The organism is Noviherbaspirillum sp. Root189 (assembly GCF_001428545.1).
Taxonomy (GTDB): Bacteria; Pseudomonadota; Gammaproteobacteria; order Burkholderiales; family Burkholderiaceae_D; genus Noviherbaspirillum.
Genome location: NZ_LMHZ01000020.1, coordinates 1 through 57,671 on the forward strand (window position 1 = coordinate 1; position 57,671 = coordinate 57,671).

The 57,671-nt window shown below is 57.9% G+C and carries 42 protein-coding genes and 2 pseudogenes (1 of these 44 running past the window's edge); 21 read left to right on the top strand and 23 right to left on the bottom strand.

The annotated features are described in order from the left end of the window. Positions 1 to 172 precede the first annotated feature (172 nt). The 8 genes and pseudogenes from ASE07_RS13315 to ASE07_RS13345 all read left to right on the top strand — a co-directional run. A pseudogene (locus ASE07_RS13315) lies at positions 173 to 376 on the top strand (IS5/IS1182 family transposase); the annotation flags it as partial. A gap of 19 nt (positions 377 to 395) precedes the next feature. Further along, positions 396 to 545: pseudogene (locus ASE07_RS30685) on the top strand (IS5/IS1182 family transposase); the annotation flags it as partial. A 464-nt stretch (positions 546 to 1,009) separates the two neighbouring features. After that, positions 1,010 to 1,873, top strand: a complete 864-nt coding sequence (gene cysT, locus ASE07_RS13320) for a sulfate ABC transporter permease subunit CysT (RefSeq protein WP_057291328.1) — start codon at positions 1,010 to 1,012, stop codon at positions 1,871 to 1,873. Positions 1,874 to 1,875: 2 nt separating this feature from the next. Then, on the top strand, positions 1,876 to 2,784 hold the full coding sequence (gene cysW / locus ASE07_RS13325; RefSeq protein ID WP_057291329.1) for a sulfate ABC transporter permease subunit CysW: 909 nt from the start codon (positions 1,876 to 1,878) through the stop codon (positions 2,782 to 2,784). Positions 2,785 to 2,786: 2 nt separating this feature from the next. After that, a complete protein-coding gene (locus tag ASE07_RS13330) occupies positions 2,787 to 3,854 on the top strand; it encodes a sulfate/molybdate ABC transporter ATP-binding protein (protein WP_057291330.1) in 1,068 nt (355 codons plus the stop codon). Positions 3,855 to 3,866: 12 nt separating this feature from the next. After that, on the top strand, positions 3,867 to 4,796 hold the full coding sequence (locus tag ASE07_RS13335) for a CysB family HTH-type transcriptional regulator (RefSeq protein WP_057291331.1): 930 nt from the start codon (positions 3,867 to 3,869) through the stop codon (positions 4,794 to 4,796). A gap of 216 nt (positions 4,797 to 5,012) precedes the next feature. Then, positions 5,013 to 5,705 carry an ion channel gene (locus ASE07_RS13340; RefSeq protein WP_057291332.1) on the top strand — a complete coding sequence of 231 codons (693 nt, stop codon included), beginning with the start codon at positions 5,013 to 5,015 and terminating at the stop codon, positions 5,703 to 5,705. Positions 5,706 to 5,901: 196 nt separating this feature from the next. Then, positions 5,902 to 6,777 (top strand): DMT family transporter, encoded by an 876-nt coding sequence (locus tag ASE07_RS13345; protein WP_057291374.1) that lies wholly within the window; start codon positions 5,902 to 5,904, stop codon positions 6,775 to 6,777. A 41-nt stretch (positions 6,778 to 6,818) separates the two neighbouring features. On the opposite strand, the gene ASE07_RS13350 is transcribed toward ASE07_RS13345, so the two are convergent. Continuing rightward, on the bottom strand, positions 6,819 to 7,235 hold the full coding sequence (locus ASE07_RS13350; protein WP_162256883.1) for a c-type cytochrome: 417 nt from the start codon (positions 7,233 to 7,235) through the stop codon (positions 6,819 to 6,821). Between the two features lie 484 nt (positions 7,236 to 7,719). Here ASE07_RS13350 and ASE07_RS30690 point away from each other — a divergent pair, with 484 nt between their 5' ends. After that, a complete protein-coding gene (locus ASE07_RS30690) occupies positions 7,720 to 7,869 on the top strand; it encodes a DUF4394 domain-containing protein (RefSeq protein WP_442946071.1) in 150 nt (49 codons plus the stop codon). Between the two features lie 137 nt (positions 7,870 to 8,006). Here the strand turns inward: ASE07_RS30690 and ASE07_RS13360 are convergent, their stop codons facing one another. The 9 genes from ASE07_RS13360 to ASE07_RS13400 form a co-directional block, all read right to left on the bottom strand. Further along, positions 8,007 to 9,113: a M48 family metallopeptidase gene (locus tag ASE07_RS13360; RefSeq protein ID WP_057291335.1), complete on the bottom strand. Its 1,107-nt coding sequence runs from the start codon at positions 9,111 to 9,113 to the stop codon at positions 8,007 to 8,009. Between the two features lie 13 nt (positions 9,114 to 9,126). Next, positions 9,127 to 9,576, bottom strand: coding sequence for a dUTP diphosphatase (dut, locus tag ASE07_RS13365; RefSeq protein ID WP_057291336.1), 450 nt, complete (start codon positions 9,574 to 9,576; stop codon positions 9,127 to 9,129). A gap of 74 nt (positions 9,577 to 9,650) precedes the next feature. Then, positions 9,651 to 10,841 carry a bifunctional phosphopantothenoylcysteine decarboxylase/phosphopantothenate--cysteine ligase CoaBC gene (coaBC, locus tag ASE07_RS13370; protein ID WP_057291337.1) on the bottom strand — a complete coding sequence of 397 codons (1,191 nt, stop codon included), beginning with the start codon at positions 10,839 to 10,841 and terminating at the stop codon, positions 9,651 to 9,653. Between the two features lie 59 nt (positions 10,842 to 10,900). Then, positions 10,901 to 11,422, bottom strand: coding sequence for a signal peptidase II (gene lspA / locus ASE07_RS13375; RefSeq protein ID WP_057291338.1), 522 nt, complete (start codon positions 11,420 to 11,422; stop codon positions 10,901 to 10,903). A gap of 204 nt (positions 11,423 to 11,626) precedes the next feature. Next, the gene (ileS, locus tag ASE07_RS13380; RefSeq protein WP_057291339.1) at positions 11,627 to 14,476 is read right to left on the bottom strand and encodes an isoleucine--tRNA ligase; all 2,850 of its coding nucleotides are present in this window, start codon (positions 14,474 to 14,476) and stop codon (positions 11,627 to 11,629) included. A 62-nt stretch (positions 14,477 to 14,538) separates the two neighbouring features. Continuing rightward, entirely contained in the window at positions 14,539 to 15,516 is a 978-nt protein-coding gene (locus ASE07_RS13385) for a bifunctional riboflavin kinase/FAD synthetase (RefSeq protein ID WP_057291340.1), read from the bottom strand. Positions 15,517 to 15,609: 93 nt separating this feature from the next. Then, a complete protein-coding gene (locus ASE07_RS13390) occupies positions 15,610 to 16,476 on the bottom strand; it encodes a zinc-dependent peptidase (RefSeq protein WP_057291341.1) in 867 nt (288 codons plus the stop codon). Between the two features lie 19 nt (positions 16,477 to 16,495). Next, a complete protein-coding gene (locus ASE07_RS13395; protein ID WP_057291342.1) occupies positions 16,496 to 16,915 on the bottom strand; it encodes a YidB family protein in 420 nt (139 codons plus the stop codon). A 146-nt stretch (positions 16,916 to 17,061) separates the two neighbouring features. After that, positions 17,062 to 17,787 carry a 16S rRNA (uracil(1498)-N(3))-methyltransferase gene (locus ASE07_RS13400; protein ID WP_057291343.1) on the bottom strand — a complete coding sequence of 242 codons (726 nt, stop codon included), beginning with the start codon at positions 17,785 to 17,787 and terminating at the stop codon, positions 17,062 to 17,064. A gap of 335 nt (positions 17,788 to 18,122) precedes the next feature. Between ASE07_RS13400 and tkt the strand changes: the two genes are divergently transcribed. Beyond that, positions 18,123 to 20,117 (top strand): transketolase, encoded by a 1,995-nt coding sequence (gene tkt / locus ASE07_RS13410; protein WP_057291345.1) that lies wholly within the window; start codon positions 18,123 to 18,125, stop codon positions 20,115 to 20,117. A gap of 154 nt (positions 20,118 to 20,271) precedes the next feature. Then, a complete protein-coding gene (gene gap / locus ASE07_RS13415; protein ID WP_057291346.1) occupies positions 20,272 to 21,282 on the top strand; it encodes a type I glyceraldehyde-3-phosphate dehydrogenase in 1,011 nt (336 codons plus the stop codon). A gap of 421 nt (positions 21,283 to 21,703) precedes the next feature. On the opposite strand, the gene glnE is transcribed toward gap, so the two are convergent. Next, the gene (gene glnE, locus ASE07_RS13420; protein ID WP_057291347.1) at positions 21,704 to 24,451 is read right to left on the bottom strand and encodes a bifunctional [glutamate--ammonia ligase]-adenylyl-L-tyrosine phosphorylase/[glutamate--ammonia-ligase] adenylyltransferase; all 2,748 of its coding nucleotides are present in this window, start codon (positions 24,449 to 24,451) and stop codon (positions 21,704 to 21,706) included. A 293-nt stretch (positions 24,452 to 24,744) separates the two neighbouring features. On the opposite strand from glnE, the gene ASE07_RS13425 reads away from it, so the two are divergent. The 3 genes from ASE07_RS13425 to tldD all read left to right on the top strand — a co-directional run bounded on the left by ASE07_RS13425 (position 24,745) and on the right by tldD (position 31,390). Continuing rightward, positions 24,745 to 28,971: a YhdP family protein gene (locus ASE07_RS13425; RefSeq protein ID WP_235548466.1), complete on the top strand. Its 4,227-nt coding sequence runs from the start codon at positions 24,745 to 24,747 to the stop codon at positions 28,969 to 28,971. Positions 28,972 to 28,975: 4 nt separating this feature from the next. Continuing rightward, positions 28,976 to 29,791, top strand: coding sequence for a carbon-nitrogen hydrolase family protein (locus ASE07_RS13430; RefSeq protein WP_057291349.1), 816 nt, complete (start codon positions 28,976 to 28,978; stop codon positions 29,789 to 29,791). Positions 29,792 to 29,929: 138 nt separating this feature from the next. Then, positions 29,930 to 31,390 (top strand): metalloprotease TldD, encoded by a 1,461-nt coding sequence (gene tldD, locus ASE07_RS13435; RefSeq protein WP_057291350.1) that lies wholly within the window; start codon positions 29,930 to 29,932, stop codon positions 31,388 to 31,390. A 98-nt stretch (positions 31,391 to 31,488) separates the two neighbouring features. Here tldD and ASE07_RS13440 read toward each other — a convergent pair whose 3' ends face one another. The 3 genes from ASE07_RS13440 to ASE07_RS30490 form a co-directional block, all read right to left on the bottom strand. Beyond that, positions 31,489 to 31,866 carry a hypothetical protein gene (locus tag ASE07_RS13440; protein WP_057291351.1) on the bottom strand — a complete coding sequence of 126 codons (378 nt, stop codon included), beginning with the start codon at positions 31,864 to 31,866 and terminating at the stop codon, positions 31,489 to 31,491. 258 nt (positions 31,867 to 32,124) lie between these two features. Continuing rightward, the gene (locus tag ASE07_RS13445; RefSeq protein WP_057291375.1) at positions 32,125 to 32,328 is read right to left on the bottom strand and encodes a 4-oxalocrotonate tautomerase; all 204 of its coding nucleotides are present in this window, start codon (positions 32,326 to 32,328) and stop codon (positions 32,125 to 32,127) included. 95 nt (positions 32,329 to 32,423) lie between these two features. After that, entirely contained in the window at positions 32,424 to 32,702 is a 279-nt protein-coding gene (locus ASE07_RS30490) for a class II aldolase/adducin family protein (protein ID WP_327196053.1), read from the bottom strand. Here ASE07_RS30490 and ASE07_RS29765 point away from each other — a divergent pair. Continuing rightward, a complete protein-coding gene (locus ASE07_RS29765) occupies positions 32,583 to 32,846 on the top strand; it encodes a hypothetical protein (RefSeq protein WP_057291352.1) in 264 nt (87 codons plus the stop codon). The two genes, ASE07_RS30490 and ASE07_RS29765, sit on opposite strands and share 120 nt — an antisense overlap. Positions 32,847 to 32,912: 66 nt before the next feature. On the opposite strand, the gene ASE07_RS13455 is transcribed toward ASE07_RS29765, so the two are convergent. The 6 genes from ASE07_RS13455 to ASE07_RS13480 form a co-directional block, all read right to left on the bottom strand. Then, positions 32,913 to 34,004: a porin gene (locus ASE07_RS13455; RefSeq protein WP_057291353.1), complete on the bottom strand. Its 1,092-nt coding sequence runs from the start codon at positions 34,002 to 34,004 to the stop codon at positions 32,913 to 32,915. Positions 34,005 to 34,229: 225 nt separating this feature from the next. After that, on the bottom strand, positions 34,230 to 35,579 hold the full coding sequence (gene guaD / locus ASE07_RS13460; protein WP_057291376.1) for a guanine deaminase: 1,350 nt from the start codon (positions 35,577 to 35,579) through the stop codon (positions 34,230 to 34,232). An 81-nt stretch (positions 35,580 to 35,660) separates the two neighbouring features. Next, entirely contained in the window at positions 35,661 to 36,710 is a 1,050-nt protein-coding gene (gene xdhC / locus ASE07_RS13465) for a xanthine dehydrogenase accessory protein XdhC (protein ID WP_057291354.1), read from the bottom strand. Next, the gene (gene xdhB, locus ASE07_RS13470; RefSeq protein WP_057291355.1) at positions 36,707 to 39,076 is read right to left on the bottom strand and encodes a xanthine dehydrogenase molybdopterin binding subunit; all 2,370 of its coding nucleotides are present in this window, start codon (positions 39,074 to 39,076) and stop codon (positions 36,707 to 36,709) included. Before xdhB ends, xdhC begins: the two co-directional genes overlap by 4 nt. Before the next feature lie 14 nt (positions 39,077 to 39,090). Next, on the bottom strand, positions 39,091 to 40,560 hold the full coding sequence (gene xdhA, locus ASE07_RS13475; RefSeq protein ID WP_057291356.1) for a xanthine dehydrogenase small subunit: 1,470 nt from the start codon (positions 40,558 to 40,560) through the stop codon (positions 39,091 to 39,093). A 502-nt stretch (positions 40,561 to 41,062) separates the two neighbouring features. After that, positions 41,063 to 42,364, bottom strand: a complete 1,302-nt coding sequence (locus tag ASE07_RS13480; protein ID WP_057291357.1) for an NCS2 family permease — start codon at positions 42,362 to 42,364, stop codon at positions 41,063 to 41,065. Positions 42,365 to 42,892: 528 nt separating this feature from the next. On the opposite strand from ASE07_RS13480, the gene ASE07_RS13485 reads away from it, so the two are divergent. The 6 genes from ASE07_RS13485 (at position 42,893) to ASE07_RS13510 (ending at position 49,692) form a co-directional block, all read left to right on the top strand. Then, complete coding sequence (locus tag ASE07_RS13485) at positions 42,893 to 44,425, top strand: ABC transporter ATP-binding protein (RefSeq protein WP_057291358.1); 1,533 nt, start codon at positions 42,893 to 42,895, stop codon at positions 44,423 to 44,425. Beyond that, positions 44,418 to 45,479, top strand: coding sequence for an ABC transporter permease (locus tag ASE07_RS13490; RefSeq protein WP_057291359.1), 1,062 nt, complete (start codon positions 44,418 to 44,420; stop codon positions 45,477 to 45,479). Before ASE07_RS13485 ends, ASE07_RS13490 begins: the two co-directional genes overlap by 8 nt. After that, on the top strand, positions 45,480 to 46,394 hold the full coding sequence (locus ASE07_RS13495) for an ABC transporter permease (protein ID WP_057291360.1): 915 nt from the start codon (positions 45,480 to 45,482) through the stop codon (positions 46,392 to 46,394). A 410-nt stretch (positions 46,395 to 46,804) separates the two neighbouring features. Next, positions 46,805 to 47,893, top strand: coding sequence for a BMP family ABC transporter substrate-binding protein (locus ASE07_RS13500; protein WP_442946072.1), 1,089 nt, complete (start codon positions 46,805 to 46,807; stop codon positions 47,891 to 47,893). Between the two features lie 223 nt (positions 47,894 to 48,116). Continuing rightward, complete coding sequence (locus ASE07_RS13505; protein ID WP_057291361.1) at positions 48,117 to 48,881, top strand: ZIP family metal transporter; 765 nt, start codon at positions 48,117 to 48,119, stop codon at positions 48,879 to 48,881. Positions 48,882 to 49,272: 391 nt separating this feature from the next. Next, entirely contained in the window at positions 49,273 to 49,692 is a 420-nt protein-coding gene (locus ASE07_RS13510) for a hypothetical protein (protein ID WP_057291362.1), read from the top strand. 42 nt (positions 49,693 to 49,734) lie between these two features. Here ASE07_RS13510 and ASE07_RS13515 read toward each other — a convergent pair whose 3' ends face one another. From ASE07_RS13515 to ASE07_RS13525, 3 genes are all read right to left on the bottom strand, one after another. Beyond that, positions 49,735 to 52,941, bottom strand: coding sequence for an EAL domain-containing protein (locus tag ASE07_RS13515; protein WP_082584136.1), 3,207 nt, complete (start codon positions 52,939 to 52,941; stop codon positions 49,735 to 49,737). Positions 52,942 to 53,274: 333 nt separating this feature from the next. Beyond that, the gene (locus tag ASE07_RS13520) at positions 53,275 to 55,041 is read right to left on the bottom strand and encodes a methyl-accepting chemotaxis protein (RefSeq protein ID WP_082584137.1); all 1,767 of its coding nucleotides are present in this window, start codon (positions 55,039 to 55,041) and stop codon (positions 53,275 to 53,277) included. 324 nt (positions 55,042 to 55,365) lie between these two features. Further along, positions 55,366 to 57,671: the 3' portion of a hybrid sensor histidine kinase/response regulator gene (locus tag ASE07_RS13525; RefSeq protein WP_057291363.1), read on the bottom strand. 1,066 nt of this gene lie beyond the right edge of the window; 2,306 of the gene's 3,372 nt are visible here — the last part of the coding sequence; its start codon lies off the right edge, out of view; its stop codon occupies positions 55,366 to 55,368.

A 57,671-nucleotide genomic window follows, 5' to 3' on the forward strand; every position in this document is an offset into this window, starting at 1 on the left:
GCCTCGATCATAAGTCCGGATCTATGGCTGCAATCTCCACCTGCGCGACATCATGAATTGAACGCTTGGCAAACCGGGGGCGACCATCTATGTGTGAAAGCGCCTCTATATGAATAAACGAAACTCAAATTGAAGTATCAAACGGATAAGAACTAACGAGAGGGATATCCGGATGAAGCGCTTCGTAGAGGGAGTCGAACGGACACAAAGCACCATGTTCCCGGCTTTGTTGGATGAGTACGTTGCTGAAGACAATTCCGTTCGTGTCATCGATGCCTTCAGCGACACGCTTGATTTAAAGGCACTTGGCTTCGAGGGTGCGGTACCAGTTGAAATGGGAAGACCTTCCTACCATCCGGCGGTCATGCTAAAAATCTAGGTGTATGGCTACCTTAATCGCATCATGGATGGGTGCCACGCACTTCCGGATGAAAAGGCTGCCGAAGGTGCAAGCTGAGATGAGCTTGCATGTGCTGGCGTACAACATGAAGCGAATGATGAACATCCTGGGTACGCAAACATTGATTGCAGCAATGAGACAATAGGCCGAAAGGCTTTCGCATGTGATCCGATGTTTATCGGAGCCAGCTTCTCATTTGAGGTCATTCTGCGGACATTTCCGCACAACCTCGGTCGGTTGCTGTCCTACCGCCGAACTATGCCAAGGTCTGTTTCCTAACCAATCTTTGCCATTGCCAACGAGCATGGTGCCAATCATCCTCCACTTTGACCAAATATTTTTACGGCGGCTGAAAATCGGCTTGCGGATCCGAAAAGCCAGCGTAGCTTTGATGACCCACAGGAGACATGGCGTGGAGCTCTCATCGTGTAACACCTTGAATTTGAAGGATTAGCATGTGCGCCGAACTATGGCGATGGGCACTATCGAGTAACTTTGCACCTTTATGCGAAAACAGAATAACAAGATGCATAAATAGTAGTTCGCTTTATAACCTCCGAGTGCGAATATGGCGCATCGATAGCTGTATTTGTAATAAGGGGGAGGGGTATGCTGGCTGCAACACCACAATCATCAAGCCGCGGCAGCGTTTTAAGAGTCATTCCAGGATTCAGGCTTTCGCTCGGTTTTACCCTGTTTTATTTAGGGTTGATTGTCCTGATTCCCTTGTCGGCCGTGTTTTTAAAGACATTTACGATGACGTGGGATGCCTTTGTGGCCGCTGTGACGTCGGATCGGGTGATGGCTTCCTACCGGCTGAGCTTCGGCGCGTCCTTGATCGGCGCCCTGATCAACGTGGTATTCGGCGGCATTGTCGCCTGGGTGCTGGTTCGTTATCGCTTTCCCGGCAAGAAGATTATCGACGCGCTGGTGGACTTGCCCTTTGCGTTGCCCACGGCGGTCGCGGGTATCGCGCTGACTGCACTGTATTCGTCCAACGGCTGGATCGGACGTTATCTGGAGCCGCTCGGTGTCAAGGTTGCCTTCACGCCGCTGGGTGTGGTCGTCGCGCTGACCTTCATCGGTCTGCCTTTCGTCGTCAGGACGGTGCAGCCAGTCCTGGAAGAAGCCGAGCGCGAACTTGAGGAAGCAGCAGCCAGCCTTGGTGCAAATCGCCTCCAGACATTTGCCAGGGTCATTTTTCCGACCATTTTGCCGGCCTTGTTAACCGGATTCGCACTGGCCTTCGCACGTGCCACAGGCGAATACGGTTCCGTGATTTTCATCGCCGGCAACATGCCCATGGTGTCCGAAATCACGCCGCTGTTCATTATTACCAAGCTAGAGCAATACGACTATGCAGGGGCGACTGCCATTGCGGTGGTGATGCTGCTGGTATCGTTTTCGCTGCTGCTGACGATTAATCTGCTGCAAGCCTGGACCCGCAAGCGTGGTCAGGCAGAGAGGGTGTAAATATGGCCGGCGCTGCTGTCTCAACTCTTCCGATATCCGTGCCGCGTGGTGAACCCGCCTATGCGCCGGCTGCCACAGTTGAACCAGTCTGGGTTCGCGTGATACTGATTGGTATCGCGCTGATTTTCCTGACGCTGTTCCTGTTCATTCCGCTGGTCGCTGTATTTGCCGAGGCACTGAAGAAAGGCTGGGATGCCTACACCTCGGCGATCGTGGAGCCGGATGCGATTTCGGCCATCAAGCTGACCCTGCTTACCGCTGCGATTGCCGTGCCGCTGAACCTCGTCTTCGGTGTCGCGGCTGCCTGGACCATTGCCAAGTTCGATTTCCGTGGCAAGAACATCCTGCTCACGCTGATCGATTTGCCGTTTTCGGTATCGCCGGTAATTTCCGGCCTGATTTATGTGCTGCTGTTCGGCGCACAAGGCTGGTTCGGTCCATGGCTGCGCGAGCATGACATCAAGATCCTGTTCGCGGTACCCGGTATCGTGCTGGCGACCGTCTTCGTCACCTTTCCCTTCGTGGCACGCGAGCTGATCCCGCTGATGCAGTCGCAAGGCAGTGAAGAGGAAGAAGCGGCGCTCGTGCTGGGTGCATCCGGATGGCGCACCTTCTGGTATGTGACGCTGCCCAATATCAAATGGGGCCTGCTGTACGGGGTCATCCTGTGCAATGCACGCGCGATGGGTGAGTTCGGCGCCGTCTCGGTGGTCTCCGGTCACATCCGTGGCGAGACCAATACCATGCCTCTGCAGGTAGAAATTCTTTATAACGAATATAACTTTGCCGCTGCGTTCGCGGTGGCCTCGTTGCTCGCCTTGCTGGCGCTGGTGACGCTGGCACTCAAGAGCTTTGTTGAGTGGCGCGCGCACGATCTGAATCTGAAAACGCTGAATGAGGGCGAGGAATAATCATGGGTATCGAAGTTCGCAACATCAACAAGCGCTTTGGCAATTTCGTTGCGCTGGATAATGTATCGCTCAGCTTTCCGCAGGGTGAACTGACGGCATTGCTGGGCCCTTCGGGCTGCGGCAAAACTACCTTGTTGCGCATCATCGCGGGCCTCGAACAGCCGGATGCAGGACAAGTTTTCCTCGATGGACAGGACGCGTCTGCGCACCACGTTCGCGAGCGCCAGGTCGGCTTCGTGTTCCAGCACTACGCCTTGTTTAAGCATATGACCGTGTTCGAAAACATCGCATTTGGCTTGCGGGTCAAGCCTCGTAATGTGCGTCCATCTGAAGCGGACATCAGGCAAAAGGTTATGCAGCTGCTTGAGCTCGTCCAGCTGGACTGGCTGGCCGACCGCTATCCGCCGCAGCTGTCCGGTGGCCAGCGCCAGCGTATCGCGCTGGCACGCGCACTGGCGGTGGAACCCCGCGTCCTTCTCCTTGACGAGCCTTTTGGTGCGCTTGATGCCAAGGTCCGCAAGGAATTGCGCCGATGGCTGCGCCGCCTCCACGATGAACTGCACGTGACCAGTATCTTCGTTACCCATGATCAGGAAGAAGCGCTGGAGGTCGCCGACCAGATCGTGCTCATGAACAAAGGCAAGGTCGAGCAGATCGGTGCGCCTGACGAGGTGTACAACCATCCATCATCGCCGTTCGTGTATGGCTTTCTGGGCAACGTCAACCTGTTCCACGGCCGCGTTCATGAAGGTGTGCTGGATGCCGGTGGTGTCACGCTCGACGCGCCGGATCATGTGCAGGCGCAGGATGCGAAAGGTGTCGGCTTCGTCCGCCCGCACGAGTTGGAAGTCGACCGTTATACCGCCGATGCCGAAGGCATCGTAGCCCGCCTGCGCCGTGCGCATGCGATCGGTCCCCTGGCGCAACTGGAGCTGGAGCGCGCCGATAACCAGGAACTCATCGAAGCCGTCATTTCAACCGAGCGATACACGCAACTCGGTTTCAGCGAGGGCGAAACACTGGTGGTGCGGCCCAAGCGCCTGCGCGTGTTTGTCGACCAGGGTATATAAGGGAGCAAGCAAATGAATTTTCAACAACTGCGATCAATCCGGGAAGCTGCGCGCCGCGGCTATAACCTGACCGAAGTCGCCAATGTCCTGTTCACCTCGCAACCGGGTGTCAGCCGACAGATCCGCGAACTCGAGGAAGAGCTCGGCGTCGAAATTTTCGAGCGCAACGGCAAGCGACTGACTGGCCTGACCCAACCCGGTAAAGGCATCCTGCAAATCATCGACCGCCTTTTGCTGGAGGCGGAAAACCTGCGGCAAGCCAGCCAGGAATACGCGGGAGAAAAGAGTGGAACACTGAGCGTTGCGACGACCCACACCCAGGCACGTTATGTATTGCCACAGGTAGTGCAATCTTTCCGTTCAACGTTCCCCAATGTACGCATCGCGTTGCAGCAGAGCGCCCCGGAGCACATTGCCGAGTGGGTTATCTCCGGCAAGGCGGACGTTGGCATTGCCACCGAAGGCCTGAGTCAGTTCGAGGAACTGGTTTCTTTTCCGTGCTATCAATGGAGCCACGTGATCGTGGTACCCGAAGAGCATCCGTTGACACGCCTTCACAGCGTATCGCTGGAAGATCTCGCCGCCTATCCCCTCATTACCTATGACGTCGGTTTTACCGGGCGCAGTCATATTGACGACGCGTTCAGGCAGGCTGGCATTTCGACGGATATCGTGCTGACCGCGATGGATTCCGACGTGATCCAGCAGTACGTGTCGCTTGGTCTCGGAGTGGGTATTGTCGCGTCGATGGCGGTCGAACAAAACCGCGGCGGACGTTTGCACGCGATCGAAGTACCGCACCTGTTCGCGCCGAATGTGACGCGGCTGGCGGTGCGTCGCGGCGCCTACCTGCGGTCTTACACCTATGAATTCATTCTGCAGTTTGCGCCTGAGCTGAAGCGTTCGGATATCGAAACGGCGCTGAATATGAGCGGGACTTAAGGCTTCATTTGTAAAGCAGGAGTTGCGTAGGGCGCGCGGCAGTTAATACGGCTGATCGAGAATGGCAAGGTGCGACGATCTGCTCGTCCCTTGTCATTGTCGCAGTGAAATAACCGGTTGACAGAGGCACATCAATCCCCTTGGAAGAACGGCAATTTTGGCAGGCGGTTCCTGGCATGTTTTAATGCCAAAGATATCTTTCAGGACGTTTGCCAAATGACGACATTCTTTCACCACCCTAAAAGGCACCCCTCCGCTATATTGCTGCTCGTGCAAGTGCTCGGCGTGCTCCTGTACCCGTTCATCGAAGTCACAAAATTTGGCCAGACCGGCCTCAATGTTTTCGGTGTCATCGTGCTGGGCATGACCATTCGCACCGTTCACAGGACGCCGGGGCCGACCTGGATCAGTGTTGCGCTCGCGGTCCCCGTCATCCTGCTGGTGGCTCTGCAAAGTCTCTTCGACATGCCTGGCCTGCTCCCTTGGTCATCCGCGCTGGAGGCAGCCTTTTACTTCTTTGCCGCTGCCAGTCTTATTGCCTACATGATGGAGGACTACCAGACAACCGTCGATGAGCTTTACGCAGCGGCCGCCACCTTCACACTGCTTATCTGGGCGTTCACCCACCTCTTTGTGATGACCCAGGCGCTGCAACCTGGTGCCTTCTCGGACAATGGGGTGATCCGCACCTGGTCAGACCTGAACCATCTGAGCTTTGCACTGCTAACGGGCACCGGGATGGGTAACATCGTGGCCGTCTCGGCGCACGCTCGCTCATTGGCTAGTATCGAGATGCTGACAGGACTAATGTATCTGGCCGCCGTTGTTACCCGGCTCATCGGTTTCACGATGCCCTTGGGGAAGCCAGCGTCAAAGCGTAAAAAGAACGACAGCGCTGACACGGACTAGCGCGACGGGTCCCTGGACCGGTCGCCAAATTTGGCGTCATCGCTTTTTGCCAGGCAAGGGCAGTTTCAGTCAGATTGCATGGTCAATATCGGATACGGTTGAAGCACACCAATTTCTCGACAAGCAGGCAGGCCGATTTACCATTAAGCTCTGCTTTTCGATCCATCGGCTTCATACCCTGTCCGCGAACGTATCCATGCCCGATTCCCGCTCTATTGGTTTGCTTTGCTTACTTGCCACCTCAATCGGATGGGGGTTGAACTGGCCGGCGATGAAGTTCCTCCTGCAGGAATGGCCACCCCTGTTCGCGCGCGGGACCTCGGGTCTTTGCGCGGCATTGATCATTGCACTGATCGCCGCCGCAACCGGACGAAGTCTGATCGTGCCGCGCGCGTATTTCGGCCGGATTTCGCTCAGCGCGTTCTTCAATATCTTTGCGTGGATGGGGTTTTCCACTTTGTCCATGCGCTGGCTGAACGCTGGCCAGGGCGCGCTTCTTGTTTATACGATGCCGGTGTGGGCCACTTTGTTTGCGTGGCCTTTCCTCGGGAGAAAGCCAGGTGCCAAAAGTATCGTGGGGCTGGCACTTTGCCTTGCCGGCATAGCGTTGTTGTTCGCCGGCTCAACCTCTGGCATAGAGGCCGGGAAGTGGCCCGGCGTACTCTTTGCATTGGCTGCCGCAATGTTGTTTGCGCTTGGTACAGTCGCATTGAAGCCGCTGCCAATCGATCCCCTTGCACTGGTCAGTTGGCAGCTCGCCATTGGATGCCTGCCAATGGTTTTGTTCGGCGTCCTGTTTGAACATCCTGAACTGTCGGCCCTAAGCTTCAGAGGTGGCGCGGTCATGGTGTACATGACGCTGGTGCCGATGGGGCTGTGTTACATCATGTGGTTTGCCGCCCTGCGCCGGGTACCGCCGGCTTTGGCGTCGATCGCAACCTTGTTGACGCCTGTCGTGGGCGTTTTTGCGGCTGCCTTGAGTCTTGGAGAGCCTTTGGGTTGGAGGGAGATTGGGGCGATGGCTTTGACGCTGACGGGCGTTGCGACGGCATTAAGGGTCACAAAAAACTAGCCAGAAGATTTGACCTCGGCCTGGAACACGGAGAACGCAGATCATCCGCCGCGGCGTCGCTTTTGCACCATGCTGCCTTGCGGCGGGATATCAGGCGCCGTGTTTTCGAAAACCGCTTTGAGAAAGGCGATGATATCGGCGCGCTCCTGCGCGTCCCCGATTCCCTGAAAATTCATGCTGGTTCCGGGAATGACTTTTTGAGGGGCGCTGAGCCACTTGTCGAGGTTGTCCTGATTCCATTCGATGTTTGCTTCTCTCAGCACGGAAGAGTAACTGAGAAACCCTTCAACTGTTCCGGCCTTACGGTTCCACACGTTAGCCAGGCTCGGTCCGATCGAGTGCTCGCCGGGTTTGACCGAATGGCAGGCCATGCATGGCCGGAAATCTCGTGCGCCACGTTCGGGATTTCCGGCGGCATGAGCCGTACCGGCGAAAAGCGCGAACAACACGCCTGCCATCTTAAAAATACATGCGGTAGAAAAATGACTCATGACGACTCCTGTCTTGTCATATGAATTCATGGTTTGCGCCTGTTACAGCCTGCTACAGCAAGCTACGGGCATAGAGCCTGCGGCATCGCCATATCGCCGGGATGGACACAAATGCAAATAGCATCATCCCGCAGGTAAAGGACTTATACCAATCCCAACCCATAACGCACCATGAGATCGCGTCTTTTTTCGGGGGCGCCGAGCCGCCTGCCTGCGTTGCACTCGTCGTCAATAGCTCGCTATTGACTCCTCCTGCGCCTTGCCAGTCAAAAAAATCCATCGATCTCATGCAGGGAATATGCCAGCCGGCTTGATCTGGTAAGGGAAACTTCTAAGCCTTTGAAAACCTTGGTTATTCCAGGACAGTCGCTGATTGACTGGATATGATTGGCTCTCTTGAAGGAGAATTCCCACATCTTCTGTTTGGTGTGAGCCAACACGTAACGGCACAGTGGCAATGACAGGTAGTGGGTCAGTGGCGATGATGCCGACCGCTTCAATCGGCTTCGACTTCAATCCCACAGTTGACCGCATTCGCGTGGTGAGGGACAACCGGGCGCGTTGTCGGAATGGCCATCGAGCCCTAAGCGTTAAGCGGTAAAGCGCAGATCGCTTTACCGCCACAATGTGTACACAAGGCACAAGGAGCATGGCAGGCCGTTGTCGAATTGCCTGTCCTTTGTCTCACCTTTCTCGGCGGAGGGTGAGACCCGAAAAGCTCCGCTATCGATTAACGACTCAGGGCATCAAAGGCTTGTTTGCCGCCTGCTTTGCCTTGATATCCTTCAGCGTACGGCCCATCGCCGCGACGCGGAAGTTGGTGCCCGGATGCATGGCCGTATAGGCGTTTAATACTGTCGGCGGAAATTGCGCCGCTAACCGGCGCCAGAATGGAATGGTGTCATCGATCTTGTAGCCGGCGCGGACCAGCATATAGAGCGACAGCCTGTCGGCAATGGCATCCAGTTCTTGCGGCATGGGTTTGATGCCTGCAAGGCCGCTCATGGTGCTCATGTCGGGCCGGATGCGTGTCAGGTTGTCGATAATCCCACCGGCTGTCGCACTCATGCGCTGGCGTGCCGGATGGCCGAGCGTGATGTGAGCCATTTCCTTTGCCAGTACGTAGGCCAGCTCATCATCGGTCTTTGCAAAGTTCATCATGCCACGCGATACCAGTACGCGATAGCCATCGGCATACGCGGTAACGTTATCGGTATTGCCAAGTTCAAACCCGTAAGCGCAGGCATGGGTCAGCGGGACATTCAATGTGACATTGCCGCCATCACGCAACACCGCGATTTTGACTGAGGAACGACCCGTGACCAGTGGCGCAAGGATGGAGGCGGCCTGACGTTCCGCATTCTCGCCTTCGGGCAGGATACGATCCTCGACGGACAGCAGGACGTCGCCGGCGCGCACGCCTGCATTTGCCGCACCGCTACCGGCCAGTACGCCCATGATTCGCAACTTGTCGCCCAACCCCAGCACCCTTTGCGCTGCGGCTATATATTCGTTCGAATAGGAATAGCGGTTCTTGGCGGTAAAGCCGAGCAGATTGCGTGCCTGGGATTTGCAGAGCTCGGGGTTATTGACGATCAGCGGTGCCGCAACCCGGTACAGCCGGTCCTGCATCGTCGCAAGCGACTGCAACGCAATTTCTTCCTGCGTCGGTGGCGCCGGCGGTACCGTGCGTACGCTTGGTTCCGCCGGCCTGGTCGGCAGATCGGGCGGAGCGGAAGTGGTGGTGGCGCAGGCTGCCAGCAGCAAGGCGGCGGGGATCAGCAGCAGTTCCTTGCGAGGCGCGGCAATCTGCAAAAGCGGTTGAAGTCGCTTGAGAACAGGCATGTGTCTTCCTTTATTAATGTTTTCCGGTACTGCCAAAACCGCCGGCACCGCGTTCGCTGGAATCGAATTCATCCACCACGTTGAAACCGACCTGCAATACCGGAACGATGACCAGTTGCGCCAGTCGTTCCATCGGATTGAGAGTGAATTCGGTTTGTCCGCGATTCCAGGTCGATACCATCAACTGACCCTGGTAATCGGAATCGATCAGACCAACCAGGTTACCCAGCACGATGCCATGCTTGTGGCCCATGCCGCTGCGAGGAAGGATCACCGCGGCATAGCCCGGGTCGGCGAGGTGAATTGCCAGGCCAGTGGGAATGAGATGGGTTTCGCCAGGGCGAATGGTCATCGGTTCGTCGATGCAGGCGCGCAGGTCGAGCCCGGCGCTTCCAGGTGTTGCATAAGCGGGAAGCTGTTCCTTCATGCGCGGGTCGAGAATTTTGACGTCTATGGATTTCATGAGGTGTAAGAATAAAGTTGCCTGTCCGAAGACGCACAGGGGCTTACAAAAAAATACAGCTTATCGTTGCGCGATCACAAGCGGCCGGCAATCTCGCTGACCAGTTGACGCGCAAGGTCATGCTTGTCGGCGCGCGCCAGGCGTTTGTTGCCCGCATCGTCGAACAGCACCAACTCGTTCTCATCCTTGCCAAACGTCTGATGACCAATATTGCCGACCAGGAGAGGAATGCCCTTGCGCTTGCGCTTGGCCTCACCGTATTCGAGCAGGTTTTCGGATTCCGCTGCAAAGCCGACGCAGTAGGGCTTGTCTTTCAGGGCTGCGACAGCCGCGAGGATGTCCGGATTCTGTTCAAACTGAAGTTGCGGCACGTCGCCGGCTTCGTTCTTTTTCAGTTTCTGGACGCTGGCATTGGCGACACGCCAGTCGGCCACCGCGGCCACGGCAATGAAGATATCCTGGCTGGGGGCGCGGGACATGACCACATCGTACATTTGCTGCGCGGTCTGGACATTGATGCGGTGCACGCCAAAGGGTGTCGACAGGGCGGTGGGGCCGGACACGAGCGTCACCTCGGCGCCAGCTTCACGTGCCGCACGCGCGATTGCATAACCCATTTTCCCCGAAGAGAGATTGGTGATGCCACGCACCGGGTCGATAGGTTCAAAGGTCGGGCCCGCGGTAATGAGGACGCGTTTGCTGGTCAGGACCTTGTTGCGGAATGAGGCAATGATTTCTTCAAGCAGTTGCTCGGGTTCCAGCATGCGCCCCATGCCGGTTTCCCCACAGGCTTGTTCACCGGCGTCGGGACCAAGAATGTGGATGCCATCGAACCGCAACTGCGTGGCATTGCGTTGTGTTGCCGGGTTCTGCCACATCTCGACGTTCATTGCCGGCGCGACGAGCAAGGGTACGGTCATCGGGCGTGCAACGCACAGGGTCGACAGCAGGTCGTCGCAGGCGCCATGCGCGAGCTTGAACATGAAATCCGCAGAGCAGGGCGCGATGACAATTGCATCCGCATCGCGTGTCAGGTCAATGTGCGGCATGTTGTTTGCAATCCGCGCATCCCATTGGTCGGTATAGACCGTGCGGCCAGACAGGGCCTGCATGGTGACCGGCGTAATGAAATGTGTCGCCGCATTGGTCATCACGACCTGGACTGTTGCGCCGGCCTTGACGAGGCCGCGCGTCAGCTCGGCGGCCTTGTAACAGGCGACGCCGCCGGTAAGGCCCAGGACGATTCGTTTCCGTTCGAGGTCCATGCAAGTTCCCAGTAATCCCAACAATCGAATGACGTTAGTGTAGCAGTGTTGCCAACAAGTTATTTCCCGACGCGCCGGAGTTCGTCAATGACGAACAGGATGGCGCCGCCGACAATGGCCATGTCGGCTACGTTAAACGCCGGCCAGTGCGGCAGGCTGGAATTGGGTACGTAAAAATCAAGGAAGTCGATCACGTGGCCATAGAGCACGCGGTCAATCACATTGCCGACCGCGCCGCCAAGGATCAACGCCAGCGCCCAGCAAAACAAACGTTGCCCGGCATGGCGCTTCAGCAGATAGGTGATAAAGATCACCGCGCCAATGGCGACGCCAGTGAATACATAGCGCTGCCAGCCCGATTCGCTGGCAAGGAAGCTGAACGCGGCGCCCTTGTTATAGGCGAGCACCAGGTTGAAGAAAGACGTGACTGGAAGCGATTCACCGAAGGTGAACAGTTTGTTGATCGTAATCTTGGTGATCTGGTCGATCAGGACAATGATTGCAGCAATACCAAGCCAGGGCGCGATGCTCGCGCTCGGGCCGGACGAAAACATCTTGATGCTCTTTTGTTTGGATGCCATAGCAGGAATTTAAGTTATCGACCGGTTGCCTGAATGTTGAACATGCAACATTCAACTTTCAACATTCAAGTTTCAACGGTCGCATGGACATGGACATGCGAAACAAGTACTGGCCCGTCCAACGGTGTCAACGGCGTTGCCTGCATTCTTTTGAGGGAAATGCAGGCAACGAGAAAGCTGGGCGTGCCGGCTGCGAATACAGACTTACGCAAACTTGCGCGGCTCTGCATGGCCGAACAAGTTGTTGAAGCAGCGTCCGCACAGGCCGGGATGTTCAGCATGGGCGCCCACGTCGGCGCGATAGTGCCAGCAGCGTTCGCATTTCTGATGCGCTGAGGGGGTGACCGTCACAGCTTCTTCCGCTACGCTGTTCACTTGCGTCACCTTTGCTGCCGATGTGATGAACACATACTTCAGGTCATCATCGAGGCTGTTGAGCAACCTGAACTTGTCGCCGCTCGCCTTGATCTCGATTTCCGCCTGCAGCGAGGAGCCGATGCCGCCGGCCACACGCACTTCTTCCAGCTGCTTGGTCACGTCGGTGCGGACTTCACGCAAGACGGCATATTTTGCCAGCAGCATGTCGCGATCGGCAATCTCGGGCAGCGCGTAATAGACCTGCGTGAAAATGGTTTCGTCGCTTTCCGCATAGCCTTCCGGCCCGGCAAACACCGCCCATGCCTCCTCCGCCGTGAACGACAGGATCGGCGCCATGACGCGCAGCAAAGCCTGGGTGATATGCCAGATTGCAGTCTGCGCCGAACGACGTGCGGCGGAAGTCGTGCCGCTCGTGTACAGCCGGTCCTTCAGGATATCGAGATAGAAGCCGCCGAGGTCTTCCGAGCAGTACCCCTGCAGTTTGGCGACCACCGGGTGGAATTCGAATACCTCATAGTTCTGCAGGATATCGGCCTGCAATTCGGCCATCCGTGCGATCGCATAGCGGTCGATTTCAAGCAGGTCCGCAACCGGCACCGCATCTTTCTTCGGATCGAAGTCTGACGTGTTTGCAAGCAGAAATCGCAGCGTATTGCGGATACGGCGATAAGATTCCACCACGCGCTTGAGGATCTCGTCGGAGATGGACAGCTCGCCGGAATAATCGGTCGATGCCACCCACAAGCGAAGGATCTCGGCGCCAAGGGTGTCCGACACCTTTTGCGGAGCGACCACGTTGCCCTTGGACTTGGACATCTTCTTGCCTTCACCGTCGACGACGAAACCGTGCGTCAGCAGGGCCTTGTACGGCGCGCGGCCGTTGATCATCGACGACGTCAGCAGCGAGGAATGGAACCATCCGCGATGCTGGTCCGAACCTTCAAGGTAAAGGTCAGCCGGAAAAGCCGATTCCGCCGCATGCGAGCCGCGCAGCACGGTCTGGTGGGTCGTGCCGGAATCAAACCACACGTCGAGGGTGTCTTTGTTCTTGACGTACATGTCAGCGTCGTCGCCCAGCAATTCTTTCGGATCGAGTGCCTGCCAGGCTTCGATGCCGTGCTGCGCGACGCGCTGTGCGACCTGTTCCAGCAGTTCAGGTGTGCGCGGATGCAGTTCGCCGGTTTCCTTGTGCACGAAGAAGGCCATCGGCACACCCCACTGGCGCTGGCGCGACAGGGTCCAGTCGGGACGGTTGGCGATCATGCCATGCAGACGGGCCTTGCCCCAGCTGGGAAAGAAGGCGGTTGCTTCGATACCGGCAAGCGCGGTTTCGCGCAAGGTCTGACCGTTATCCTTCGGCTTGCGATCCATGCCGGCGAACCATTGGGACGTCGCGCGGTAGACAATCGGCGTCTTGTGGCGCCAGCAATGCATGTAGCTGTGGTCGAACATGACCAGCTTGAACAGCGAGCCGACTTCATCGAGCTTCGCGCAGATCGGCTTGGAGGCTTCCCAGATGTTCATGCCGCCGAAGAAGGGCAGCCAGGACGCGTATTTGCCATCGCCCATTACCGGATTGAGGATGTCGTCATCCTTCATCCCGTGCGCCTTGCAGGACTGGAAGTCTTCGATGCCGTAGGCAGGCGACGAGTGCACGATGCCGGTACCGGTATCGAGCGTCACGTATTCGCCCATGTAGACCGGCGACAGGCGGTCGTAGCCTTTGTCGACGCCGGCAAACGGATGGCGGAAATTGATCAGCGACAGCGCTTCGCCCTTGGCGGTGGCGATGACCTTGCCTTCGAGGCCGTAACGCTGCAGCGAGGCTTCGACCAGATCCTTGGCAAGGATCAGCAGCATCGCTTCGCCGTTGCGTTCGGTCTGCACCAGCGCATAGTCAAACTCAGGATGCACGTTCAGCGCCTGGTTGGCGGGGATGGTCCAGGGCGTAGTGGTCCAGATGACGATATAGCCTTTGTCGGTCGGCAGCTTGCCGAGTCCAAAGGCTTTGGCCAGTTTTTCCGGCTCGGCGAAAGGAAAGCCGACGTCGATGGCCGGATCGCGCTTGTCCTGGTATTCCACTTCGGCTTCGGCCAGCGCCGAGCCGCAGTCGAAGCACCAGTTCACCGGCTTGAGGCCGCGATAGACATAACCTTTTTCGAGGATGGTGCCGAGTGCACGGATTTCGTCGGCCTCGTTACCGAAGTTCATGGTCTTGTAAGGATTGTCCCATTCGCCCAGCACGCCAAGACGGATGAAGTCTTTCTTTTGGCGCTCGATCTGTTCCGATGCATAGGCGCGTGACTTGGCTAGGACTTCGGCGGTCGGCAGGTTTTTTCCGTACTGTTTTTCGATCTGGATTTCGATCGGCATGCCGTGGCAATCCCAGCCCGGTACGTAATCCGCATCGAAGCCCGCCATATTGCGTGCCTTGACGATCATGTCCTTGAGGATCTTGTTGACTGCATGGCCGATGTGGATGTCGCCGTTGGCGTAGGGAGGACCGTCATGCAGGATGAACTTCGGGCGGCCCTTCGAGGCCTTGCGGATGCGCTGATAGATCTTCTTGTCTTGCCATTCCTTGACCCATTTCGGTTCGCGCTTGGCGAGATCGCCGCGCATGGGAAAGGCGGTTTCGGTCAGATTGACCGGGTACTTGTTTTTTTGCTCGGACATGGTGGTTTCAATGTTAAAAATTCGGTGGATCAAACGGCATCGGTATCAGCATCGTCTGATCGTCAAATTCGGTCTGTGGCTGACACGGCAAGCGCTTCACGCTCTTTAAAGAAATCGCGGGCCTGCTGCGCATCGCGTTCAATCGCAGCGGTGAGGGTTGGCAGGTCGACGTACTTTTCTTCGTCGCGGAGCTTCTTTAAAAACTCGACGCGCACGATCTTGCCGTAGCACTGCTCCGCGTAGTCGAACAGGTAGGTTTCCAGCAGCACGCGGCCGCTGTCCTCTACCGTCGGCCGCACACCAAGGCTGGCGACACCTTGCAATGGATGATTCGCCAGGCCGTGCACCTGCACCACAAATATGCCCGACAGCGCAGGGCGCTTGTGCGCCATGCGCAGGTTCAGGGTTGGAAAGCCGATGGTACGGCCCAGCTTCTTGCCATGGGTGACATGGCCGGAGACTGCGTAAGGATGGCCGAGCAGCTGCGCCGCCAGTGCAAAGTTGCTGTCGGCCAGCGCAGCGCGCACAGCCGACGAGGAGATCCGGGTGCCTTCATTGGTCACGGCCGGCATGGCTTCGACGTGGAAGCCGTATTTCTTGCCCGCTTCGATCAGCGTTGCGACATTGCCCGCGCGTTTGGAGCCATAGCAAAAATCTTCGCCGACCATCAGCCATTTGACGTGCAAGCCTTCCACCAGGACCTTTTCGACGAAGTCCTCCGGGGACATGGAGGCAAAATGGGCATTGAAATGTTCGACGATGACACGGTCGATGCCGGCATTGGATAAAGACTGGAGTTTGTCGCGCAGGTTGGCGATCCGGGTCGGCGCGCGCGACAGGTCGCCGGCCAGACGGGCGAAGAACTCGCGCGGATGCGGCTCGAAGGTCATGACGGCCGCTTCAACACCGAGTCGCGTCGCTGCTTCGCGCACGTGCGCAAGCAGGGCCTGATGGCCACGGTGCACACCGTCGAAGTTGCCGATCGTCAGCGCGCAGGGCGCTCGCGATGCAGCGTTGGGAAGTCCGCGAAATACCTTCATGGAGATGGCTCGGAGTCCAGATGCAAAACCTGTGATTATATGCGCTTTCGCGCGCTTTTCCCCCCTGCAAGAGGAAGCTGAGGTGCCAAAGTGTCAATCAATTCGCGATCCGGCGCCGGAATCTCGCACCTCGGCGGCGTGCGGATCCTGCCGATAGTAGTCTTTCAGCAAGCGATAGATCGCCGGATACGCCAGTGCAAGCGGCTCCGGGAAAACGAAAAATGCTTCGGAGGCGACCGCGAAAAACTCTGCCGGATGCTTGGCTGCATACGGGTCAAGGGGCAATTGCGCGGATAACGTGTCATAGAGCGCCGCATGCTCGGGATTTTCGTCGTCGAAATCCGTCGGCAGCATGGCATCAACCCTCTCGACGCGCCGTAAAAAGTCCTCGTATGCAGCCGAAAATTCGCGTTTCCATTCCGCTGCGCTTAACGATCGATGCCATTCGGGCAAGAACGGCGGAAACCCGTTCGGCGATCCACTTCCCATATCTAATTTGTGGGCAAACTCGTGGATGACAACGTTGTATCCAGCGACATCGGTTTCCGCCACGTCTTCCCAGGACAACACCACCGCGCCGCCGGCATCGATGGCCTCTCCGGATACCGGCTCATGCCATTCATGCACGACACCAGCCTCGTCGACTTCGGCCTGCGGAATAATGAACGCCGCCGGATAAATAATGACACCCGCCATGTCGTCGTACATGTCAAGCGTAAGGTTAAGGACGGGCAGGCAAGCCTGGGCGGCGATCTGTACCGCGATGTCGTCGGTCAGCACAAAGCCACCGGCGCCGGTAAAGGTTTTGCGCACAAGCAGCGTCTCGCTCAGGTTTTTCAGGCGAATGAGATCATTTGGCGCAAGCCGCTGCAGAAAGGGCAGGCGGCTGACGGCCGCTGCCCACATCGGGTCGGGAATACGGGGCGTTTGTCGGGCAAAGAGTCGGCGTAACCATTCCATGCCGGCATTGTTACCGATTTTAGTGATAGCCGCCCATGAAATGGTCCAGCAGCACACTCATGTTACCAACGCCGCCATGGGGAATTTGCCCGGCTGGAGTGAGCTGATCGATCAGGTCGGGCAGCATGACGCTGAGGTGTTCAGCCGCGTCGTGTTCGGTATACCCTGTTTCCTCTGCGATCTGCTTAAGCTGACCGTCACCGAGGATCTTTTCCATCTGGGACGGCGCGACTGCCATATTGGGTCCGGCACCGATCCACGAGCGGATAATATCGACCGCGCCCTCTTCCCGGAAACGCTCCACGAGGCCGTGCAGGCCCCCGGTCTGGCCATTATTGGCAATCAGCGCCAAGGCCGCCTGCAACAGGCGAGTTCTGGAATCCATTAATGGCAAATGGTTATCGCCAAGCATGTCGAATGCCCTGTCGAGCAGCCCCATCGCGTGCCTCCCTCAGAAATTGGAGAAAGCAGTTACCTTAGGTGAAATGCGGGCATGCCGGTGAGGAATCGACGGGACTTTTGATCTGGGTTTATGGCGCAAAATTTTCTGGCTTGAAAGAGCCCGGAAAAGTCCGGGTGGGGTTCTCAGAGTTCGCCCCACACCGCATTCAGAGCAGAAATTGCAGCGATTCCAGCTGTTTCCGTACGAAGAACGCGTTGTCCGATAGACAAGGAAAGCGCGCCTTGGCTAAGTGCCATGTTTTCCTCCTGCTCGGTGAAGCCTCCTTCCGGACCGATCAGCAGAGACACGCATTGAGGTGGTTGATGTCGCGCCCAATCGGAGAGCGACTGGGTTGCACGCGGCGACAGCAGGATGCGGTGGTGCAAGTCGCTCTGGGCTATCCATTGGGTGAACTGTTCCGGTTCAGCAAGGTGGGCGAGCCGGTTACGACCGCACTGTTCGGCAGCTGCTTCGATAATGTTCTTCCAATGTTCATACTTTTTCGCCGCACGTTCGGACGAAAGACGGACGACGCAACGCTGGGCCGCAATCGGCTGGATCGCGGTAGCACCGAGTTCCACCGCTTTTTCAATAATCCAGTCCATCTTGCTGCCTTCCGGCAAGGCCTGGGCGAGCGTTAATGCATACGGTAATTCGGCTTCCCGCGGAGAAAATGCTTTTACCTCTGCAACCGCACGCCTGCGCTCTATGGTTTGCATGGTCGCGGTGAATTCTCCGCCTTCGCCGTTGAATAATGTAATCGCTTCGCCAATAGCAAGCCGAAGAACGTGGATGTGATGCGTAATATGTTCAGGCAGGGAAACGACCGTACCAATAGAAAGGGCTTGCGGGATATAGAAGCGAGGCATGTTTTTGATTGACGAGACGTTGGCGCAAAAATAGGCGTTGAAGTCGCAGGAAGTTGAATAGAGGGCTGAGTTGTTATTACTTTGTTTTCTTTGTTTCAACTAAGTATTTACATGTATATACCTTGTATATACATGGGATTTACATAGTTATTACTAGCAGGCAATGAACAGGTGCCACGAAGAACACGATGGTCATGAAAGGCATACCCTGATACCGCCCGATTTTAAATCCGCCAATCGCACTCTGGTAAAATATCGGGCTTTGCAACATCCCGCGTCCGGCAATGCGTGACGCCCGCAGCCGCTCCAAGACCCGCCACATACCTTGACTTGACATGACTTCCACTCTCCCCACCGACAAGATGGCCAATGCGATCCGCGCATTGGCGATGGACGCAGTACAAAAGGCAAATTCCGGCCATCCCGGCATGCCCATGGGCATGGCAGAAATCGCCGTTGCCCTGTGGACCAAACACCATCGCCATAATCCGGTCAATCCGCGCTGGATCAACCGCGATCGCTTTGTTATTTCCAATGGCCACGGCTCAATGCTGCAATATGCCTTGTTGCATCTGTCCGGCTACGACCTGTCGATGGAAGAGATCAAGAACTTCCGTCAACTGCATTCCAAGACGCCTGGTCACCCTGAGTATGAAATTACCGCTGGCGTGGAAACGTCGACCGGACCGCTCGGCCAAGGCATTACCAATGCAGTCGGCATGGCACTGGCAGAAAAACTGCTCGCCGCCGAATTCAACAAGCCCGGCTTCGATATCGTCGACCATCACACTTACGTCTTCCTTGGCGACGGCTGCCTGATGGAAGGCATTTCGCACGAAGCCTGTTCGCTGGCAGGCACACTGCGTCTGTCCAAGCTGATTGCCCTGTACGACGATAACGGCATTTCCATCGACGGCAAGGTCGACGGCTGGTTTACCGACGATACGCCCAAGCGTTTCGAAGCCTACGGCTGGAACGTCATCCCCGGTGTCGATGGTCACGATGTCGCTGCAATCGACGCTGCCATTGCGCAAGCGAAGAAGGCAGACAAGCCGACCTTGATCTGCTGCAAGACGGTCATCGGTAAAGGAGCGCCTAATATGCAGGGCAGCGACAAGGTGCACGGTGCGGCGCTCGGCGACAAGGAAATCGCGGCGACGCGCGAAGCAATTGCGTGGCCGCATGCGCCATTCGAGATCCCCGCCGACGTCTATGCGGCATGGGATGCGAAGGCCAGCGGCCAGGCCCTGGAAAACGAATGGAATGCATTGTTCAAGGCATATGACGAGCGCTATCCGCAACAGGCAGGCGAGCTATTGCGCCGCATGAAAGGCGAGCTGCCTGGTAACCTGGACGATGCGATGAAGGCATACATTGCCTCCTGCGTCGAAAAGAAGGAAACCATCGCGACCCGCAAGGCCAGCCAGAATGCCATCCAGGCACTGGCGCCGGTGCTGCCGGAATTCCTCGGCGGCTCCGCTGACCTGACCGGCTCCAACCTGACCAACTGGAAGGAATCGGTCGCGGTGCGCAGCGAGCAGCCGGGCAACCACATCAATTACGGTGTGCGCGAGTTCGGCATGAGTGCCATGATCAACGGTATCGCACTGCATGGCGGCTATCTGCCTTTCGGCGCGACCTTCCTGACGTTCTCCGATTACAGCCGCAATGCGCTCCGCATGGCGGCACTGATGAAGATCCGCTCGTTGTTCGTGTTCACGCACGATTCGATCGGCCTTGGCGAAGATGGCCCGACCCACCAGTCGGTCGAGCACATCTCCAGCCTGCGCCTGATCCCGAACCTGGACAACTGGCGTCCTTGCGACACCGTGGAATCGGCGGTGGCATGGCAGCAGGCGGTAAAACGCCGCAATGGTCCGAGCACCCTGATTTTCTCGCGCCAGAACCTGCCATACATGGAGCGCAACGAGCAGCAGATCAACGACATCCAGCGTGGCGCCTACGTCTTGCGCGACGCGCAGGATGCGAAGGCGATACTGATTGCCACCGGTTCGGAAGTGGAACTGGCGATGAAGTCCGCGGATGAACTGGCCAAGGAGGGCATCGCGGTTCGCGTCGTCTCCATGCCGAGCACCGACGTGTTCGACCGCCAGGATGCCGCATACAAGGCAAGCGTGCTGACGAAGGGCTTGCCGCGCGTTGCCATCGAGGCAGGTGTGACCGACTTCTGGTACAAGTACGTCGGCCTCGAAGGTGCGGTGGTCGGCATCGACACCTTCGGCGAATCCGCTCCGGCGGGCGTGCTGTTCAAGCACTTTGGCTTCACGACTGACAATGTCGTGGCCAAGGTGAAATCGGTTTTAGGTTGATTTACAGTTTCCAGCGCCTTCCCGGTTGACGGGGAGGTTGGGTTGGGGCGAAGCGCGGATCACATCGATCATGCGGAAATCGCTCTTGCCCAACCCGGCTCCGCGAGGAGCGGGAGCTGAATGATTACTTTGCTTTTTCATTCAGGAGAAAACCATGACTATTCGCGTCGCAATCAACGGCTATGGACGTATCGGCCGTAACATCCTTCGTGCGCATTACGAAGGCGGTAAGAAGAACGACATCCAGATCGTTGCGATCAACGACCTCGGCAATGCGCAATCGAACGCACACCTGACCCGCTACGACACAGCGCACGGCAAGTTCCCGGGCACCGTGGAAGTGGACGGCGATTTCATGATCGTCAATGGCGACAAGATCAAGGTTTTCGCGCAGCGCAATCCGGCTGAAATTCCGTGGGGCGAGCTCAATGTCGACGTCGTGCTCGAGTGCACCGGCTTCTTCACCACCAAGGAAAAGGCATCGGCCCACCTGAAGGGCGGCGCCAAGAAGGTCATCATTTCCGCTCCGGGCGGCAAGGATGTGGATGCGACGGTCGTGTTTGGCGTCAACCAGGGCGTGCTGAAGTCCTCGGATACCGTTATCTCCAATGCTTCCTGCACCACCAACTGCCTGGCGCCGCTGGTCAAGCCGCTGCATGACAAGATCGGTGTGGTCAATGGTTTGATGACGACTGTGCACGCGTACACCAACGACCAGGTGCTGACCGACGTCATGCACGAAGACCTGCGTCGTGCGCGTTCGGCCACGCAGTCGATGATCCCGACCAAGACTGGTGCTGCCGCGGCTGTTGGACTGGTACTGCCGGAACTGAACGGCAAGCTGGATGGTTTCGCGATCCGCGTTCCGACTATCAATGTGTCGATCGTCGACCTGTCGTTCATCGCTGCGCGTGATACGACTGTGGATGAAATCAACGCGATCATGAAGGAAGCTTCTGACGGCACGCTGAAGGGCATCCTGACTTACAACACGGATCCGCTGGTATCGGTGGACTTCAATCATAATCCGGCATCGAGCAATTTCGATGCGACGCTGACGAAGGTGTCTGGTCGTCTGGTGAAGGTGTCGTCGTGGTACGACAATGAGTGGGGTTTCTCGAATCGTATGCTGGATACGACTGTGGCGTTGATGTCGGCCAAGTGATGTAGGTTTTTGGTTGTTGAAAGGGCGTATCCGGGGGACTGGGTACGCCTTTTTTGTTTTCTTCGGTGAATCGGGTCTGTTTGTTCTTCGATCGAGCTTGCCGGGACTGGCCCCGGCGGGCCACCAACTTTCTTTGCTTCGCCAAAGAAAGTAGGCAAAGAAAGGCGACCCCGCTTCGCCGCCCTTCGGGTTCCCAAAAGAGCAGTGCCGCAAGCGGGAAGCGCAGAACTCGCCTGCGGCTCAGACAGCTGCGCTTCTTTCTGCACAGGGGGTTTTTTAAACCCATCCCCACCCTAACCCTCCCCTTGAAGGGGAGGGAACCTTGGCTCGCTCGCTGCGCATCGCATTGCTGAATGCTGAATGCTGAATGCTGAAGGACGTTGACGGATTTTATTCTTACTCATCGTTCTCTAACGTCCGTTCAAGTAGCGCTAAGTTGACTCCTCCCCAACGTCACCCCCCACAGCTCCCTTACTTTCGCGGCGGCGACCTCTACCTTCTCCACATCGACCCGCGCCCGGTCATTTCCCTGCAACCGGATTTGATGCTGCAGCTTGCGGAACGTCCGATATGCGTCCGCTACCTCTCCTGCAAGCGTCACATCGATCAATCCCAGCTCACCGCACAATTTGAGCAAGGCGATATTCCCGATATCCGGCGTCAGTTGGGGATATTTGCACGCATTGCACAGCACCAGAAACTGCACGATGAACTCGATATCGATCATGCCTCCAGCATCGTGCTTCAGATCGAATTGCAAGGAGCGGTTCGGATGTGCCTCATGCATCTTGGTACGCATCGCGGCAACTTCGCGACGCAGTTTTTCCTCATCTCTTGGCTGACGCAAAACCTGTTCACGGATCGCTTCAAAGCGTGCCCCGATCTCCGCATCGCCTGCACAAAAGCGGGCACGGGTCAGCGCCTGGTGTTCCCATAGCCACGCGTGCTCCGTCTGATATTTTTCAAAGGCCGAGACCCGCGACACCAGCAAACCGCTCGCGCCATCGGGGCGTAATGCAATATCGATATCGAATAGGATCCCGGCGGGAGTATGGGTGGTCATCCAGGTAATGAAACGTTGTGCCAGTCTTGCATAGTTCGCCGGCGCTTCCTGGTCGTCATCATCGAACAGGAAAATCACATCCAGGTCCGACGCATAACCGAGTTCTTTGCCTCCCAGCTTGCCATAGGCGATCACCGCAAATTTCGGAACCTCGCGATGCCGATTGTGGATGGTCTTCCAGACCGCGCCGATGGTTGCGCCGACGAGAATGTCCGCAAGTGCTGACAGGTGGTCGGCCAGCTTTTCCACCGTGAGTCCGCCTTCGAGATCCTGCGCCAGCAAGCGGAACAACTGCGCATGATGCAGGTCGCGCAGTACGTTCATTTGAAGCTCGGTGTCGCCATCCGCTGCATCCAGTTGACGTTGCACCTCCTGTGCGAATGCGGTCCAGTCAGGGGCTGCCGTCAATGTACGGTCTTCAAGCAATTCATCCAGCAGAATGGGATGCCGGGTCAGGTAGGTGGCCGCCCAGCCGCTGGAGCCCATCATGCGAATCACCCGGCCCAGGGTGTGCGGGTACTCGGTGAGCAGGGCGAGGTAGGCAGCGCGTCGTGCAATCGCTTCAAAAAAATCCAGCAGGCGCCCCAAGGTCTCCGCTCGCGCGTTCGATGTGGCGGCGATGAGTGGCAGCGACGCGTTAATCAGCGCCATCAGCTTGTTCCGGCTTGCCTCAGGTAGCGACTGCAGGCGTGGCGACTGCGCGGTGGCGAGCAATCGGTTGGTAGCGCCTGGCACATCGTCGAAGGCCAGTGCTTGCAGGCGTGCTTCGATGGCTTCACGGTGTTCAATGTCGGAAAGGTTACCTTGCACGATCGTCGCGGATTCGGCGACCGGCGTGGCCGGCGTGCTGCTTGCCTTGTCGGCAAAAATCGCATCGAACTGTGACGCAACGGTGGTCCGGTGGGCGTCGAGCTCCGCCAGTAATGCGGGCACGTCGGCAAAACCCATCATTTTCGCGATCGTGAGCTGATCTTCCGGATTGGCGGGGAAGGTGTGGGTCTGTGCATCGTCAAGATACTGCAAGCGGTGCTCAAGGTTGCGCAGGAAGGTATAAGCCGCTTGCAGTTGTTCCACTTCAGCAGCACTCAGCAGGTTTTTCTCGGCAAGCGTGACCAACGTCGCACGTGTCGAACGGTCCTGCAGCGACAGATCGCGCCCACCACGAATCAGCTGGAATACCTGTGCCAGGAATTCGATTTCACGAATGCCGCCGCGCCCCAGCTTGACGTTGTTGGCGCGCTCCGGGTGACGTACCTCCTGCCGCTTCACCTCTGCGCGGATTTGCCCATGCATATTGCGCAAGGCTTCAATCGCGCCGAAATCAAGATAGCGGCGGTAAACGAAAGGCCGCACGATCTGTTCAAGCGAGGCAATGTCTTCCGGGCGTCCGGTCAGCGCACGTGCCTTGACCCAGGCATAGCGCTCCCATTCCCGGCCTTGCACCAGCAAATATTCTTCAACCATCGCAAGACTTGCCGCCAGCGGCCCGGAGGCGCCGTTCGGTCTCAATGCCATGTCGACCCGGAAGGTGAAACCATCCTCGGTAATCTCTGACAGCGCACCGATCAGCTTCTTGCCGACCCGGATAAAAAATTCGTGATTCGACAGTTGCCGCTGTTCGGGCGACGTCACCCGGGTCTCTCCGCTCTCCGGGTAGACGAAGATCAGGTCGATGTCGGACGATACATTGAGCTCATGTCCGCCCAGCTTGCCCATGCCGATCACCATCATTTCCTGCCGCTCGCCGGAGTCGGCGCCGATGGGTGTGCCGTGGAGTTCCACCAACTCTGCAGAGATCGCGGCAAGGTGGGTCTGCACGGCAAAATCGGCGAAGTCGCTGATGGTGGCCAGAACTTCAGCCAGTTCCGCCCGTCCGCCAAGGTCGCGATCGATTAATGCCGAGACCACCAGGTTGCGTACCCGGCGCATCGCTCGCGGGAGAGGCATGCCGGCAGCTGTTTCTTTTTGTAAAAGCCGAGCAAAAACCTCTGGTGTAATAGATAATCCGGCAAGCTCGGCTACCATGTCCGCGCGGGACGGGTCGGCGTTGCGCCATCTCGAGTAGAACCTTGAGGCAACTTCGCTGGTCAAAAGGGAAGGGGTCACAGTGTCAGGAATTGAGTGGCTGGGTTAAAGGGACAGGCATGTGCGATGCAGCGCACGATAAAGAGTTGTTCATTGATAAATTATTGAGCATTGTTCGGTGATATCCATACGGACATGATGCATGCAATGCTAATCCGACGCGGGAGACATAACAAGGAGCCCGCCGTATATACTGCGTTGCGTGGCGTCTATGGTATTCCGTCCTGCCATGTATCTCCGTGCATTGCCGTTACTTCTCGCTTGATGCTTTTGAACAGACTCCGCTCCTATCGTTGATGTCCACAGATCCGAACATGCCGCCGCAACCAGACACCAGGCTTAGCGCGTACTGGCATGCGTCGAAAGAATGTTATCGAATCGCCAATAAGGCGACGCATCACGTGCTTGGTGCGCTGTTCAAGACGGCGGTTGTCCTGTACTTCATTTTCTGCGCCCTGGTGCTCGGGCTGCGCTATGTCGTGCTGCCCAACATCGACAGCTACAAGCCGGAAGTCGAGAGGATGGCCACGCGCGCCATCGGTAACAAGGTTTCCATTGGCGACATCCAGGCATCCTGGTCCGGCCTGCGTCCCCGGCTCTCGCTTGACCAGGTGGTTATCCACGATAAGTCCGGCAATGCCGCGCTGACGCTGCCCAACGTTTCCGCCACGCTGTCCTGGCTGTCCCTGCCCACCGCCGATTTGCGACTCGAACAACTTGTCATCAACAAGCCCGACATGGACGTGCGGCGCGATGCGAACGGCAAGCTGTTCGTGGCCGGCATCGCCATTGATACCGGCAAAACCGGCAGCGACAAAGGCGCTGATTGGGTATTGTCGCAACGTGAAATCATCATCCGCGATGGACGCGTTCGCTGGAATGACGATCAGCGTGCCGCGCCCGAACTGCCGCTCAATGATGTCAATCTCATCTTGCGCAATCAATGGCGGCATCATCGCTTCTCGTTGCGGGCAACGCCGCCCGCCGCCTTCTCCGGCCCGCTCGACGTGCGTGCCGCGTTCGACCATCCTCACTTTGCAAGCAAGATTTCCGACGCCGCGGTATGGAAGGGACAGCTTTACGCTGATCTGCACAACACCGATCTGACAGTCTGGAGAACGTATCTGGACTATCCGGTGGATATGCAGCAGGGCAAGGGTTCGGTACGGGCATGGCTGGATTTCGACCGCGCCAAGGTTGCCAACTTTACCGCCGACCTGAGCTTGTCCAACGTGTCTGCAAGACTGCGCAAAGACCTTGAACCCATGAACCTGGTCGAGGTATTGGGACGGATTTCCATCCGTGAGGATTACAACGCCAATGCGCAGGATGGCACACCGACGTTCGGCCAGAATGGGCATGCCATCTCGCTGACCGACTTTACGCTGCAGACCGATGATGGACTGTACCTGCCACGTACTACGATCAGTGAAAGCTACGCGCCGGCCCGCAATGGACGGCCCGCAAGAACCGAAATCAACGCCCGCCTGCTCGATCTGCAAACTGCTGCCAGTTTCGCCGAACGCTTGCCGCTTCCTGCGGAGCAGCGCCAAATGCTGGTGGATTTTGCGCCGCGCGGTCTTCTCAGGGACTTTTCCGCGCAGTGGCAGGGCAGCTATCCCGATATTTCGGCCTACAGTGTCAAAGGCGAATTTGCCGGCCTGTCGCTCAAGCCCTTACCGGCCCGCGAAGCAAAGCCCAGGACCGCCACATCGCCGGCCCAGGCAGCGGTGCCGGCGATTCCCGGCTTCGATAACCTGACAGGACGGATCGACGCGAACGACCGCGGCGGCTCGTTCAACCTGGCCTCGCGCGATATCGCATTGCAGCTGCCTGGCTATTTCGCCGAGCCGGTGATGCCTTTCGATCGTTTCAGCATGCAGGCAAACTGGACCTTCCAGGAAAACAGCAAGCTGCTGCTCGACGTGCAAAAGATGGAATTCGTGCAGGGTGAACTGGCAGGTTCCTTCAGCGGCACCCACCTCATGCCACTGAGTCATCAGGCCGGCAAATCGCGTGGCAACATCGATCTCACCGGAAAACTGAACAAGCTTGAACTGCAGGATATCGGGCGCTACCTGCCCTTGCAGACGCCCAAGTCACTGCATGAATGGCTGACCGGTGCACTCGTTGGCGGCACCGTAAAAGATGTGCGACTGAAGCTGAAGGGAGATCTCGCGCAATTTCCTTTTGCGCGAAGCGCCGGCAACGATAAACCGAAAGGCGAATTCAGCGTACTCGGCAAGATCGAAAACGGCAAGCTGAACTACGGACCGGATCTGTTTGCACAAGATGGCACTACGCCTATGTGGCCGGTGATCGACGACATCAACGGCACCATCGCATTTGACCGGGCGCGCATGGAAATCGTGGCAGCCATCGCCAGGACTGCGGGTACCACGCTGTCCAACGTCAAGGCGGTGATTCCCGACCTGAGCCAGCACGACAACATGGTGCTGAGCGTGAATGGTGAAGCCGCCGGACCGTTGCAAAACTTCTTGCGCTTCACGAATGAAAGTCCGGTCGCCGGCTGGATCGATCATTTCACCGAAGACACCAAGGCCACTGGCAATGCCAGGCTGGCACTGGACCTGCAACTGCCGTTACAGCATCTGCGTGACGCTAAAGTAAAGGGTGCGCTCCAGTTCGCCGGAAACAACGTGAACCTGATCAAGTTCATGCCGCCATTGATGGGTACGACCGGCAAGCTCGAGTTTTTCGAGAAGGGTTTCAATATCGCCGGAATAAAGACCAACTTCCTCGGTGGACCGACCACCGTTTCCGGTGGTACCCAGCGCGACGGCGGCATCGTGGTCAAGGCTGACGGCAATCTGTCGGTGGACGGCTTGCGCAAGATCTACACAACACCGCTGACCCAGCGCTCATCCGAGCTGATCAGCGGCGGCACACGGTATACCACCGTCATCCGCGTCAAGAACAAGCGGCCGGAAATCGTGGTCGAGTCCAATCTGATCGGTGTTGGCCTCGACTTTCCGGCGCCCCTCAGGAAGGCAAGCGGCGACAGCATGCCATTCCGCTTTGAGCTTGCCGAACTACCATCAAATGATGCTGCGTTAATGCGCGACGAGATGAAGCTGTCACTGGGTTCCTCCATTTCGGCAAGGTACGAGCGGCAGAAGGGCACTGAAAAGGATGCGGAGTGGCGCGTGCTGCGCGGCGGCATCGGCGTCAACGTGCCGGCACCGCAACCGGATGGCGGCTTGATCGTCCATGCCAGCATGAAGTCGCTGGATATCGACGCATGGCGTCGTGCGCTGACGTCGGTGGTCACCGCGGGGCGGCAGGACGATGCGCAAAATACACAAAGTACTCAAAGTACTCAAAGTACTCAAAGTACTCAAAGTACACCGAGTCAGCCGGATTCCCTTGGCATCGCCCAGTATATCGATCCTGAAGTCCTCGCCGCGAATGCGACCGAGTTGATCGTGCTCGGACGCAAGCTCGACAATGTCGTGGTCGGTGCGTCCCATCAAAAAGGCCAGTGGCAAGCCAATATCGATTCCGACCAGGCTTCCGGCTACGTGACCTGGATGGAGCCGCGTTTCCGCCAGGGTTCGGGACGAGTCACGGCAAGGCTGGCGTCGCTCATCATTCCACAGTCCGCCGCATCCGACGTCACAGAACTGCTCGAAGGCAAGAACACCACCACGCAGATGCCCGCGCTCGATATCGTTGCTGAAAACTTCGAGTTGTTCGGCAAGAAATTCGGACACCTGGAAGTCGCCGCGCAGAATGCACGCGGGCCGAACGGGCGCGAATGGCGAATCAACAAGTTATCCATCGCCAACCCGGACGGAGAATTCAATGCGACCGGTCGATGGGCCAGCAAGGACGGCGAGAGCTTGTCCAGCCTTGCCTACAAGATGAAAATCGCCGATGCCGGCCACCTGCTCGAACGTTTTGGGTTTCAGAATGTACTGCGCGGGGGGAAGGGCGAAATGAAAGGCGAAATCAGTTGGAAAGGCTTGCCATTTTCGCTGGATATTCCCTCGCTGGCCGGGGACATGCATCTTGACCTGACTGCCGGACAATTTCTGAAAGTCGATCCGGCAGCCGCCAAGCTGCTTGGCGTGCTTAGTCTGCAATCATTGCCGCGTCGACTGGTGTTGGATTTCCGGGATGTGTTTTCCGAAGGTTTTGCCTTCGATGGCGTCAGCGCAACGGCAAACATCGCGCAGGGCGTCGTGCATACCGATAATTTCAAGATGCGTGGCGTAGCGGCGACGGTTTTGATGGATGGCACAGCGGATATCGCGCAAGAAGCGCAGAATTTGCATGTGGTCGTGATCCCGGATATTAATGTCGGTGCAGCGTCGGTTGTCTACGGACTGGCCGTCAATCCTGTCATCGGCGTGGGTACTTTCCTGGCGCAACTTTTTCTGCGCGAGCCGCTGATGAAGGCCTTCACTTTTGAGTATCAGGTGACTGGCCCGTGGAAGGATCCGGTGGTCACCAAGATGCTGCGCAAACCCGCTACACCGAACGGCGAGGCGGCAAACAATTTCGGAACCAAAGGCTGAGATCATGATGCAACCCACAAGATCTACAAAAATTGCCGCCATCCAGATGGTGTCCACGCCCGTCGTGGAAGAAAATCTCGCCAGTGCCCGCAGACTGGTTGCGGATGCCGCCCGTCAGGGTGCCCAACTCGTGCTGCTGCCCGAATACTGGCCGATCATGGGCATGAAGGACACGGACAAGCTGGCGCATGCCGAGCAGACCGGTGGCGGCCCGATACAGGAAACCATGTCTGAACTTGCGCGCGAACACAAGATCTGGCTGGTAGGCGGCACCCTGCCCATGGCCGCCCCGGACGATGGCAAGGTGCTTAATACCCTGATGGTCTATAAGCCCGATGGCGAACAGGCGAGCCGTTACGACAAGATCCACCTGTTCAGTTTTACCAAGGGCGAAGAGTCCTACGACGAGGCGCGGACCATCGTGCATGGCGAGCGTGTAACCACCTTCGACGCACCATTCGGTAAGGTGGGCCTGTCGGTATGCTATGACCTGCGGTTCCCCGAGCTGTACCGCGCGATGGGCGACTGCGCATTGATTGTGATGCCAGCGGCATTTACCTATACCACCGGGCGTGCGCATTGGGAAATCCTGCTGCGCGCACGTGCCATCGAGAATCAATGCTATGTCCTTGCCGCGGCGCAAGGAGGCAAGCATCCCAATGGACGGCGTACCTGGGGCCACAGCATGCTGGTCGATCCCTGGGGCGAGGTGAAGAGCGTGTTGCCCGAAGGCGAAGGCGTGGTCATCGGGGATCTTGAAATCTCGCGACTGCAAGGTGTGCGTGAAAGCCTGCCGGCGCTCACGCACCGGAAGCTGTAAGCATTCCACCAGGCATCTGCCGGCTGAATCAATTGACCTGTCTGGTGCCGGATTGTCCGCCGGGGCGGCAGCCCGGCAGATGCTCTACAATCGCATATCGTATCCAGCCAACGCATACACGCGAAGAGACAACAAAACATGAAGCTATTTGAACCCAATCTTCAAACCCTTGCCATTGCCCGTGATGTCCTGCTGACACCTTTCGGTCTGGATGAATCCAAGCTGATCAAAACGCTGGACGAGATCTTTACGCATCGGGTCGATTACGCTGATCTGTATTTTCAGTTCACCAAAAACGAAGGCTGGAGCCTGGAAGAGGGTATCGTCAAGACGGGCAGCTTTTCGATCGATCAGGGTGTGGGCGTACGCGCGGTGTCCGGTGACAAGACGGCGTTTTCGTATTCCGACGAAATTTCGGAACGGGCGCTTCTCGATGCGGCCGCGGCGACTCGCACCATTGCGCGTCAGGGCGCCGGCAAGATCAAGGTCGCTTCATCGATCCAGCCTGTTGGCGGACGGTCCCTGTATCTGCCAAACGATCCCTTGTCTTCGCTGACCGCGACAGAGAAGGTGACCGTGCTGGAAAAGATCGAGCGTATTGCGCGGGCAAAGGATCCGCGCGTGGTGCAGGTCATGGCCTCCCTTGCGGGTGAATACGATGTCGTGCTGGTGGTACGCAGCGACGGTGTGCTGGCGGCGGACATCCGGCCACTGGTCCGCATGTCGATCACCGTCATCGCCGAGCAGAACGGCCGGCGCGAAGTTGGTTCCAGCGGCGGCGGCGGCCGTTATGATTTCAATTACTTCACCGATGAACTGCTGGAAAAGTACGCGAGCGATGCGGTCTCGACGGCGATCGTGAACCTGGACGCGCGCCCCGCGCCGGCAGGACCGATGACCGTGGTGCTGGGCTCGGGCTGGCCAGGCGTACTGTTGCATGAAGCGATTGGCCATGGACTCGAAGGCGACTTCAACCGCAAGGGTGCCAGCGCGTTTTCGGGCCGCATTGGCGAGCGGGTTGCGGCCAAGGGCGTGACCGTCGTGGACGACGGCACCATCGCCGACCGGCGCGGTTCGCTCAATATTGACGACGAAGGCACGCCGACGCAGTGCACGACCCTGATCGAAGACGGCATACTCAAGGGCTATATCCAGGACACGATGAACGCACGCCTGATGAACATGTCCGTGACCGGCAATGCACGTCGCGAGTCGTATGCGCACCTGCCCATGCCTCGCATGACCAATACCTACATGCTGGGCGGCGACAAAGACCCGCAGGAAATCATCGCCTCGGTTAAAAATGGTTTGTATGCCGTCAACTTTGCCGGCGGCCAGGTCGACATTACCAACGGCAAGTTCGTGTTTTCCGCCAGCGAAGCCTACATGATCGAAGACGGCAAGATCAGCTATCCAGTCAAGGGCGCAACCCTGATCGGCAACGGTCCGGATGTACTCAACCGTGTTTCATTGATCGGCAATGACATGCGGCTCGATAGCGGCATCGGGGTCTGTGGCAAGGAAGGCCAGAGCGTTCCCGTGGGCGTCGGTCAGCCGACATTGCGTATCGATGGCATGACGGTCGGCGGCACAGCCTAATTGGCAGAAAAGAAAAACCGGTTAGCGTGCCGCCTTTTCCAGACGGCACGCTAACCGGTTAATTTTTTGCAGAGATGTTTCGTGCTGCCGAAGGTGTTTTATCTACGTAAGGAAGCGCGTCCGTCACCGTAATTATGGTAGCCCCGATGGTGGTGCTGATGCTGATGGTGATGCTGGCGCGGAGCAGAAGACTGATAGTAGATAACCGGCGGAGGTGCGAGCGGATAGGCCGGTGTCGGCGCAACGTAGTAACTTGGCGCCGGATAGTAATACACCGGAGGCGAAGGAAATGCCGATGGTGGTTGACCATAAGGGCCATAGTCAACCTGCGGCTGCTGATAGACGACGCCAGGCTGCACATACACCGGCCCGCCGACAGACACGGACCAATGGACATTGCCTCCCGCGAATGCCGGTGCGGACCAGCCTGACAGGACAAGGCTTGCGGCGGCGGCTAACCTGAAATACTTCATCATGCTTCACTCCTTTGTCCTTATATTAAAGGACAAAGTCATATCGACTGCCGGGAATCTTTGTAACAAGAGTCGTACGGGCAACGATATGTTGTATGGAGGCTGACTGTCCTTGCTAAATCATTCCGGTCATTGCTGCCGATATAAAGGCTTTATACCAATCCCAACCCATAACGCACCATGAGATCGCGTCTTTTTCCGTCCGCCGGCGTTGCACTCGTCGTCAATAGCTCGCTATTGACTCCTCCTGCGCCTTGCCAGTCAAAAAAATCCATCGATCTCATTTGTCACGTTATAGCTTGCACCGGTAGCCCAGTCTTCCTTTTTGACTTCCTTGATAATGATGTCAACCGATTCCGGCTTGCATGCCAGGGTCGCAACCGCCGCTTCAGTCACTGCCTTGGCAAAGGCCCGCTTCTGTTCCAGCGTCCGTCCTTCAAACATCTGTACGTTAATTGTCGGCATAAATTGTCCTTCCAGTTTATTGTTGATAAGAAGCTGATACCGCATCAAGCATCCGCAGCAATGCCGGCCATTCGAGTTCGCCTTCCGGCGAGCCGTCACCGAGCAGTTCGCGGTGTGTTTTGACGCAAGTCTCGTGATCGGGCAGAACCAGCTTTGCACCGCCAGCCTGTGTTCAGCTGGATTTCGCATGCCTTGTCCAGCGACTCCATGAGCACATTAGCTTCGGCCACCGTCCGTCCGCACACAAGTGTACCGTGATTGCGCAACATCATCGCCGGGTAGCCGCCAAGCCGGTCGACGAACCGCCGCTGCTCGCTCGGCGACAGGGCAAGCCCTTCATAGGTATGGTAACCAAGCTGGTCATGGAAACCCAGCGCATGCAGGCGGCCAGGTCACGGCGCACCTGCCATTCTTCCTTGCTGATCGCTTCACCCGCAAGTTTGCCGCCCTGGTATGTGAAACTCGATGCCATCATGGATCACCATAATGAAAAACGCCCGGCAATGCCGGGCAGTTAAGCAATCGAACTGAATAAGCTGTGAAGCAGGCAATGCCCGTCCAGGCGTCATCAGACCATTAAGCTATCAGAAACGGTGGCGGACACCGACGCCGAAGCTGTTGCCGCTATCGCGGTTAGTGATGCGGTCATTCATCACAATCGCATACAGGTCGGTACGCTTGGACAGGTCATAATCGTAGCCAACTGCTGTCGTGTTGCGCTTCTGGTCCGGACCGAAGGCGACGCCGTCACGCTTGGTTTGCGCCCATGCCAGCTGCACCTTGCCAGGACCTGCCGTTACGGTCGCGCCCAGGGACAAGGTCTTGTCATCCAGATCGATGTCATGCGAAGTCTGGCCGTAAGTCGCAAACAGTTTTGCGACTTTCAGGTCGTAGCTGCCACCGACCATCCATGCAGTCTGGCGTGCTGCGAACGCGCCGGTTGCAAGCGGAATATTGCCGCCCGGTTGAACGTTACCTGCCGGGACGTTGAGTGGATTATTGATCTCGACGTTGTGATAGAACGCGGTCAACGCCAGTGGACCGGCGAAGTACAATGCATTGATACCAATGTTGTTACGGCCGGTGCTGCCGGCGACTTCGCCGAACTGGTAGTGCACGTTGGCGGTCAGCCCACCGAAGCTCGGTGTCTGGTAACGGATGGAATTGCTCCAGCCGGTGTCGCCGACGATGGAGTTAGTCCAGCCGGACGCATTGAACAGCGGCACGTCTGCGTGCAGGATCAACGGCGAGAAAGTGTAGGAATCGCCGAACGGGTTGAACAGGATGGTTGGCAGGAAGTGCGGAGCCAGTTCACGGCCAAAGGACACCGCACCGAAACCGCCCGACAGGCCGACGTTGGCGTCGCGTGAAAACAGCGTGTCGCCGGGGAAGCGGCCCTGTGTGCCTGTGTCGGCCTGGATAAAACTGGTCAGCAGGAAGTTGGCTTTCAGACCGCCGCCCAGGTCTTCCGAACCTTTGAAACCAAACCACGAAGTTGTCATGCCGCCGCTATTGACGACCGAGCGTGAGCGCGCATCGCCGGCGTTGCGCATCGAGCCGGCATAAACATCAACGAGGCCAGTGAAGGTAACATTGGTTTGCGCGCTGGCCGGAATGGCAACAGCACCGCCCAGTGTAGCTGCGAGCAGTAGTTTTTTTAGTTTGTTATGTTGCATGACATCTCCTGTTGTGATGCAGATTGAATAAACCGGGTGTGCCCCCGGACGGTGAAACCCTCCGGGCTGCCTGTCGTATAACTTTCAGTGCATTGCAATGCATTGCGTTTCCATATGGGCAGCCATTCTACTTTTCATTGTTTTCTTATGGGCAAGGAAATGGCAGATTTTCATGCCGTTGTACTATCGGCGCAACGCTGCGGCGGGCACCGCAGCTTGTCATTCTTATACGGCGACAGTGTTCGGTTCGGTCTGCTGTGGTCCGCGCGCATGGACCAGCTTGCCGGCGCTGTAAGTTGCGGCCACAGTGCGGTCGTCACCAAGCAGCGCAAGGGCAAACAGTAGTTCCTCCAGGCTTTCGGTGCGCGAAGTACGGCGGGAGAGCAGGGGTGTCGCATGCGGATCGAGGACGACGAAATCAGCCTCGACGCCGGTTGCAAAATTGCCAATCGTCCCTTCCAGTTGCATGCTTCGTGCGTTACCGAGTGTCGCCATATAGAACATGCGCAAAGCCGGCAAATAAGTGCCGCCCATACGGGCGACCTTGTACACTTCATTCATGGTCTGCAGCATCGAGAACGATGTGCCGCCACCGACGTCGGTCGCCAGCGACAACGGAACCTGCGCGGCATCCGCGCGTGCAAAGTCGAACAGGCCGCTGCCCAGAAAGAGATTGGACGTCGGACAGATTGATGCCGCCGACTGGGTTTCGCGCATGCGTGCGCGATCATGGTCGTCGAGCCAGATGCAGTGCGCATACATGGCACGCGGACGCATCATGCCGTAGTGGTCGTATACATCCAGATAGCTGCGCGCGGCCGGGAACAGCGATTTGACCCACGCGACTTCATCGGTGTTTTCCGCGACGTGGGTTTGCAGGAAAGTGTCGGAATACGTCTGCGCAAGTTCACCGGCCAGTTGCAATTGCGCCTCGGTCGAAGTTGGCGCAAAGCGCGGCGTGATCGCATACAGCTGCCGGCCTCGCTTGTGCCACGTGCGAATCAGGTCTTCACTTTCGCGTACGCCGGCTTCCGCTGTGTCGCAAAGAAAGTCGGGACAATTCCGGTCCATCATGATCTTGCCGGCTACCATGCGCAGGTTGCGCTTTTCGCTCTCGCCGAAGAAGGCATTGACCGATACGGGATGCACGGTGCAATACACCATTGCTGTCGTGGTGCCGCAGCGTAGCAATTCATCAAGGAAGAAGCTCGCCACTTCGGCGGCATGTTCTTCCTTTTCAAACTTGCGCTCGGTCGGAAACGTATAAGTCTCCAGCCAGGGCAGCAGACCAGGTGCCGGCGACGCGATCATGTCGGTCTGCGGGTAATGGATATGTGTATCGATAAAACCGGGCACGATCAGCTTGCCGCGATAGTCCTGGACCTTGACGCCCTCGGGCAGCGTGCCGCTCAACTGGGTATAGTCGCCGGCGGCATAAATGCGGCCATCGGCCACGATCAGCAGGCCGTCTTCATGCCAGCGAAAGGCCTTGTCGTTAAAGGCCGGATCCGCCGTAAAGTGCAGGATGCTGGCGCGGTAAGCCTGGCAGTTAGGGAGTGCTTTAGTGGACGTCATTACATTCTTTCTTTGCTTGATATTGGATATTGTCGTGTGCAGCCATGCCGAAACCGCGCAGGTCTCTGCGCGGCGCATGCGTCATGCGAACTGCCGCCGTTGCGGCTGGGCGAGTTGTGCACATTCTTCCGCTTCCCAGACCTGCAGCAGTTGTGCGCAGACCGATGCGGCGATGACGGCCGGCTGTTTGCCGGTGATGCCGGGAACACCAATCGGGCATACCATGTCGGCAATTCGTTCCTGTGCAATACCGCGGTCGCGCAGCCTGTGTTCAAACTGCATGCGCTTGGTTTTTGAACCGATCAGGCCAAACCATCCGGCGTCGGCGCGACGCAGGATGGCTTCGGACAGGCGCTGGTCGAGCGCATGGGAATGTGTGAGTACAAGATAAGTCGAGCCAGGAGGCACTTCATCGACGACCGCTTCAGGTGCATCGGTCGCCTCAATCCTGACATTGGTGGGCACGCTCGCGGGAAACATGTCGTCCCGTTCGTCAACCCAGGTGACATGGCAGGGAAGGTCAGCCAATGCGCGTACGATGGCAGCGCCGACATGTCCTGCGCCGAACAGCACCAGATGCGGTCGATAAGGGCGGCAAGGGTCGGCCAGCCAGGTTTTCCCTTCCGCATCCTTCAGTACATGGCAGGGACGCTCGACGTCAATCGCGCCGAGCGTGGCAGGCCAGCTACCGGCAATGCACTTGCCCGATGCATCGAGCATCACGGGCGGGGTTGTCGAATCCAGTGCAACCAGTCGCCAGCTGGTCTCGCGTTCGGACCGGCGTTCATCAAGCAGACGATAATAGTCCGCCTGCGCTTCATCGACCCGTTCAAACGCGAGATGCACGACGCCGCCGCAGCACTGGCCGAGACTTGGTCCCAATGCAAACCGGCCGATGCGGCGGCTGGCCGCCGGCATTGTCGTGATCTGGTTGAGCATTTCACGGGCGATCTCACAGGCACGCATCTCCAGATGGCCGCCGCCAATGGTGTCGACCTGGCCATCACGCGTGACCAGCATCTTGGCGCCCGGTTCACGCGGCCCGGATCCTTCAACCGCAGCCACGGTCACCAGCACCGAGGGCATGTCGTCCCCGGTGAGCGATGTGACTGCTGACAGCCATGCGCTCATGCTGCGCTTGCCCGTACCGCGTCCACGGCGTTGAGGATTGCTTCGCTGGTCGCGGGCGCATTTAACGGTGGATTGATCTTGTAGTCGCCAACGCTCGCCACCGCATCGCGGATCGCGAAGAATACCGAGAAAGGCAGCAACAGCGGTGGTTCACCGACAGCCTTGGAACGATGGATACTGTCAGACGCATTGCGATTCTTGAACAACGCGACACGGAAATCTTCCGGGCAATCGGAGATGCCGGGAATCTTGTAGGTCGAGGGTGCATGCGTCATCAGCTTGCCGGACTTGTTCCACCACAGTTCTTCGGTGGTCAGCCAGCCCATGCCCTGGATGAATGCGCCTTCGACCTGGCCGATATCGATGGCCGGATTCAGGGAATTGCCCGCGTCGTACAGGGCATCGGCGCGCAGCAGTTTCCATTCGCCGGTCAGGGTATCGACCACGACTTCGGATACCGCAGCACCGTAGGCGAAGTAGAAGAACGGATTGCCTGTCATCGTCTTCGCATCCCAGTACAAGCCGGGCGTCGCATAGAATCCATCGGACCACAGTTGCACGCGGGCGTTGTAAGCACTGCGGATCAGCGACTCGAAGGATTCCGGCTTGCCATCCACATACATATGACTATTGGCGAACCGGATCTTCGATGCATCGACGCCATAGGCTTCGGCAGCGAACGCGGTCAGGCGCTCGCGAATCTGGCGGGCCGCATCCTGCGCGGCCTTGCCGTTGAGGTCGGCACCGGTCGACGCCGCCGTTGCCGAGGTATTGGCCACCTTGCTGGTATCGGTCGCCGACACCCGCACCCGCGACAAGTCCACCCCCAGTTCATGCGCCACCACCTGCGCCACCTTGGTGTTGATCCCTTGGCCCATCTCGGTGCCGCCATGGTTGACCAGCACCGAACCATCCACATACACATGCACCAGCGCACCGGCCTGGTTCAGGTGGCTCACGTTGAACGCAATGCCAAACTTGACCGGCGTGATCGCCAGGCCCTTCTTCAATACCGGACTGCTCGCATTGAACGCCCTGACCGCTTCCCTGCGTGCCCGGTAGTCGCTGGTGGTTTCCAGTTCGGCCACCAGTTCATGGATCACGTTGTCAACCACCTTCTGCCCGTACTGGGTGACGTTGCGCCCCTCGGCATCGTTGCGGCCGTAAAAGTTCAGCTTGCGCACATCCAGCGCATCCTTGCCCAGGTTGCGCGCTATCTCGTCAATCACATACTCGATCGCAATCGCACCCTGCGGTCCGCCAAAGCCGCGAAACGCGGTATTGGACTGGGTATTGGTCTTGCCGCACATGGCCACGATGTCCACATCCGACAGGTAATACGCATTGTCGAAATGACATACCGCCCGCGTCGCCACCGGACCCGACAAGTCGGCCGAATAACCGGCACGCGACACCATCTCGACCTTCGCCGCGACGATGCGGCCGTCATCGTCGTAACCGACCGCATAGTCATAATGGAAACAATGGCGCTTGCCGGTCACCAGCATGTCGTCATCGCGGTCGGCGCGCAGCTTGACCGGACGCTTGAGCTGCGCCGCGCAGATGGCTGCGACCGCCGCCCACAACGCCGACTGCGATTCCTTGCCGCCGAAGCCGCCGCCCATGCGCCGACATTCAACCACGACATTGTGCGAATGCAAGCCCAGCGCATGCGCGATCACATGCTGCATCTCCGACGGATGCTGGGTCGAGCAGTACACCAGCATGCCGCGGTCTTCCTTGGGCACCGCATACGAAATCTGGCCTTCCAGGTAAAACTGCTCCTGGCCGCCGACATACAACTCGCCCTTGACCGTATGCGGCGCGGCGTCGAACGCGCGCTTGAAGTCGCCGCGCGCCAGATGCATCGGCGGCAGCACGAACGACTGCGCCTGCTTGGCTTCCTGCGGGGTCAGGATGGCCGGCAATTCTTCATAGTCGACCTTTGCCTGCCGCGCCGCATAGCGGGCATGGTCATGCGTATCGGCAACGACGACAAACATGGGTTGGCCGACATACTGGACCAGGCCATCGGCCAGGATGGGATCGTCATGGATGATCGGTCCGCAGTCATTGGTGCCGGGAATGTCTTCGGCGGTATAAACCGCCACCACGCCGGGGGCCGCCCTGACCGCGTCCAGGTCGATGGCCCGCACGCGCGCATGGGCTTTTTGCGACAGGCCCAGCGCCGCATGCAGCGTGCCCTGGACTTCGCCGATGTCATCGGTATAGGTGGCTTCGCCCAGCACATGCAGTACCGCCGATTCATGCGGACGCTGCTTGCCGACTTCGGCCCAGTCCGCCGCGCTGTCTGTGCCTGTGCCGGTATCGGCCTGTTTCAGAAATGCTTCGCTTTGTGTATTCATGATGTTCTTGCTCCTTAGGCGCAGGCAAAGACATTGACGGCGCCAGCCGGCAACGGCGCATCGGTGCGGGTTTCGTACCAGAAGCGCTGCAGCAGGTTCTGCGCGGTCTTCATCCGGTAGGCGCTGGAGGCACGCATATCGGTCAGCGGCGCGTAGTCCTGTGCCAGTTGCGCCATCGCTGCCTTCACCGTTGCCTTAGTCCATTCATGGCCGACCAGCGCGGCTTCGGCCAGCGGCGCGCGGCGCGAGGTCGCCGCCATGCCGCCGTAGGCAATGCGGGCTTCGCGCACGGTATTGCCATCGAGCGTGATGGCAAACGCGGCGCACACCGCCGAGATATCCTGGTCGAAGCGCTTGGCCAGCTTGTAGGTGCGGAAATGGCGATGGGGCTGCGGCAGCGGAATGCGTACCGCTTCGACGAACTCGCCGCGCTGCAAGTCCTTCTTCTGGTAATCGAGATAAAACGCTTCGAGCGGCATGCTGCGCTGGCCACCCTTGCCGTTGAGCACGATCTCGCTGCCCAGCGCAATCAGCCACGGCGCCGAGTCGCCAATCGGCGAGCCGTTGGCCACATTGCCGCCCAGCGTGCCGGCATTGCGGATCGGCAGCGAGGCAAAGCGCTGCCACAGCTCGTTGAGTTCCTTGCCATAATGCCGGCCCACGGCCGCATACGCGTCATTGAGCGTGACGGCCGCGCCGATGGTCAGCATGCCGTCCTGCTCGGAGACATTCTGCAGTTCGGCGACCTGGTTGATATAGATGATGTCGCCCAGGTTGCGCATCTGCTTGGTCACCCACAGGCCCACATCGGTGGAACCCGACAGCAGGGTGGCGTCGGGTTTGTCGGCGCGGATGGCGATCAGTTGCGCGAGCGTTTGTGGAATATGGAAGGACTGGCCGTCATGGGAATAGGTCAGCATGCCGGTGCGCTGGATCGCCTGCAGGGACGCGGCCAGTGCAGCGCGGTCGAATTGTGCCTTGGGCAATTCGAGCATGCGGTGGGCGGCATCGATGATGGGCCGGTAGCCGGTGCAGCGGCACAGGTTGCCCGACAGGGTATCGTCGATTTCCTTGCGCGCCGGCGCGCAGCTCCTGCCTTCCTGTTTCAGGTACAGGCCCCACAGCGACATGACAAAGCCCGGTGTGCAAAAGCCGCATTGCGAGCCATGGCATTCGACCATTGCCTGCTGCACCGGATGCAGTTCGCCGTTGGCCTGCTGCAGGTCTTCGACGGTGAACAGCGCCTTGCCGTCCAGGGTGGGGACGAACTGGATGCAGGAATTGACGGATTTGAGTTCGACGGTACTGCCCTTGAGCTCGCCAATGACAACGGTGCAGGCGCCGCAATCGCCTTCGGCGCAGCCTTCCTTGGTGCCGGTGCAATGCTGGTCTTCACGCACATGCTGCAGGATCGTGCGCGTCGGCGATGCGTCTGCAATCGTCTGCACGGCGCCGCGATAATAAAAACGTATGGGTTGGGACATGCTCTCTCCGCCTTTGCGTTTGTGATGCTGGTTTTTGTGACGCTAGGTTAGCACCCGCTCTCCATCAGGCTATATGACAAATCTGATGTTGAGTATCCGTAACGTGGAATAAAGATAACTCCAGGTTGCTTCACCCCTTCATTTCTCTTTGCGCACATACCGCGCCAGGCTCACACATGGCAACAAACATTCATCATGCAAGAACGTCCATGGTCAGTCAGTTTCAAATTCAGATACTCAATATATATGCCTGCTTATAAGATCAGGAAATAAGATCAGGACATGCTTCGCGGCACGGCGTTCTCGCATTTTGTGCCTCCTTTTGCACCTTTAACAAGCATGTCGCTAGCGGTTTGAGTGCATTCCGGATTACAGTGTTCAGCATGCGTTTCCTAAATGAATTGGGCGTACGGGCTGGTTCGCGATAAGGCTTCATTCAGGGAATTTGTGGCAATAAAAAAGGCCGGCATCGTAGCCGGCCTTTCCACTCTGCTACAACGGCTTACTCGCCGCCGAGATAGGCATAGCGGAATACAAAGATTGCCGCGATGATCCAGACAATAATCGGTACTTCCTTGGCGCGGCCAGTCAGCAGTTTGAGGCCGGCATAGGAAATAAAGCCGAATGCGACGCCATTGGCGATCGAATAGGTGAAGGGCATCAGCAATGCGGTGACGACCGCCGGCACGCTTTCGGTGGTGTCGTCCCAGTCGATGTCGACCAGTTCGCGCAGCATCAGGCAGGATACATAAAACAATGCGGGAGCCGTCGCATAAGCGGGTACGGCCCCGGCCAGCGGGGCGATGAACAGGCAGGCCAGGAAAAGCACCGCAACCGCAACCGCCGTCAGACCGGTCCGGCCGCCTGCCTGCACGCCGGCGGCGCTTTCGATATAAGCGGTGGTGCTCGATGTGCCCAAGAAAGAGCCGGCGACAATGGCGGTACTGTCGGCCATCAGCGCTTTGTTCAGCCGGTCCATCTTGCCTTGCTTGAGCAGGCCCGCCCGATTGGCGACACCCATCAGTGTGCCGGTGGCGTCGAACAGTTCAACCAGGAAGAACACCAGCACCACGTTCAGGATGCCGATCGACAGCGCGCTGGAGATATCCAGTTTAAACAGCGTCGGGTCAATCGACGGCGGTGCGGAAACAATACCCGCAAACTTGTTTCCGGCAAAGAAGAAGCTCAGCACGGTCACGGCAACGATGCCGATCAGGATGGCGCCCTTGACCCGCAGGCGGTCCAGCGCGACGATCATGAAGAAACCGATGATGGCCAGTACGGGAGGGGGCGCATGCAGATTGCCCAGTGTGATGTAGGTGGCTGGATTCGACGTGATGATGCCCGCATTTTTCAGGGAAATGATCGCCAGGAATAAGCCGATGCCGGCGGTGATCGCGGTGCGGATCGAATGCGGAATGCCGTTGACGATTATTTCGCGGATACGCAGGACGCTGATGATCAGGAACAGGATGCCCGAGATGCAGACCGCGCCCAATGCGGCTTGCCAGGTATAGCCCATACCCAGGACCACGCCATAGGCGAAATAGGCATTCAACCCCATGCCGGGCGCCAGCGCAATCGGATAGTTGGCATACAGGCCCATGATCAGCGTACCGATGGCTGCTGCCACGCAGGTCGCGACAAACACCGAATCTTTCGGCATCCCGGCGTCGCCAAGAATGGAGGGGTTCACAAAAATAATATAGGCCATCGTCAGGAAGGTGGTCAGGCCGGCCAGCAACTCCGTGCGGACGTCTGTCCCCTGTTCCTTCAGCTTAAAGAACCTCTCCATCAAACTCATTTGTCTTCTCCTGATATGTATTAAAGCGAGGCCCGTATCCAGGCCAGGTTGCGCCAGGCGAGTCTGGCGACAAGCACGGCCACTTATCGTTTTATATGTCCGATCGAATACGTTTTATTGAGCCGCGAGCAGTAATGTCCTATAGAAAGCAGGGATTTGGATATGCGGGCTTGAATATGTTGCATATGGGATTACGAATAAAAGCATTGGGCCGATGTGTCCCGCAATACCGACGCGGTGCTGATAAGGAACGGTTAATGCTTATGGAGCAGTTTGTATAGTTTCCACCATAAACTTAAATGGAAACTTCTACGATAATTCTATTCTGCGCCCACTATTTATGCATTTCGCAATTATGTGCCCCAAGACAGACAAAACCCTACAACCGTATATCTCCCTATCTATATTTCCCATACAGACCAAGGTATATTCGCCGCGCAGTTATCCTGTAATTTTCGCCAATAATAAGAATATTGATAAGAGAGCTACTACCATATCGGTTTCAGCAGCTCGCAAGAAGAGTGAGACATGGACACCCGCCTAAGCCTAAGCAGGATCACCAAGAAGTATCCTTCCGTGGTCGCCAACGATGGTGTCGACCTGAACGTCATGCCGGGGGAGATTCATTCCATCCTCGGCGAAAATGGCGCCGGCAAGTCGACTCTCATGAAGATCATTTATGGATCGGTCAAACCCGATGCCGGCCAGGTTTTCTGGAACGGCAAGGAAGTCAACATCGCCAATCCGGCCGAAGCCCGCAAGCTCGGCATCGCGATGGTCTTCCAGCATTTTTCGCTGTTCGATACCCTGACCGTCACCGAGAACATCGCCCTCGGCCTGCCCAAGGACACCGACCTCAAGGAACTGAGCCAGCGCATCGACACCACCGCGCGTCAGTACGGACTCGACCTGGAGCCGCAGCGCCATGTGCACACGCTGTCAGTCGGCGAATGCCAGCGGGTCGAGATCGTGCGTGCTCTGCTCGCCAAGCCGCAATTGCTGATCCTCGACGAGCCGACCTCGGTGCTGACCCCGCAGGCAGTCGAAAAGCTTTTCGAGACGCTGCGCAAGCTTGCCGCCGAAGGCTGCAGCATCCTGTATATCAGCCACAAGCTCGATGAAATCCGCGCACTGTGCGACAAGTGCACGGTCATGCGTGCGGGCAAAGTCACCGGCATCTGCGATCCTTCGCAGGAAAGCGCGTCGAGCCTGTCGCGCATGATGATCGGCTCCGAGCCGCCGGCGATCAAGTCGGTCGACCGGCTGCCCGGCGAGAAAATGCTTTCGCTGCGCAATCTCTCGCTCGAGAAAAGCCATCCCTTCGGCACCTCGCTCGCCGGCATCAACCTCGACTTGCACGCCGGCGAGATTGTCGGCGTCGCCGGGGTCAGCGGCAACGGCCAGCAGGAACTGCTCGCCGCCTTGTCGGGTGAAGATCCGCGTGCCGCAGCCGACATGATCGTGCTCAAAGGCGAGCCGGTCGGCCGCATGAATGCCGCACGCCGCCGCAAGCGCGGCCTTGGTTTCGTGCCTGAAGAAAGACTTGGACGCGGTGCGGTGCCCGATCTCTCGCTCGCGCAAAATATTCTGCTGTCGCACCAGAACGAATCGACAATCGGCCGCGGCCTGATTCGCTTTGGTGCACTCAACCAATTGGCTTCTGCCATCATCGGCCGCTTCAAGGTCAAGGCGCCCGGTCCGCATGCGACCGCCGGCAGTCTTTCCGGCGGCAATCTGCAAAAGTACATTGTCGGTCGTGAAGTCATGCGCGACCCCAAGGTACTGATCGTTGCCCAGCCTACCTGGGGTGTCGACGTCGGCGCCGCCGCGCAGATCCGCGCCGAGCTGGTGGCTCTGCGCGATGCCGGTTGTGCGCTGCTTGTAGTGTCCGAAGAGCTCGATGAACTGTTCGAGATCTCGGACCGGCTGGTCGTGATTGCCAAAGGAAAGCTGTCGCCGTCCATCAAGCGTTCGCACGCGACGGTGGACCTGATCGGTCAATGGATGAGCGGACTGTGGGACAGCGTGCCCCCGGTGCAGCAGGAGGTAGCCAATGCTTAAGATGGAAAAACGGCCCAGCCCGTCGACGCTGATGTCGTGGATGTCGCCGGTCCTCGCAGTCTTGCTGACAGGGATTTGCGGCGCCATCCTGTTCCTGGCCCTTGGCAAAAATCCGCTTACCGGCTTGTCGATATTCTTCATCGAGCCGATCAAGGACATGCAGGGTTGGTCGGAGATCGGTGTCAAGGTTGCGCCGCTGCTGCTGATCGCCGTGGGCCTGTCCATCTGCTTCCGTTCCAATGTCTTCAACATCGGTGCAGAAGGGCAACTGGTGGTTGGCGCGGTTGCAGGCGCGGCCGCGGGTCTTTACTTTGACCACGGTGAAGGTGGCGGACCGCTGCTGATTGCTGTCATCCTGTTTGCGGGCATGCTGGGCGGCATGGCATGGGCCGGGATCACGGCCTTCTTGCGCGACCGCTTCAATGCCAATGAAATCCTGGTCTCGCTGATGCTGGTCTATGTTGCACAACTGCTGTTGAGCTTGCTGGTGCATGGGCCCTTGCGCGATCCGGACGGCTTCAACTTCCCGCAATCGCGGATGCTCTCCGATGGCTTCCTGTTGCCGATCCTGGTCGAGCACACGCGCCTGCATTTCGGCATTGTGATGGCGCTGCTGGCGTCGAGCCTCGGATGGGTGTTCCTTAGCCGCAGTTTTGCCGGCTATCGCTTGCAGGTAGGTGGCATGGCGCCGGCAGCGGCCCGCTACGCCGGCTTTTCGTCACGCAAGGCGCTGTGGACCTCGATGCTTCTGTGCGGCGGGCTGGCCGGCATCGCAGGCACTGCGGAAGTACTCGGCCCGATCGGCCAGCTCACACCGACCGTTTCACCCGGTTACGGCTTTGCCGCGATCATCGTTGCCTACGTGGGACGCCTGCATCCGATCGGCGTGGTGTTCTCCAGCTTCATCATGGCCCTGTTCTATATCGGCGGCGACCTCTCGCAGTCCCGCCTCGGCATGCCGAATGCGATCACCGGCGTGTTCCAGGGCATCCTGCTGTTCTCGCTGCTGGCCTGCGACGTGCTGATCCACTACAAATTGAGCTGGAGAAAATAAATGGAATCATTCGCTCCACTGATCGCCGCGTCGATCAATGCCGGCACGCCGCTGATGCTGGCCGCGCTTGGACTGCTGATGAATGAGCGCTCGGGCGTGGTCAATCTTGGCGCCGAAGGCATGATGCTGGTGGCGGCCGCGGTCGGCTTCGCCGTGGCGGTCAATACCAATAGCGTGGCGGTCGGCTTCATCGCCGGTGCCGCCGCAGGCATGCTGATGGCAGGCTTCTTTGCGCTGCTGACCGTGTGGCTGGGCACCAACCAGTATGCGACCGGACTGGCGCTATCGCTGTTTGGCGCAGGCGCGTCGGCCTATATCGGCATCAACTACGTTGGGCGCAGCCTGGAAAACCCGAAGTTCGCGCTTCCCTTCCTGGCCGACATTCCCTTCCTTGGCACCGCGTTGTTCCGTCAGCATCCGATGGTTTATCTGTCGCTGCTGCTCTGCGGCGGCATCATCTGGTTCCTTTACCGCACTCGTGCCGGCCTGGTGCTGCGCGCCGTCGGCGAATCGCCAACGTCCGCCCATGCGCTGGGCTATAACGTGCGTCGTATCCGGCTAGCTGCGTTGCTGTTTGGCGGTGCCTGCTGCGGCTTGGCGGGCGCTTTCCTGTCTCTGGTTTATACCCCATTGTGGGTCGAGGGCATGGTGGCGGGACGCGGCTGGATCGCGCTGGCACTGACGACCTTTGCCACATGGCGTCCGGCGCGTGTGCTGGTGGGCGCCTATCTGTTCGGCGGCGTGACGATCATGACCTTCCATGCTCAGGGTCTGGGCGTGTCGATCGATTCGCAGCTGCTGTCGATGATGCCGTATCTTGCAACGATTCTGGTGCTGGTTCTGATTTCGACCAATGCCAACTGGATCAAACTGAACATGCCGGCCTCGCTGGGAAAGAACTTCAACCCGCATTAAGCCGCGCATAAGCAGTTTCGGCAGTTTTTCCTTCCTGGCCGGGAAGGATGGTAGCGGCATTCTTGCATGGACTATTTTGTTCGCGGCGTAAAAGGCAAAATCCCGGGATAATGTCGGACATATGAATACTATTCGTGTATACATATATCGCTGCCCGGGGTGATGTTCATAATACAACGAGCATTTGAACAACAAATGCGTCAAGCGGTTGAGTGCGGTGCATGACACCGGCAGCGAGTTTTTTCGAAGTTGCTACATCGAATCTGGATGCACGCAGAAGGCGTCCGCAAATGATTTGGACTTTGGTGTCGTTCCCACAGGAAGGCATCCCGAAACCCTGCTGTTATGCCCGCTCGGTGTGGTTCGGCGTCCATTGATAAACAAGTGGGTGTCACATGTAGAGGAAAACCATGTCGAAAAGCTTCATGCGCGGTGCTCTATCCGCCATCGCCGTCCTTCCTGCACTCGCGGCTGCGCCCGTGTTTGCTGCAGGCTCCGCGCCCCTTAATGTAGGTTTTGTCTATGTGAGCCCAATCGGTGAAGCCGGCTGGACGACACAGCATGACATCGCCCGCAAGGAAATGGAGAAAAACCTCAGCGGCAAAGTCACAAGCAAGTTCGTCGAAAACGTCCCTGAAGGCGCCGATGCGGAACGCGTGATTCGTGACCTCGCCCAGCAAGGCAACAAGCTGATCTTCACCACTTCGTTCGGCTACATGAACCCGACGCTCAAGGTTGCCAAGCAATTCCCCGACGTCAAGTTCGTGCATCTGACCGGTTACAAGACAGCACCCAACGTAGCGACCGCCAATGCGCGTTTCTATGAAGGCCGTTACCTCGCCGGCGTCCTCGCAGGCAAAATGACCAAGTCCAACGTGGCCGGTTACGTCGCCGCTTTCCCGATCCCTGAAGTCCTGCAAGGCATCAACGCTTTTACCCGCGGCATGCGCAGCGTTAACCCCAAGGCTGAAGTCAAGGTTATCTGGGTCAATAGCTGGTTCGATCCGGGTAAGGAACGCGATGCGGCGATCACGCTGATGGGCCAGAATGCTGACGTCGTGACTCACCATACCGATTCGACCGCCATTGTTCAGGCGGCGGAAGAGAAGGGCAAATACGCAGTGGCCTACCACTCCGACATGAAGAAGTTCGGTGCCAAGGCACAACTCGGCGCGGTGACCCATCATTGGGGCAAGTACTACACCAACGCCGCGCAACAAGTCATCGATGGCAAGTGGAAGTCGAGCAGTGTCTGGGGTGGCATCAAGGACGGCATGGTCAAACTGGAAGCCATCAATGACAGTGTGCCGAATGACGTGAAACAAGTCGTCGCGGCGGCGGAAAAAGATATCGTTTCCGGCAAGATCACGCCGTTCGACGGACCGCTCAAGGACAACGAGGGCAAAGTGCGTCTGGAGAAAGGTTCGCTGAACGATGAAGCCCTGAACAAGATGGACTTCTACGTTGAAGGCGTTGCGGGCAAGCTGCCTGGCAAGTGATCCATTAAAGAAGCTTAACGGGCAGAGAGGGAATATTCATCCTGCTCATTGTTAAAAGGCCTGCAGGAATGCGGGCCTTTTGCTTTTGCTTTTTCGGCAGCGCGAAGGTTGAGTTACGTAAGTACCAAACCGAAATCCCAACACTGCAACGATTATGGCAACTCTCCGGTGTGATAACTGGCTACTGCCATTGGGATATCGTTGAGATTGAAGGAGAGTTGACATGGGAAGTATCCCGGTATGGGCACAGGCGGGCCTTTGGGGATTTGTCGCAGGAGCAGCGTTGCTTATCGGGGCAGGTATTGCCTACTTTGTTAACGTGCCGCAGCGGCTCATTGCTGCCGTGATGGCATTTGGCAGCGGCGTACTGATCTCGGCACTGTCGTTTGAATTAATGGACGAGGCTTACCGGAAGGGTGGCTTTGATTCCACGGCGATCGGCTTCCTTGGCGGAGCGGCCGTCTACACCCTGGCTAACTGGGTGCTCGCCCGGCAAGGCGCGAAACATCGCAAGCGCTCTGGCAGCCAGCAGCCTTCCGAACAGCAAGATAGCGGCAGCGGCCTTGCCATCGCCGTTGGGGCTCTCCTGGATGGCATACCGGAATCCATCGTCATCGGACTCTCCATGCTTCAGGGCGGCGCCGTCAGCTTCGTCGCAGTGATTGCGATATTCCTGTCCAATATCCCGGAAGGTCTTTCCAGCGCGGCAGGCATGAAGAAGGCCGGGCGATCTGCCGCTTACATCTTTGGCATCTGGGGTGGCATTGCCGTTACGTCCGGCCTGGCAGCGCTGGTCGGCTATACGGTGTTCCAGGGCTTTTCCGAGGACGTGATTGCCGCCACGACGGCTATCGCCGCAGGCGCCATCCTTGCGATGCTGGTTGATACCATGATCCCGGAGGCGTTCGAAGAAACGCACAACTTCGCCGGCCTGATCACAGTCGCTGGATTTCTGGCGTCATTCGTATTAAGCAAGATGGGCGGATAAGGGGAACGATGAAGGCGCGATCCATCGCTGCCCGAAACGGGCATTTCGATCAGGCAATCCGCCTCGGCCTCCATCGGCCAGTCAGACCGAAACAACTCTAAAGGCTGGCCGGCGACGTAGCTTGCCTGGCCGAATTTCAATATTGCAACGATTCAAGCTTTATTGATCTACCGCAGAAACTTTATTTACAAATGGATGGAACTGCCGCAACCCCGCATGGACAAAGGCTAAAGTGCGTTATACTGTACGCATGAACAGTATGCGTGAATGCCTGAAATGCCAACAGGAAATGGCTTGAAAAGGCAGGCATGCATATCTTGAAGGATGCGCATGCATCTGTCTGGCGACAGGCTTCATACGGTCCTGTCGCCGTCGAACCGGGAGCTGAATCATGTTCAAAGCGGGTACTTGGGTAGGCGCAGGCCGCTGGCCAAACCAGAACTCTCATCCTGATCAATGGCACAAGCCACTGCGCGGACAGGTTATCGATTTCTGCGACGTGCGCGCGTGGGCCAATACCATACAGTTTCCCGAAGACGTGCCGCATGCCGGCGACGTAATGAGCGTTGCGCTGAGAATGAAAGCGCAAGGCACGCTGAACGGCCTGACGCCGGTATGCTGGGACTTTGTTACGCACCGGCGCGTGCTATGGGAAAAGACGGCCGCACTTCGCAGCTACGAAGACGATGTGCTGTTATGGAAAGCTGCAAAAGCCATGCGTGCCGATGAAATCCAGCATCCGCGCCGCCGCAAGCCGCGTGACATTCGCGAATTCCTTCCCGAGCAGCAAAAGCATCTGGCCCTGGCCTGATGCGTTGATCCTCACTTATTTTCTGATGCTAAGTCGCTGATGCTAAGTCATTAACGGCTCACGTGACTGATGATGCCGGACCCAGACATGGATGTCGGCTTCCGGTTTGGGACGGCTGAAAAAATAGCCCTGCAATTCATCGCAGCCGGCCGCCTTCAGCAGGCCGACATCGGCTTCACGTTCAACACCCTCCGCAACCACTTTCAGGCCCAGCGTGTGGCCGAGTCCGATGATCGCCTTGATCACCGTCAGGCTATGTGGTGCGCTATGCATACTGCTGATGAAGGACTTGTCGATCTTGAGCTTGTCGATCGGGAAACGGTACAGGTAATTGAGGCTGGAATAGCCGGTGCCGAAATCGTCCACCGATAGAGAAAAGCCAAGCTCCTTGATCGCATCCAGCGTTTCTATCGTGGCCGGCACGTTTTCCATCAGCAAAGATTCGGTCAATTCCAGTTCAATCTGGCTGGCATTGATCGGATAGGCGGCCAACGCTTCCTGCAAGGTGTCGATCAGGGTGCCGTCACGCAGTTGAACCGCCGACAGGTTGACCGAAATCGGGATCTGGCCAAGCCCTTGTTCGCGCCACTCGAGATGCTGCCTGCACGCTTCCTTGATGGTCCAGGCGCCAATGGACACGATCAGCCCGGTCTCTTCGGCAATCGGAATGAACTGTGCAGGATGCATCAGCCCTTCGCGCGGATGTTTCCAGCGCAGCAGGCATTCCATGCCGGCGATGCTGCCATCGCGCGCGAGCACGCGGGGCTGGTAGTGCAAGGCCAGTTCATCGCGCTCGATGGCGTGACGCAATTCGCTTTCGAGGTGCAGGTGACGGACGATGCGATCGTTAAGCTTTTGAGTGAAGAACTGGGCATTATTGCGGCCCAGTTTTTTTGCTTCATACATGGCGGAGTCGGCATTGCGCATCAACTGATCGATGTCGTTGCCGTCTTCGGGAAAGACCGACACGCCAACGCTGCACGATATATACAGTTCCGATCCTTCCACCTGGTGCGGCGTGCAAATCATGGCGATTAGCCGGTGATCGATGATGCGGGCGATTTCTTCCGCATCCTTGACGTCGTTAAGGATGACGACAAACTCATCGCCGCCGAGGCGGCTGACGGTATCGCCTTCGCGCACGGCGCTCAGTAACCGGGAGCCGACCGAGCGCAGCAGGCCATCGCCGATGTGGTGCCCCAGCGAGTCATTGATATTCTTGAAGCGATCAAGGTCGACGAACAGAATCCCGACCTTTGCGGATTTGCGCCTTGCCTGCTGGATCGACAGCGTAAGACGTTCCTCGAACAGGGCACGGTTTGGCAGCCCCGTCAGTACATCGTGATGTGCGAGGAACTGGATATGCTGCTCGTTGGCTTTGCGGTCGCTGATATCGAGCGAAATGGCGATGAAATGCGTGATATCGCCTTGCGCATCGCGCACCGCATTGACGACCAGCCAGGCGGGATAGGACACGTTGCGCTTACCCTTGATCCAGACCTCGCCTTGCCAGGTTCCTTTCAGCGTGGCCGTGTGGCGGATGCTTGCAAACAGTTCCCTGTCGTTATGGTCGGACAGCAGAAAGCCGGGACGCTTGCCCAGCAGATCGGACAAATCATACGAGGTGCTGCGGCAGAAAGCGAAATTGACCGACATCACCAGGCCGTCGGCATCCATCAGCACAATCCCTTCGGAAGAGGCTTCGAACACTTTTGCCCACAGTTCCAGCCGCGACTCCAGGGATTTGATCTGGCCGATGGGCGTAAAGGTGCTGATGATCGCTGGCACACCCTGATAAGCGACACGACGCGCGGAAATCAGTGTCCACTTCGGATGGGCACCGCCTTTCCAGCGGACCTCGAATTCATCGACCGCGCCAACGTCGCTCAAGCGCTGAAAGAATCGGATCCGGGACGCTGGTTCCATCCCGGTCTTCCAGGGATCGGTCTTCTGTCCGTCAAGCCACGCCTGGGCCGCCTGGTTTGCATGCAGGACCTCGTGATGCGGGATTGCAGTGACGAGCATGGGAATTGGCACGGAATCGACCAGCTCACGCTGCGCTTCCGCCGCACGCGCCTTGGCGACCAGTTCCTGCTGCTCGATGCGTTGACGGTCAAGCTGGTCGAGCATGCTGTTGAAGCCCGACACCAGTTGGCCGATTTCATCTTCACTGACCCATGCCGCCCGTAAGGTGTAGTCGCCGGAACGCCGTACATTCTCGGCGACGTTGGCAAGCTGGTGGATGGGCAGAGCAATCTGGCGAGCGACAAAAAATACCACCGACAGGATGACCATCAACAGCAGCGCAGCAGTACCGAGATGTATCCACATGCGACGGAACTCACTCTGGATGCGCGTCTGCAATAAGCGTTCGAGCTCGCCTTGCGATGCTTCCCATGCTTCACGCAATGACAGGATGGCATTCATGTAGGCACTCTCGAATTCCGTGCCTTCGGTGTCCATCGATGTTGCGTCGATATACGACTGCGTGGTCATCCGGAAACGGTCGAGGGCGGCATTCAATCTGGCCTGCGAGGCCGAAAGGTTCGTCTTCAGTTCCGGCGTACTCGCCGCGTAGGCTTCGTTGTAATCGCTTTGTATTCCTTTCACGATGGCGTCGAACCGTCCAGCAAGGATGAGAAATTGCGTCACCCATTTCTGGTGTTCCATCGGCAAGAGTGCGTTGTCCTGATACGCCTGGCGGCGCGTTGCGTGCAGCACTTCCAGCAGGTCCGGAAATCTCAGGACGACCAGGGACATGGTGTAGTAACTGTCGAGATCCGGGTCGAGGATCAGATTGGACTGGTTGCCAATACGTGTCAGCAGCGCCTTGCCCGTCGTCAAGGCCGTGGTATGGTCGGTCTGTATCGCGCGCGGCGAATTGGGCGCATTTGGCGGATCGAGCCCGCGAATTGCCTGGATGAATTCGGTATTCAGTTCGCTGGTACCCAGCACGTCGCCAAATTGCTGGTCCGCATTGGCGACCTTCTCAAGAGCAATTGCCTGAATAGGGCCTGCCGCACCCGGTTTCCCGTCTTCTCCCGCCATGCTGGAAAGCAGAGCATGACGTACTGCACTGATGTACTGGTTGCCGGCTGTTTCCTTTTCCGCAAAATTGATGGCAATGAACTTTTCGTGAATCAGAATTCCCGACACGAAAATAACGGCGGTAAGGTCGAGCAGATAAATCAGCGTGAGTTTGCGCCCCACGGTGAGCTTCCCTACAAACCGCGCAACCATGTTTTGCATACCGTCCCCAAACAGGGAATAAAATTTCTTCAATGCAATTGACGTGCCAATGTGCGGGGGCCGTATCGAGCCGTTTCGGCACCCGCGTTACCGAGAAGTTGGGGCGAAATGAATGGTCCTGCGATTCATCGGGCCTGATGTACTACCTTGGTGCATCGAAGCGAATACGGTGCCACGTCATGGTGCAGTGACATGCAGCGCCAGAAAGGTGCATGAGGTTCAGGTTTCGGCGTTGCACACGTCGTCAATAGCAACGCTCTTGGCTCCTCCAGCGCCATGCCAGTCAAAAAAAGCCATCGATTTCATTCGTTACGTTACAGGCCGGGATTGGTATTAGAACTCCTCCCAGCCATCAGCAGTCGTGGCGAGCGGGGCTCGCGCCGTTGGGCGCGTGGTTCCTTCCAGAGTGACGAGGACAGGGCTTCGGGAAACCTTTTCATGAACTGGCGCGACCCCAGTGTTCATCATCGGTACACCGCCCGTGGTCGACCGTAGCAAGGCACTGGCCGTGGTATCGGTATTGGAACTGACAGTGGCATCTGCATCCAGGCGAAAGCCAGATACCACTTCAACCAGCTTGCCTGCCTGGTCCTTCAGCGATTGCGCGGCCGCGGCCGCTTCCTCGACGAGCGCGGCGTTCTGCTGCGTAGCTTCATCCATTTGTTCGACCGCGAGGCTGACCTGACCGATGCCGCTGCTCTGTTCCTGGCTTGCCACTGATATCCGGCCGATCAGGTCGTTGACCAGGTTAACTTCCTTGACGATCTCATTCATTTTTGCGCCCGCCTGGTTAACCAGCAAGGAGCCGTCATGGACTTTGCCGACCGTATCGCCAATAAGGTCCTTGACTTCCTTCGCTGCGTCCGCCGACCGCTTTGCAAGGCTGCGTACTTCCGCGGCGACTACCGCAAAACCGCGGCCCTGTTCACCGGCACGCGCTGCCTCCACCGCGGCATTGAGCGCCAGGATGTTGGTTTGAAACGCAATGCCGTCAATCACCGCGATGATGTCGACAATCCGTCGCGAGGAATCATTGATCGCACCCATGGTGTTCATGACTTGAGAAACAATGATGCCGCCTTCGCCGGCGACTTTTGATGCATGGCCTGCGATTGCGTTCGCTTCGTGGGCATTGTCGGCGTTCAGTTTCACGGTGCCGGTGAGCTGCTCCATCGACGAAGCCGTCTCTGCAAGCGAGCTGGCTTGTTCTTCGGTGCGCGAGGACAGATCGACGTTGCCCGACGCGATTTCGTTGGATGCGGTCGCTACGGCGTCGGTCGCAACACGCACTTGCGCGACGATCCCGGCGAGCTTGTCGCGCATGGTCTTCATTGCATATAGCAGGCTGGACCGATCGCCAGCACGCAAATCGATGGAGGCGGCGAGATCGCCGTTCGCTATTTGTTCGGCGATCTGCACCGCGTAGGCCGGCTCGCCTCCCAAACGGGCAAGCAGCCTGCGTACGATCAGCGTGGCGGCAAAAGCACCGACTGCCAGCGCCATAAAACCAACGATTAGCAGCGTGATGCGGCTGCTGCGAGAGATCTCATCAATCTCGCGTGCCGATGCATCGATGCTCTTTCTTTGTTCAGCCAGGAGCCGGTTAACCGCATCGAGGTATTGCGCCGACGTCGGCAGGAACTGGTTCTCCAGAAGCGTGTTCGCCTCGAACAGGCTTGCATTGGCCTTGGCCTTGTCGATCTGGGCGCGTATGTCCAGATAAGCCTGACGTCTTTCCACGATCTCGCGAAACAGGGCCTTCTCTTCGGACGAGGACAGCATCTTGGCGATCTTCTGCTGGATTTCAGAAGAATCCTTGGTCGTGGCGGCAATCTCCGCTGCAAAGAAATCAGCCACCGAAGAATCGGTACTGACCGCGATGGCCGCAGTGCGCCGGACACCCGTGTGCACATTACGGTACCAGTCGCTCACCAGGCGTTCCTTGGCAAGCGGGACGCTCATCATGGTACGCGTCCTGGTGGCGACATCTTCCAGATACCAGAGGGATAGCGCGGTGGTAACAGCAAGGAAAGCGAGAACGAGGATAAACGCCAGGCTCATCTGGCGGCCAATGGTCATGTTGTTGGTATCGTTTTTCATGGGGCTCTACGGACGCAGGATGATCGGATGACCGCTGGTGTTGTAAAAAGCAAGACGTTTACACCGGGTTGTAATAAAGCAATGTGCGTGCCACTCAAAATGTGATGAGGGCGGAGTCAGCCTGAACCAAAACAGGGCAGCATGCGGCATGCTCGGTCGCGGATGTTTCGCGTGCGCTCGTCGTTGCGCAGGCGCGTCGCTTGGCGCGATCGCCGTCGTAATGATGTGACGTGTGGAGAGCGCCCGAAGCGCAGCCTCGCGTGGGTAAAGTTAAAAACAGCCGTTCCCTGCAAAACCCATATCGTCAGGGACGGCATCCAGGCATCATGCCGCCTTGCGTGTCGCGAGAGCCTGCTCCACCAGTGACAGGGTACGTTCCACCATCTCCCTGAATCGCGACATGTCCTCGGGTCTTTCACGGCGCTTCGCCAGCAATTCTTCCAGTTCGCCAGCGAATGCCGCCAGTTCCGTTGCGCCCACGTTGGCTGCCATGCCGCGCACCGTATGCACCGCCGATTTGGCCGTCATGTGGTCTCCCGCGCTGGCAGCTTGCAAGAACTGCATCAGGCTGCCGGAAAGGCTGGGAATCAGCATTTCCAGCACGCGGTGATAGAGGTCGACGTCGTTAGACAAGCGGTACAGCGTGTCGGCCGTATCGAATCCGGGAATGCTGATTGGGCCGCCATCCTCCGTTACCTCGGCTTCACCGCTCACGTCGTTTAAGTTCATGGATGCCGCCGTATCCGCAACAAATGCTGCGTTGTAGGCTACGCGTGCGTCAGCCGGTGTCAGCCAATACGCCAGCGTCCGGTAGAAATGCTCCGGATTGATCGGCTTGGTGATGTGGTCCTGCATGCCGCTGCGTACGCATTCCTCGCGTTCTTCCGCGGTTGCGTGAGCCGTCATTGCGACGATCGGCATGGCTGCAAAACGCTCATCCATCCGGATACGGCGGGTAGTCGCATGACCGCCCATTTCCGGCATCTGGATATCCATCAGTACCAGGTCGTACGCATGGGGTCCGCCTGCGAATACCTTATCCAGAGCAATGCGCCCATTCCCCGCTATGTCCACCTGCAAGCCGGTCGCTGCCAGCATTTCGCGGGCGATTTGCTGGTTGACCTCATTATCTTCCACGAGCAACACGCGGGCGCCGTCGAAGCGTGGCAAGGTACGCCGTATCGACGGTACCGACCGCGATGCGCCATCCTGGGCCAGGACATTCACAAATGTGTCGTGCAGACGAGACTGATCGATGGGTTTGAACAAGACCGCCGACACCGGCGCATTTTCAGCCTGGTGAATGACATCTTCACGACCGAAGGCCGTGATCAGGATAACTTTAGGCGGATAGGTCAAGTGGTCATTGGCGATCGCAGTAGCCAGCTCAAGCCCATTCATGTCTGGCATGCCAAGATCGGCCAGGATTAGGTCGTAAGGCGTCGTGGCATCGGCATGACGGATCGCAGTGAGCGCGGTGGCGGCATCTTCGGTCGCATCCGCATGCAACTGGAAACCCTCTACCAGATCAGTCAGGATTTGCCGTGCCGCCGGATTGTCGTCAACAATCAGCACGCGACAGCCGAGCAGGCGATCAGGCAGGCCGGGAAGGGCTGTCGTGGTCAGCGCCCCCAGGCCAAAACGCAGGCTGAATCCAAAGGTCGATCCGGCGCCGGCCTCGCTGTGCAGCGACATGGTGCCGCCCATCATTTCCACTAGCCGGCGGCTGATGGCCAGGCCCAGACCCGTCCCGCCGTATTTACGCGTGGTCGACTCGTCCGCCTGACTGAACGCATGGAATAACCGCGACTGCTGCTCGGGTGACATGCCGATACCGGTATCTTCCACTTCAAAGCGCAACTCCACGCCGTCGGGATTGCTGCTGAGTACACGACAGCGCAACTGGACCTGACCGGCTGGCGTGAACTTGATGGCATTGCTCATCAGGTTGACCAGGATCTGCCCTAGCCGCAACGGGTCACCGTTAAGATGCACCGGCACGTCTTCCGCAATATCGAACAGATAGCGCAAGCCTTTCTCGCTGGCACGCTGGCTGGTCACGGTACTGACGTTGCCGAGCACTTCGTGCAGAGAAAAGTCAGTGGTCTCGATGCTCAGCTTGCCGGCCTCGATCTTTGAAAAATCCAGGATGTCATTGATGATGCCAAGCAGCGAGACCGCGGCACGATGGATCTTTTCCACATAGTCGCGCTGCTTGCCGCTCAGCTCGGTACGCAGGGCCAGGTAAGCCATGCCGATGACGGCATTCATCGGCGTACGGATCTCATGGCTCATGTTGGCGAGGAAGGCCGATTTCATCCGTGACGCTTCTTCAGCCCCTTCCTTGGCAATCTTGAGGGCGCGCTCATGTTCGCGTAATTCTTCATTGATGCGCGAGAGTTCGGCGGTGCGTTCCTGCACGCGTTGCTCCAGGATACGCTCGGACCGTTTCAGGCTGTCCACCAGTTGTTGTTGCGCGCTTTCCTTTTCTCGCCTGACCTGGTTGAAACGATCCGCTAGCGCCAGGGAAAGCAGCAGCATTTCCAGCGCCGATCCGATTTGCATGCCGTAGACGGTAAGGAAGTTCGGAATGCCCTTGACGCCGTAGCTGCGCAGCGCCGTCAGCACCG

Excerpts from the sequence above, each read along its gene's own strand:
- ASE07_RS13490 (WP_057291359.1), top strand. The coding sequence starts at position 44,418 with ATGCTTAAGATGGAAAAACGGCCCAGCCCGTCGACGCTGATGTCGTGG.
- dut (WP_057291336.1), bottom strand. The coding sequence starts at position 9,576 with ATGAAATCCATAGACGTCAAAATTCTCGACCCGCGCATGAAGGAACAG.
- ASE07_RS13425 (WP_235548466.1), top strand. The coding sequence starts at position 24,745 with ATGCCGCCGCAACCAGACACCAGGCTTAGCGCGTACTGGCATGCGTCG.
- ASE07_RS13485 (WP_057291358.1), top strand. The coding sequence starts at position 42,893 with ATGGACACCCGCCTAAGCCTAAGCAGGATCACCAAGAAGTATCCTTCC.
- xdhC (WP_057291354.1), bottom strand. The coding sequence starts at position 36,710 with ATGAGCGCATGGCTGTCAGCAGTCACATCGCTCACCGGGGACGACATG.
- ASE07_RS13395 (WP_057291342.1), bottom strand. The coding sequence starts at position 16,915 with ATGGGGCTGCTCGACAGGGCATTCGACATGCTTGGCGATAACCATTTG.
- ASE07_RS13340 (WP_057291332.1), top strand. The coding sequence starts at position 5,013 with ATGACGACATTCTTTCACCACCCTAAAAGGCACCCCTCCGCTATATTG.
- ASE07_RS13400 (WP_057291343.1), bottom strand. The coding sequence starts at position 17,787 with ATGCCTCGCTTCTATATCCCGCAAGCCCTTTCTATTGGTACGGTCGTT.
- ileS (WP_057291339.1), bottom strand. The coding sequence starts at position 14,476 with ATGTCCGAGCAAAAAAACAAGTACCCGGTCAATCTGACCGAAACCGCC.
- ASE07_RS13360 (WP_057291335.1), bottom strand. The coding sequence starts at position 9,113 with ATGCCTGTTCTCAAGCGACTTCAACCGCTTTTGCAGATTGCCGCGCCT.
- ASE07_RS13500 (WP_442946072.1), top strand. The coding sequence starts at position 46,805 with ATGTCGAAAAGCTTCATGCGCGGTGCTCTATCCGCCATCGCCGTCCTT.
- ASE07_RS13495 (WP_057291360.1), top strand. The coding sequence starts at position 45,480 with ATGGAATCATTCGCTCCACTGATCGCCGCGTCGATCAATGCCGGCACG.
- tkt (WP_057291345.1), top strand. The coding sequence starts at position 18,123 with ATGACTTCCACTCTCCCCACCGACAAGATGGCCAATGCGATCCGCGCA.
- ASE07_RS13520 (WP_082584137.1), bottom strand. The coding sequence starts at position 55,041 with ATGAAAAACGATACCAACAACATGACCATTGGCCGCCAGATGAGCCTG.
- xdhA (WP_057291356.1), bottom strand. The coding sequence starts at position 40,560 with ATGTCCCAACCCATACGTTTTTATTATCGCGGCGCCGTGCAGACGATT.
- lspA (WP_057291338.1), bottom strand. The coding sequence starts at position 11,422 with ATGGCATCCAAACAAAAGAGCATCAAGATGTTTTCGTCCGGCCCGAGC.
- ASE07_RS13385 (WP_057291340.1), bottom strand. The coding sequence starts at position 15,516 with ATGAAGGTATTTCGCGGACTTCCCAACGCTGCATCGCGAGCGCCCTGC.
- gap (WP_057291346.1), top strand. The coding sequence starts at position 20,272 with ATGACTATTCGCGTCGCAATCAACGGCTATGGACGTATCGGCCGTAAC.
- ASE07_RS13390 (WP_057291341.1), bottom strand. The coding sequence starts at position 16,476 with ATGGAATGGTTACGCCGACTCTTTGCCCGACAAACGCCCCGTATTCCC.
- ASE07_RS13445 (WP_057291375.1), bottom strand. The coding sequence starts at position 32,328 with ATGCCGACAATTAACGTACAGATGTTTGAAGGACGGACGCTGGAACAG.
- tldD (WP_057291350.1), top strand. The coding sequence starts at position 29,930 with ATGAAGCTATTTGAACCCAATCTTCAAACCCTTGCCATTGCCCGTGAT.
- coaBC (WP_057291337.1), bottom strand. The coding sequence starts at position 10,841 with ATGGACCTCGAACGGAAACGAATCGTCCTGGGCCTTACCGGCGGCGTC.
- ASE07_RS13330 (WP_057291330.1), top strand. The coding sequence starts at position 2,787 with ATGGGTATCGAAGTTCGCAACATCAACAAGCGCTTTGGCAATTTCGTT.
- ASE07_RS13480 (WP_057291357.1), bottom strand. The coding sequence starts at position 42,364 with ATGAGTTTGATGGAGAGGTTCTTTAAGCTGAAGGAACAGGGGACAGAC.
- ASE07_RS13345 (WP_057291374.1), top strand. The coding sequence starts at position 5,902 with ATGCCCGATTCCCGCTCTATTGGTTTGCTTTGCTTACTTGCCACCTCA.
- ASE07_RS13350 (WP_162256883.1), bottom strand. The coding sequence starts at position 7,235 with ATGGCAGGCGTGTTGTTCGCGCTTTTCGCCGGTACGGCTCATGCCGCC.
- ASE07_RS13440 (WP_057291351.1), bottom strand. The coding sequence starts at position 31,866 with ATGATGAAGTATTTCAGGTTAGCCGCCGCCGCAAGCCTTGTCCTGTCA.
- ASE07_RS13455 (WP_057291353.1), bottom strand. The coding sequence starts at position 34,004 with ATGCAACATAACAAACTAAAAAAACTACTGCTCGCAGCTACACTGGGC.
- ASE07_RS13505 (WP_057291361.1), top strand. The coding sequence starts at position 48,117 with ATGGGAAGTATCCCGGTATGGGCACAGGCGGGCCTTTGGGGATTTGTC.
- cysT (WP_057291328.1), top strand. The coding sequence starts at position 1,010 with ATGCTGGCTGCAACACCACAATCATCAAGCCGCGGCAGCGTTTTAAGA.
- ASE07_RS13515 (WP_082584136.1), bottom strand. The coding sequence starts at position 52,941 with ATGCAAAACATGGTTGCGCGGTTTGTAGGGAAGCTCACCGTGGGGCGC.
- ASE07_RS13510 (WP_057291362.1), top strand. The coding sequence starts at position 49,273 with ATGTTCAAAGCGGGTACTTGGGTAGGCGCAGGCCGCTGGCCAAACCAG.
- xdhB (WP_057291355.1), bottom strand. The coding sequence starts at position 39,076 with ATGAATACACAAAGCGAAGCATTTCTGAAACAGGCCGATACCGGCACA.
- ASE07_RS13335 (WP_057291331.1), top strand. The coding sequence starts at position 3,867 with ATGAATTTTCAACAACTGCGATCAATCCGGGAAGCTGCGCGCCGCGGC.
- cysW (WP_057291329.1), top strand. The coding sequence starts at position 1,876 with ATGGCCGGCGCTGCTGTCTCAACTCTTCCGATATCCGTGCCGCGTGGT.
- guaD (WP_057291376.1), bottom strand. The coding sequence starts at position 35,579 with ATGACGTCCACTAAAGCACTCCCTAACTGCCAGGCTTACCGCGCCAGC.
- ASE07_RS13430 (WP_057291349.1), top strand. The coding sequence starts at position 28,976 with ATGATGCAACCCACAAGATCTACAAAAATTGCCGCCATCCAGATGGTG.